General features: G+C 55.5%; 54 protein-coding genes and 2 tRNA genes (1 of these 56 only partly in view). 12 read left to right on the top strand and 44 right to left on the bottom strand.

Features of this window, described 5'->3' with window-relative positions; translation table 11 throughout:
• On the top strand, positions 1–816 hold the 3' portion of the coding sequence (locus ABLU88_RS23920; protein WP_348838191.1) for an FGGY-family carbohydrate kinase. Its footprint begins 672 nt before the window's first position; only the last 816 of its 1,488 coding nucleotides appear in the window; its start codon lies off the left edge, out of view; it ends in the stop codon at positions 814–816.
• Positions 817–821: 5 nt separating this feature from the next.
• On the top strand, positions 822–1,850 hold the full coding sequence (locus tag ABLU88_RS23915) for a 2-hydroxyacid dehydrogenase (protein WP_004848726.1): 1,029 nt from the start codon (positions 822–824) through the stop codon (positions 1,848–1,850).
• A 38-nt stretch (positions 1,851–1,888) separates the two neighbouring features.
• Here ABLU88_RS23915 and ABLU88_RS23910 read toward each other — a convergent pair whose 3' ends face one another.
• Genes ABLU88_RS23910 through ABLU88_RS23890 form a run of 5 tightly spaced genes read right to left on the bottom strand, consistent with a single transcriptional unit; the run spans position 1,889 to position 7,359 of the window.
• Positions 1,889–2,833, bottom strand: a complete 945-nt coding sequence (locus ABLU88_RS23910) for a sugar kinase (RefSeq protein ID WP_348838187.1) — start codon at positions 2,831–2,833, stop codon at positions 1,889–1,891.
• Positions 2,834–2,844: 11 nt separating this feature from the next.
• A complete protein-coding gene (locus ABLU88_RS23905; protein WP_025106413.1) occupies positions 2,845–3,846 on the bottom strand; it encodes an ABC transporter permease in 1,002 nt (333 codons plus the stop codon).
• On the bottom strand, positions 3,846–4,832 hold the full coding sequence (locus tag ABLU88_RS23900) for an ABC transporter permease (protein ID WP_014228381.1): 987 nt from the start codon (positions 4,830–4,832) through the stop codon (positions 3,846–3,848). Before ABLU88_RS23900 ends, ABLU88_RS23905 begins: the two co-directional genes overlap by 1 nt.
• Positions 4,829–6,334 (bottom strand): sugar ABC transporter ATP-binding protein, encoded by a 1,506-nt coding sequence (locus ABLU88_RS23895; protein WP_348838206.1) that lies wholly within the window; start codon positions 6,332–6,334, stop codon positions 4,829–4,831. The genes ABLU88_RS23900 and ABLU88_RS23895 overlap by 4 nt, the downstream gene beginning before the upstream one ends.
• Before the next feature lie 44 nt (positions 6,335–6,378).
• Positions 6,379–7,359, bottom strand: coding sequence for a sugar ABC transporter substrate-binding protein (locus ABLU88_RS23890; protein ID WP_004848735.1), 981 nt, complete (start codon positions 7,357–7,359; stop codon positions 6,379–6,381).
• A 538-nt stretch (positions 7,360–7,897) separates the two neighbouring features.
• Between ABLU88_RS23890 and ABLU88_RS23885 the strand changes: the two genes are divergently transcribed.
• Positions 7,898–10,207: a molybdopterin-dependent oxidoreductase gene (locus ABLU88_RS23885; protein WP_348838184.1), complete on the top strand. Its 2,310-nt coding sequence runs from the start codon at positions 7,898–7,900 to the stop codon at positions 10,205–10,207.
• A 156-nt stretch (positions 10,208–10,363) separates the two neighbouring features.
• On the opposite strand, the gene ABLU88_RS23880 is transcribed toward ABLU88_RS23885, so the two are convergent.
• Both ABLU88_RS23880 and mtnC read right to left on the bottom strand, forming a co-directional pair.
• On the bottom strand, positions 10,364–10,906 hold the full coding sequence (locus tag ABLU88_RS23880) for an acireductone dioxygenase (protein ID WP_004848741.1): 543 nt from the start codon (positions 10,904–10,906) through the stop codon (positions 10,364–10,366).
• Entirely contained in the window at positions 10,903–11,592 is a 690-nt protein-coding gene (gene mtnC / locus ABLU88_RS23875) for an acireductone synthase (RefSeq protein WP_014837800.1), read from the bottom strand. The genes ABLU88_RS23880 and mtnC overlap by 4 nt, the downstream gene beginning before the upstream one ends.
• Positions 11,593–11,786: 194 nt before the next feature.
• Between mtnC and ABLU88_RS23870 the strand changes: the two genes are divergently transcribed.
• Positions 11,787–12,932 carry a pyridoxal phosphate-dependent aminotransferase gene (locus tag ABLU88_RS23870; protein WP_162934460.1) on the top strand — a complete coding sequence of 382 codons (1,146 nt, stop codon included), beginning with the start codon at positions 11,787–11,789 and terminating at the stop codon, positions 12,930–12,932.
• Here the strand turns inward: ABLU88_RS23870 and ABLU88_RS23865 are convergent, their stop codons facing one another.
• The 3 genes from ABLU88_RS23865 to ABLU88_RS23855 form a co-directional block, all read right to left on the bottom strand.
• Positions 12,933–13,562 carry a ParB/RepB/Spo0J family partition protein gene (locus ABLU88_RS23865; protein WP_047724253.1) on the bottom strand — a complete coding sequence of 210 codons (630 nt, stop codon included), beginning with the start codon at positions 13,560–13,562 and terminating at the stop codon, positions 12,933–12,935.
• Positions 13,547–14,770 carry a DUF3440 domain-containing protein gene (locus ABLU88_RS23860; RefSeq protein WP_048261273.1) on the bottom strand — a complete coding sequence of 408 codons (1,224 nt, stop codon included), beginning with the start codon at positions 14,768–14,770 and terminating at the stop codon, positions 13,547–13,549. The genes ABLU88_RS23865 and ABLU88_RS23860 overlap by 16 nt, the downstream gene beginning before the upstream one ends.
• Positions 14,771–14,874: 104 nt before the next feature.
• Positions 14,875–15,786 (bottom strand): LysR family transcriptional regulator, encoded by a 912-nt coding sequence (locus tag ABLU88_RS23855; RefSeq protein WP_046876570.1) that lies wholly within the window; start codon positions 15,784–15,786, stop codon positions 14,875–14,877.
• Positions 15,787–16,655: 869 nt separating this feature from the next.
• On the opposite strand from ABLU88_RS23855, the gene ahpC reads away from it, so the two are divergent.
• A complete protein-coding gene (gene ahpC / locus ABLU88_RS23850; RefSeq protein ID WP_002894394.1) occupies positions 16,656–17,219 on the top strand; it encodes an alkyl hydroperoxide reductase subunit C in 564 nt (187 codons plus the stop codon).
• Positions 17,220–17,388: 169 nt separating this feature from the next.
• Positions 17,389–18,954, top strand: a complete 1,566-nt coding sequence (gene ahpF, locus ABLU88_RS23845) for an alkyl hydroperoxide reductase subunit F (protein WP_004848755.1) — start codon at positions 17,389–17,391, stop codon at positions 18,952–18,954.
• A gap of 76 nt (positions 18,955–19,030) precedes the next feature.
• Here ahpF and uspG read toward each other — a convergent pair whose 3' ends face one another.
• From uspG to dcuC, 4 genes are all read right to left on the bottom strand, one after another.
• Positions 19,031–19,459, bottom strand: coding sequence for a universal stress protein UspG (uspG, locus tag ABLU88_RS23840; protein ID WP_004100140.1), 429 nt, complete (start codon positions 19,457–19,459; stop codon positions 19,031–19,033).
• A 199-nt stretch (positions 19,460–19,658) separates the two neighbouring features.
• Positions 19,659–20,069, bottom strand: coding sequence for a nucleoside diphosphate kinase regulator (rnk, locus tag ABLU88_RS23835; protein WP_032748687.1), 411 nt, complete (start codon positions 20,067–20,069; stop codon positions 19,659–19,661).
• Between the two features lie 155 nt (positions 20,070–20,224).
• Positions 20,225–21,019: a ribonuclease I gene (gene rna / locus ABLU88_RS23830; protein WP_348838179.1), complete on the bottom strand. Its 795-nt coding sequence runs from the start codon at positions 21,017–21,019 to the stop codon at positions 20,225–20,227.
• Between the two features lie 92 nt (positions 21,020–21,111).
• Complete coding sequence (dcuC, locus tag ABLU88_RS23825; RefSeq protein WP_014228392.1) at positions 21,112–22,485, bottom strand: anaerobic C4-dicarboxylate transporter DcuC; 1,374 nt, start codon at positions 22,483–22,485, stop codon at positions 21,112–21,114.
• 296 nt (positions 22,486–22,781) lie between these two features.
• Here dcuC and pagP point away from each other — a divergent pair, with 296 nt between their 5' ends.
• Together pagP and cspE are read left to right on the top strand one after the other, a co-directional pair.
• Entirely contained in the window at positions 22,782–23,351 is a 570-nt protein-coding gene (pagP, locus tag ABLU88_RS23820; RefSeq protein ID WP_014228393.1) for a lipid IV(A) palmitoyltransferase PagP, read from the top strand.
• A 195-nt stretch (positions 23,352–23,546) separates the two neighbouring features.
• Complete coding sequence (gene cspE / locus ABLU88_RS23815) at positions 23,547–23,756, top strand: transcription antiterminator/RNA stability regulator CspE (RefSeq protein WP_004100146.1); 210 nt, start codon at positions 23,547–23,549, stop codon at positions 23,754–23,756.
• A gap of 64 nt (positions 23,757–23,820) precedes the next feature.
• Here cspE and crcB read toward each other — a convergent pair whose 3' ends face one another.
• Positions 23,821–24,204, bottom strand: coding sequence for a fluoride efflux transporter CrcB (gene crcB / locus ABLU88_RS23810; protein ID WP_025106403.1), 384 nt, complete (start codon positions 24,202–24,204; stop codon positions 23,821–23,823).
• Positions 24,205–24,295: 91 nt separating this feature from the next.
• Between crcB and ABLU88_RS23805 the strand changes: the two genes are divergently transcribed.
• Complete coding sequence (locus ABLU88_RS23805) at positions 24,296–25,084, top strand: deaminated glutathione amidase (RefSeq protein ID WP_046876569.1); 789 nt, start codon at positions 24,296–24,298, stop codon at positions 25,082–25,084.
• A gap of 127 nt (positions 25,085–25,211) precedes the next feature.
• Positions 25,212–25,415: a twin-arginine translocase subunit TatE gene (tatE, locus tag ABLU88_RS23800; protein ID WP_004130411.1), complete on the top strand. Its 204-nt coding sequence runs from the start codon at positions 25,212–25,214 to the stop codon at positions 25,413–25,415.
• A 226-nt stretch (positions 25,416–25,641) separates the two neighbouring features.
• Here tatE and lipA read toward each other — a convergent pair whose 3' ends face one another.
• The 15 genes from lipA to leuS all read right to left on the bottom strand — a co-directional run bounded on the left by lipA (position 25,642) and on the right by leuS (position 41,043).
• A complete protein-coding gene (gene lipA, locus ABLU88_RS23795) occupies positions 25,642–26,607 on the bottom strand; it encodes a lipoyl synthase (RefSeq protein WP_004848774.1) in 966 nt (321 codons plus the stop codon).
• A 187-nt stretch (positions 26,608–26,794) separates the two neighbouring features.
• Positions 26,795–27,748, bottom strand: a complete 954-nt coding sequence (locus ABLU88_RS23790; protein ID WP_046876568.1) for a YbeF family transcriptional regulator — start codon at positions 27,746–27,748, stop codon at positions 26,795–26,797.
• A gap of 137 nt (positions 27,749–27,885) precedes the next feature.
• Positions 27,886–28,530 carry a lipoyl(octanoyl) transferase LipB gene (lipB, locus tag ABLU88_RS23785; RefSeq protein WP_014228397.1) on the bottom strand — a complete coding sequence of 215 codons (645 nt, stop codon included), beginning with the start codon at positions 28,528–28,530 and terminating at the stop codon, positions 27,886–27,888.
• A gap of 100 nt (positions 28,531–28,630) precedes the next feature.
• A complete protein-coding gene (gene ybeD, locus ABLU88_RS23780; protein WP_348838173.1) occupies positions 28,631–28,894 on the bottom strand; it encodes a DUF493 family protein YbeD in 264 nt (87 codons plus the stop codon).
• A gap of 106 nt (positions 28,895–29,000) precedes the next feature.
• Complete coding sequence (gene dacA, locus ABLU88_RS23775) at positions 29,001–30,200, bottom strand: D-alanyl-D-alanine carboxypeptidase DacA (protein WP_014228398.1); 1,200 nt, start codon at positions 30,198–30,200, stop codon at positions 29,001–29,003.
• Positions 30,201–30,343: 143 nt separating this feature from the next.
• Complete coding sequence (gene rlpA, locus ABLU88_RS23770; protein ID WP_025106399.1) at positions 30,344–31,444, bottom strand: endolytic peptidoglycan transglycosylase RlpA; 1,101 nt, start codon at positions 31,442–31,444, stop codon at positions 30,344–30,346.
• A gap of 10 nt (positions 31,445–31,454) precedes the next feature.
• The gene (gene mrdB / locus ABLU88_RS23765; protein WP_004100156.1) at positions 31,455–32,567 is read right to left on the bottom strand and encodes a peptidoglycan glycosyltransferase MrdB; all 1,113 of its coding nucleotides are present in this window, start codon (positions 32,565–32,567) and stop codon (positions 31,455–31,457) included.
• On the bottom strand, positions 32,567–34,468 hold the full coding sequence (gene mrdA, locus ABLU88_RS23760) for a peptidoglycan DD-transpeptidase MrdA (RefSeq protein ID WP_004130417.1): 1,902 nt from the start codon (positions 34,466–34,468) through the stop codon (positions 32,567–32,569). Before mrdA ends, mrdB begins: the two co-directional genes overlap by 1 nt.
• A gap of 27 nt (positions 34,469–34,495) precedes the next feature.
• Positions 34,496–34,963 (bottom strand): 23S rRNA (pseudouridine(1915)-N(3))-methyltransferase RlmH, encoded by a 468-nt coding sequence (gene rlmH, locus ABLU88_RS23755; protein WP_004100160.1) that lies wholly within the window; start codon positions 34,961–34,963, stop codon positions 34,496–34,498.
• A gap of 3 nt (positions 34,964–34,966) precedes the next feature.
• Entirely contained in the window at positions 34,967–35,284 is a 318-nt protein-coding gene (gene rsfS, locus ABLU88_RS23750; protein ID WP_004100162.1) for a ribosome silencing factor, read from the bottom strand.
• A gap of 221 nt (positions 35,285–35,505) precedes the next feature.
• Positions 35,506–36,135: an adenosylcobalamin/alpha-ribazole phosphatase gene (locus ABLU88_RS23745; RefSeq protein ID WP_025106398.1), complete on the bottom strand. Its 630-nt coding sequence runs from the start codon at positions 36,133–36,135 to the stop codon at positions 35,506–35,508.
• 46 nt (positions 36,136–36,181) lie between these two features.
• Positions 36,182–36,832, bottom strand: coding sequence for a nicotinate-nucleotide adenylyltransferase (gene nadD, locus ABLU88_RS23740; protein WP_049084011.1), 651 nt, complete (start codon positions 36,830–36,832; stop codon positions 36,182–36,184).
• On the bottom strand, positions 36,825–37,856 hold the full coding sequence (holA, locus tag ABLU88_RS23735; RefSeq protein ID WP_032748700.1) for a DNA polymerase III subunit delta: 1,032 nt from the start codon (positions 37,854–37,856) through the stop codon (positions 36,825–36,827). The genes nadD and holA overlap by 8 nt, the downstream gene beginning before the upstream one ends.
• A complete protein-coding gene (gene lptE / locus ABLU88_RS23730) occupies positions 37,856–38,446 on the bottom strand; it encodes an LPS assembly lipoprotein LptE (protein WP_004130425.1) in 591 nt (196 codons plus the stop codon). Before lptE ends, holA begins: the two co-directional genes overlap by 1 nt.
• A gap of 14 nt (positions 38,447–38,460) precedes the next feature.
• Complete coding sequence (gene leuS, locus ABLU88_RS23725) at positions 38,461–41,043, bottom strand: leucine--tRNA ligase (protein ID WP_109240894.1); 2,583 nt, start codon at positions 41,041–41,043, stop codon at positions 38,461–38,463.
• A 226-nt stretch (positions 41,044–41,269) separates the two neighbouring features.
• Between leuS and ABLU88_RS23720 the strand changes: the two genes are divergently transcribed.
• A complete protein-coding gene (locus ABLU88_RS23720) occupies positions 41,270–41,752 on the top strand; it encodes a zinc ribbon-containing protein (protein ID WP_014228404.1) in 483 nt (160 codons plus the stop codon).
• 198 nt (positions 41,753–41,950) lie between these two features.
• Here the strand turns inward: ABLU88_RS23720 and ABLU88_RS23715 are convergent, their stop codons facing one another.
• The 11 genes from ABLU88_RS23715 to miaB all read right to left on the bottom strand — a co-directional run bounded on the left by ABLU88_RS23715 (position 41,951) and on the right by miaB (position 55,022).
• Positions 41,951–43,738, bottom strand: a complete 1,788-nt coding sequence (locus ABLU88_RS23715) for a filamentous hemagglutinin N-terminal domain-containing protein (protein ID WP_348838165.1) — start codon at positions 43,736–43,738, stop codon at positions 41,951–41,953.
• 55 nt (positions 43,739–43,793) lie between these two features.
• Entirely contained in the window at positions 43,794–45,422 is a 1,629-nt protein-coding gene (locus ABLU88_RS23710; protein ID WP_224225578.1) for a ShlB/FhaC/HecB family hemolysin secretion/activation protein, read from the bottom strand.
• A gap of 410 nt (positions 45,423–45,832) precedes the next feature.
• The gene (locus ABLU88_RS23705; RefSeq protein ID WP_004848813.1) at positions 45,833–46,558 is read right to left on the bottom strand and encodes an amino acid ABC transporter ATP-binding protein; all 726 of its coding nucleotides are present in this window, start codon (positions 46,556–46,558) and stop codon (positions 45,833–45,835) included.
• Positions 46,558–47,232, bottom strand: coding sequence for a glutamate/aspartate ABC transporter permease GltK (gltK, locus tag ABLU88_RS23700; RefSeq protein WP_004848815.1), 675 nt, complete (start codon positions 47,230–47,232; stop codon positions 46,558–46,560). Before gltK ends, ABLU88_RS23705 begins: the two co-directional genes overlap by 1 nt.
• Positions 47,232–47,972, bottom strand: a complete 741-nt coding sequence (locus tag ABLU88_RS23695; RefSeq protein ID WP_014837812.1) for an amino acid ABC transporter permease — start codon at positions 47,970–47,972, stop codon at positions 47,232–47,234. The genes gltK and ABLU88_RS23695 overlap by 1 nt, the downstream gene beginning before the upstream one ends.
• Positions 47,973–48,135: 163 nt before the next feature.
• Complete coding sequence (locus ABLU88_RS23690; RefSeq protein WP_004848819.1) at positions 48,136–49,047, bottom strand: amino acid ABC transporter substrate-binding protein; 912 nt, start codon at positions 49,045–49,047, stop codon at positions 48,136–48,138.
• Positions 49,048–49,404: 357 nt separating this feature from the next.
• Complete coding sequence (lnt, locus tag ABLU88_RS23685; RefSeq protein WP_316534274.1) at positions 49,405–50,943, bottom strand: apolipoprotein N-acyltransferase; 1,539 nt, start codon at positions 50,941–50,943, stop codon at positions 49,405–49,407.
• A 22-nt stretch (positions 50,944–50,965) separates the two neighbouring features.
• On the bottom strand, positions 50,966–51,844 hold the full coding sequence (gene corC, locus ABLU88_RS23680) for a CNNM family magnesium/cobalt transport protein CorC (RefSeq protein WP_004130445.1): 879 nt from the start codon (positions 51,842–51,844) through the stop codon (positions 50,966–50,968).
• Between the two features lie 98 nt (positions 51,845–51,942).
• Positions 51,943–52,410, bottom strand: coding sequence for an rRNA maturation RNase YbeY (ybeY, locus tag ABLU88_RS23675; RefSeq protein ID WP_004130446.1), 468 nt, complete (start codon positions 52,408–52,410; stop codon positions 51,943–51,945).
• The gene (locus ABLU88_RS23670; RefSeq protein WP_004134159.1) at positions 52,407–53,453 is read right to left on the bottom strand and encodes a PhoH family protein; all 1,047 of its coding nucleotides are present in this window, start codon (positions 53,451–53,453) and stop codon (positions 52,407–52,409) included. Before ABLU88_RS23670 ends, ybeY begins: the two co-directional genes overlap by 4 nt.
• 144 nt (positions 53,454–53,597) lie before the next feature.
• Positions 53,598–55,022, bottom strand: coding sequence for a tRNA (N6-isopentenyl adenosine(37)-C2)-methylthiotransferase MiaB (gene miaB, locus ABLU88_RS23665; protein ID WP_004111391.1), 1,425 nt, complete (start codon positions 55,020–55,022; stop codon positions 53,598–53,600).
• Positions 55,023–55,230: 208 nt separating this feature from the next.
• On the opposite strand from miaB, the gene ubiF reads away from it, so the two are divergent.
• The gene (ubiF, locus tag ABLU88_RS23660; protein ID WP_025106392.1) at positions 55,231–56,406 is read left to right on the top strand and encodes a 3-demethoxyubiquinol 3-hydroxylase; all 1,176 of its coding nucleotides are present in this window, start codon (positions 55,231–55,233) and stop codon (positions 56,404–56,406) included.
• Positions 56,407–56,413: 7 nt separating this feature from the next.
• On the opposite strand, the gene ABLU88_RS23655 is transcribed toward ubiF, so the two are convergent.
• From ABLU88_RS23655 to ABLU88_RS23645, 3 genes are all read right to left on the bottom strand, one after another.
• Complete coding sequence (locus ABLU88_RS23655) at positions 56,414–56,995, bottom strand: hypothetical protein (protein ID WP_025106391.1); 582 nt, start codon at positions 56,993–56,995, stop codon at positions 56,414–56,416.
• Between the two features lie 124 nt (positions 56,996–57,119).
• Positions 57,120–57,194, bottom strand: a tRNA-Gln gene (locus ABLU88_RS23650).
• Between the two features lie 97 nt (positions 57,195–57,291).
• Positions 57,292–57,366 (bottom strand) — tRNA-Gln (locus tag ABLU88_RS23645).
• Positions 57,367–57,486 lie beyond the last annotated feature (120 nt).

Genomic DNA, 57,486 nt, shown 5'->3' with positions numbered 1-57,486 from the left:
GCGGCGCTGACCGGGCTTCCCGCCGCCACGCCGGTGGCGGCGGGCGCGCTGGATGTGTGCAGCGCGGCGCTGGGCTGCGGCGCGGTCAACGATGGCGATATTTATACCATTCTCGGCACCACCTGCTGCACCGGTATCGTCTGCCACGGTCGCCAGACGGTCAACGAGGGGACGCGCTACGTCACCCATACCGAAGCGGGCAGCTTTATTAACCTTTTTCCGATGCAGGCCGGGACGCCGAACATCGACTGGCTCCAGCAGCAGATTGCGCTGGAGCCGGATTTACAGCAGCTGGAACAGCATATCGCCAGCGTTGAGCCCGGCAGCGGCGGCGTCTTCTGGCAGCCCTACCTCAACGGCGAACGCGCCCCGTTCTTTAGCCCGGAGGCGCGGGCCGGTTATTTCGGCATTAGCCAGCACACCACCCGCGCGGAGCTGCTGCGGGCGGTGTTTGAAGGGCTGGCTTACGCTATCGTCGACTCGCTTCAGGGCTACCCGCAGGGCGGCGAACTGTACCTGACCGGCGGCGGCGCGGCTTCGGCGACCTGGCTACAAATCATTGCCGACTGCACCGGCAGAACGGTGGTTTCCAGTCCTTTCAACGAGCTTAGCGCGCGCGGCGCGGCGATTCTGGCGGCGCGCAGCGTCGATGCCCTGAGCCGCTATCCGGCGCTGGAGCAGACCCGCTATCGACCCCATCCGCAGGCGCACAGCCGCTACGCCGCGCTCTATCCGGTGTATCGCCTGCTGCGCGAGCAGATGCTCCCGGTGTGGCAGGCCCGCCGCGAGGCGCTTCAACGTATTTCTCAGGAATAACGCATATGAAAATTGTTTTTACCGCCGAACACGCCGGCGACCTCAGCGCTTTTCAGCAACTGGGCGAACTGCGGGTAGAAGGCTGGGCGCTGGGCAAGCCGAAGCTGAGCGCAGGCCAGCTGATCGAACTGGCCCACGACGCCGAGGTGCTGGTGACCAGCTACGATGAGGTGACGGAAGCGGTGATCGCCGCCTGCCCGCGTTTACAGGTGATCGCCTGCACCCGCGCCAATCCGGTGAACATCGATACCAAAGCCGCCCAGGCGCGCGGTATCCGCGTGCTCTATACGCCGGGGCGCAACGCGGACGCCGCCGCCGAGCTGACGCTGGGGCTGATGCTGAGCCTGGCGCGGCATATTCCGCAATCCCACGCGGCGCTGAAGCGCGGCGAATTTACCCACGCCGAAAACGCCGCGCAGGCCACCCAGAGCGGACTGCGCCGCGATGTAGTGTGGGACGTTAGTCCGCAAAGCCCTTATGAAGTCTTTAAAGGCAGCGAGCTGCGCAACAAAACCCTGGGGCTGATTGGCTACGGTAATATTGGCCGCCGGGTGGCGCGTATCGCCCGCGCCTTTGGCATGGCGGTACTGGTGGTGGACCCGTTTGTCGCCGCCGAGGATATCAACGAACCGGGGCTGCAAAAGACGACCCTTGAGGGGCTGTTCCGCGAGGCGGATATCGTGAGCCTGCATCTGAGCAGCGGCCCGCACAGCGATGGGCTGGTGAACGCGCCATTATTGAACAGCATGAAGCCGGGCGCGCTGCTGATCAATACCTCGCGCGCGGCGGTCGTGGACGAAGAAGCGCTGATTCACGCGCTGCGCCACGGCCCGCTGGGCGGCGCGGCGCTGGATGTCTACCATCGCGAGCCGCTGTGGCGCGACCATCCGTTTGTCACCGAGTTTGATAACGTGATTATTACGCCGCATATCGCCGGGGCGACGCGGGAGAGCATTGCTAAGCATACGGCGATGATTGCCGCCGACCTCCAGCGCTATGTCGCCGGAGAGCCGCTGCTCTATCAGTGGCGTTAAGCCGCGCTTGCCGCCGCGCAATGCGGCGGCGAAGCTTGTTATCCGCGACGGTGGGTCGCCATAAACTCCTGCGTATGCTGCCAGTCCACCACGCCGGCATCCGATCCCATGCCGGTCGCCACCAGCGCGGCGACGGCGGAAGCCACCTCGCACGCCGCTTTGACGCTTAACCCCCGGGCCAGCGCGGCAATAAAGCCGCCGCAGTAGCTGTCGCCGCAGCCGGTAGTATCTACGGCATCGACCCGGAACGGCGCGATATGCTCGACGGCGCCGTCCCGGGTCAGCAGCCAGGAGCCGTTTTCGCCGTCCTTCAAAATGCAGGTTCCGACGCCAAGCGCAAAGAAGACGCGGGCAATCGCTTCCGGCCGGGTCTCCCCGGAGAGATACGCCGCTTCTTCAAGGGAAGGCATAAAGTAGTCCACCGACGGCAGCAGAGGGCGCAGCAGATCCAGGGTGCCCGCGTCGGGGGCGATTAAATCAAAGCTGGTGGTAACGCCGCGGGCTTTCGCCGCCCGCAGCAGCAGCGCACTTTGCCCGCTATCCATCGCCGCCAGCAGGCCGGTGCCGCCGTGGTGCAGGAACCGGCAGTCGAGGATCGCGTCAAACTCTTCTTCGCGGATAAAAAGCGCATCGGAAGCGCCCCGACAGTGCAGCGCCGGGCGCTCGCCGTTGGGGCGGATGGGCAGGATCGTCGCCGACGTTTCCTGCTGCGCCGTGCGCTGGACCAGCGAGCAGTCGATCCCCAGCCGCGCATAGCTGGCGAGGATAAAATCGGCTTTTTCATCTTCACCGAGGCAGGCCACCGCGGCGGTGCGAATGCCCAGCTTCGCGGCGTTAATATTGGCCCCGGCGGCGGTTCCGGCGGGGTTAAGACGAATTTGTTCGATAAAGGCTACCCCGCCGCGCGGCGGGATGTCGATCACCGGGCGACCGGCGATATCAAGAATAGTCAGGCCGACAAAGACGGCGTCAAAAGCTGCCATAGGTGCTCCGCTTAACGATGGGTCTGGCGCAGACGCGCCTGCCAGAAGGAGAGGGCCAGCGCGACCACCAGAATCACGCCCACCAGCGCATCCTTCACCAGGTAGTTCAGCCCCATCAGGTTCAGGCCGTTATCAATAATCGCGAGAAACAGCACCCCGCCGAGGGTGCCGGCGATGCTGACCCGGCCCAGCCGGTTAAAGGCGGTGCCGATAAAGACCGCGGCGATGGCGTCCATCAGGTAGGCCTGGCCGGCCAGCGGCGTAAACTGGCGCAGGTTGGCGGAGAGAATGACGCCGCCGACGGCGCACAGCGCGGAGGCCGCCACCAGCACCCACAGCATGGTCCGGCGGTCGCGGATCCCGGCGATACGCGCCGCTTCGCCGTTCTGGCCGATAGCGCGCACGTACTTGCCAAACAGCGTGCGTTCGGTCAGCAGCCAGGCTACCAGCCACAGCGCCAGCACAATCACCACCGGCGTCGGAATACCGGCGATATTGCCGACCGCCAGATCGTGATACTCCGGCGCCATCCGGCGGTAGGAGATAGAGCCGCCGCCGTCGGTATAGATACGCTCGGCGCTGCTGGCGATAAACCAGGTGCCGAGGGTGGCGAGGAACGGACGAATCTGGCAGATAAGGATCAGAAAGGCGTTCAGCAGGCCGATAATCACCCCGCCGAGCAGCGCGCAGCCCACCGCCGCCTGCCACGGCAGATGCCAGGTCTTCAGCGCCACCAGCGCAAAAGCGGCGCCGAAATCCAGCGCCACGCCGACGGAGAGGTCAATCGCCCCGGCGCTAACGATAAGGGTCATCGCCATCGCCACGATCAGCAGAATCGCGCTGCCCTGCAGCAAATTGGCCCAGTTATCGAAGGTCAGAAATACCGGGTTCGCCCAGCCGAACAGGGCAATCGCCAGCAGGGTAATGACGCCGAATCCTGCCCGCGATAGCCACGCCAGCGGACCGCTGCCGGTTTGCCCCGTTGAGGGGGTCTTGAGCGTCAGTTGGCTCATTAATGGCCTCCTTTATGTCTGACCGCCGAAGCCGCCAGCACCACGAGGATCAGGCCGCCTTTGATCGCGCCCATCCAGAAAATATTCACCCCCAGCAGGCCGAGCCCGTTAGAGAGCGCGTTGACCAGCACCGCGCCGAGCAGCGCCCCCCAGATGGTGACCACGCGCCGCCGCGAGAACGCCGCGCCGATAAAGGTCGCGAGGACGGTTTCCAGCAGCAGCGGCGTCGCCGTGCCGCTGGAGCTGCCTGAGCCCTGGCTGAGCAGCGGCAAAATCGCCAGGCCGGCGGCGATGCCCGCCAGCAGCCAGACGATAATGGTTAAACGGCGAACGTTGAGTCCGCTCATCTGCGCCATATCGCGGTTACCGCCCACCGCCTGTAAATGCTGGCCGAAGCGGGAGTGGTGGAGCAAAAACTGAAACAGCGCGAATACCGCCAGCAGATAGAGCAGCGGCCAGGGAATGCCGAACAGATCGTTATCGCGAAAGGCCACCATCAGCGGGTCGCTCACCGCGATGCGCCGCTGGCCGGTCAGCAGGTCGGTCAGGCCGGTGAAGGCCACCGAAGTTGACAGGGTCGCCAGCAGCGGCGGCAGACCCGCCGCCAGCACCAGCGTGGCGTTGACGGCGCCGCAGGCCAGGCTAACGGCGATCAGCAGTAACAACAGCGCCAGGTAAGGGGTGTTCCACTCCGCCATGCCGAGGCTGAGCAGCGCGACGCCGAGCACCGCGATGGCGGGCAGCGACAGGTCGATGCCGCCGGAGACCACATCATCGCCGCCGACGGCAATCACGCAGACCAGGCCGAAGCAGAGGATCGCCAGCGGCACGCTTTGCACCAGCATCATGCTGATATTTTGCCAGCTTAAAAAGAAAGGCGACTGCAGGCTGAGCCAGATCAGCAGCGCAAAAAAGAGAATCAGGGGAAATTTTTCGATAAGCGTCGTGATGCCCGGAAGGGGGCGGCGCTGGATACCTGCACTCATACCTGTTGTTCCTGTCCACCGTTAATCGTCACCAGCAGCGCGTCCAGCGTCAGCCCCCGGGTCGGGAGATTGGCCACCAGCTCGCCGCGCCACATCACCAGGATGCGGTCGCAAAGGCCCAGCAGCTCCGGCGCGTCGCTGGACGAGACCAGAACGCCGCGACCGCGATCCGCCAGCTCGCGGGTGCGCTGATAAATATCGCGGCGCGCGCCGATATCCACCCCGAGAGTGGGTTCATCAAGAATAAAAAGCCGCGCATCGGTGCCCAGCCAGCGGGCGAGAATCGCCTTTTGCTGGTTGCCGCCGCTCATAAAGCGCACCGGAAGCTCCGGACGGCCGGGGCGGATAGAGAGCTGGTCGATCCAGCTGCGCGCTTTTTCCAGCGCCCGGCCGCGGTGCTCCCAGCCGAAAGTGGCGGTCTCCGGTAGCGAGGCCAGATTGATATTTTCGGCGGTGGTGAAGGGGAGAATCAGCCCCTGATGGCGGCGGTCGCGCGGCACCAGGGCCAGTCCGGCCCGGGTAGCCTGATACGGCGTCCGCAGCCGCTTCGGCTGGCCGTCAACGCTTATCGTGCCGCTGCGGGCGCGGCGTAGCCCGTAAAGCAGATCGATCAGCACGTCGCGCCCGGCGCCCAGCAGTCCGGCGACTCCGACGATCTCGCCCGGCTGAATATCAAAGGTAATATCGCGTAACTGCTGCCCGTCGCTGAGATGGCGAACCGACAGTACCGGGGCAGCGGCATCGACCTGATGCGCGCTGCTCTGGCGCGGGGTATAGAGCTGTTCGATATCGCGGCCGACCATCATTTTGATCAGCGCGTCGGTATTCTGCAGAAGCGCCCGGTCGGGGTAGCCGACCACCTCGCCGTTACGTAGCACCGTGCCGCGATCGCAAAGGGCGGCGATTTCGTTGAGATAGTGGGAAATGTAGAGAATCGCGATCCCCTGTTCCCGCAGGCGCAGAATCGCGGAGGTGACCAGGCCGGCTTCCTGCGCTTCCAGCGGCGCGGTGGGCTCATCGAATACCACCAGCTTTGCCGCGCCGTCGATCAGCGCTCTGGCGATTTGCACCAGCTTGCGTTCGGCGAGGCTGAGGTCGCGGATCAGGCGGCGGGGATGAATATCCAGCTGCCAGCTGTCGCGGAAAAACGCCCGGGTGGCCGCGTTCATTCGCCGCCGGTCCAGCGCGCCCCAGCGGGTGCGGTACTCCTGGCCGAGAAACACCGATTCCGCCACCGTAAAGTGCGGGATCAGGTTAAGTTCCTGGTGAATAACGCGGATACCCAGCGCTTCAATCGCCGCGGGATTGCCGAGCGGCAGCGGCGCGCCGTCGAGGGTGGCGCTGCCGCTGTCGGCCCGATAGACGCCCGCGAGGATTTTTATTAGCGTCGATTTTCCCGCGCCGTTCTCGCCGATCAGGCCGTGAATTTCACCGGGATTCAGAAGCAGCGTGACCGCATTTAATGCAGTCACGTTGGCAAAGCTTTTGCCGATCTGGTTCATCGCCAGACCAGCGGCGGGGTTAACCCCGCCGGAGGATGGAGTGATCACTGCAGTTCGCCATATCCCAGCTGTTTGTAGACCGCTTTTGCCTCCTGCGGGCCTTTCACCGGCACCACCGGAATAAAGGTCTGCAGGGGCAGCTTCTGTTTGTCGAAGTAGCGCGCGACGTTATCGGCGGAGGTCTGGCCAATCAGGTGCGGCTGCTGGGCGACGTTGGCGACGAACGGGCTGCCCGGCTCGGCCATGATCTCCAGGGTTTCCGGGCCGGCGTCGATCGCGGTGACCTTGACGTCTTTATCGCGGCCGGTCTCTTCCAGCGCCTGGACAATACCGATAGCCGGCTGATCCCAGCAGGCGACATGGATGGCGTCGAGTTTGCCTTTTGGATACTGGCTCAGCAGTTCGAGGGTTTTCTTACGCGCATCTTCCGGCGAGTTGGCAAACTGCTCGGCCAGCTCCGGTTGAATAATGTGAATATCCGGATAATCTTTGAGGACATATTTCCACTGGTCATAACGAATGCCGCAAATACGCAGGGAGCTGGAGAATGCGTTAAATACCGCAACGTTGCCTTTGCCGCCCAGTTCATCGGCCATATAGCGACCAATGGTCGATCCCAGGGTGTAGTTATCGGAGGTGGTGTTATTGACCGAATATTTTGAAACGTGGTCTACGGTAAATACCGGAATGCCGGCATCGCGTAGCGCTTTGAATTTAGGCTCAACGGCGCTGTCGCCCAGAATACTAATTACCGCATCGACCTTGCGCGACAGTAAAATATCGTGGTTATTCGCATGAACCTGGTTATCGCGGCCGCCATCGACGCCGATCACTTTACCCCCCAGTTTCTCTACCTCTTCGGTCGCACCCTTATAGGCTTCACGATCCCAGAAGTGCTGCGTCCCGACCACGGCGACGCCGATAGTTTTCCCCTGAAGTGATAAGGCATCCGCCGCCAGAGCGTTGACGGAGGCGAGCGAGAGCAGGCCCAGCGCGATGGGCAATAATTTCATTTTCTGCGACATTCTTATTATGGTCCTGTGATGGAGGTGGCTGTGCGGAGCAGTAGCATGACAACAACAGCCACACAATCTCAAATACAAAATATGTCTAAGTTATACCCGTTATACTTCAAGTTGCATGTGCGTTGGCTACGTGCGTTCACCCGAATCACTTACTTGAGTAAGCTCATCGGGACTCTCTTACTTGCCGCCTTCCTGAAACTTGAATTATTTAGGGTATATTAACGATGTTATATCGCAGATTTGCCTGAGGAAAACGTAAATTTGTTATCTGTAACCTGAAAATATTTCATGATGCAGCTTAATCCCTTTTTATTTTGTGGGCTTAATTTGCTTGCAACTCTTATTTATTCAAATAAAGATTGCTGCTTAATTAAAATTATTCTGTCGCTGTAATATATCGCATCCTGGAATGGCGTAGAGCTATTCTGCGTGGAAAATCCTTTCTCTGTAGCAGATTGTATGGTGATACGTATTTTATTCCCAGGATTCGCACGCTTTATTATGGCGGCCTTTATCGGGTGAGAAGAAAACAGGCAAGATGAAAAAACAACATAATCTGACCGTAATGCACTGGGGAACCTGGCAGGTCCAGGCCCGTGACGGCAACATTGAGGCGGTGACGCCGGTGCCCTGGGATAAAAATCCCTCACGTATTGGTCAGTCGCTCCCCGATGCGGTCACCAGCAAGACGCGCATTCGCCGTCCGGCGGTGCGCGCGGGCTACCTGCAAAATGGCCCGGCTTCGCGCGAGGGGCGCGGCAAAGAGCCGTTTGTTGAGGTGAGCTGGGAGGTGGCGCTCGATTTACTGGCCCGAGAACTGAATTCGGTCAAAGCGCGCTGCGGCAATGAGGCGATTTTCGGCGGCTCCTACGGCTGGGCCAGCGCCGGCCGTTTTCACCATGCGCAAAGCCAGCTGCACCGTTTCCTCAAGTGCTTCGGCGGCTATACCGCCAGCACCAACACCTACAGCAGCGCGGCGGGCGAGCGCATCCTGCCGCATATTCTCGGGCCGCTGAGCCCGCTGCACCGCCAGCACACCCACTTTTCCGAGCTGGCGCGCGAATGCCAGCTGTTTGTCGCATTCGGCGGCCTGCCGCTGCGTAATGCGCAGGTCAACGGCGGCGGCGCCAACGACCATATGCTGAAATACTGGCTGGAAAAGATGCAGGCGCAGGGGACGCGCTTTATCAATATCAGCCCGGTGCGTAATGACCTGAGCGCCGTGGAGAGCGCCGAGTGGCTCGCCGTCCGTCCGGGAACCGATACCGCGCTGCTGCTGGCGCTCTGTTATGTGCTGATTAACGAATCCCTCTACGACAGCGGTTTTATCGCCAGCCATACCGTGGGTTTCGCGCCCTATCGCGCCTACCTGATGGGGGAGAGCGATGGCGTCGCAAAAACGCCGGAGTGGGCGGCGGCAATAACCGGTATTGAGGCGCAGCGGATTGCCGCGCTGGCGCGCGAGATGGCCAGCCAGCGCACGATGGTCAATATCTCCTGGTCGATTCAGCGGGCGCGCCAGGGCGAGCAGGCCTACTGGGCGACGGTGGCGCTCACCGCGCTGCTGGGGCAAATCGGTACGCCGGGCGGCGGACTGGGGTTTGGCTACGCCTGCACCAATCTGGCGGGGGCGGCGCGTAAGGCCTTTTCCGGGCCGCGCCTTCCCGCCGGAGAGAACGCGGTAAACCAGGTGATTCCGGTGGCGCGCCTTTCCGATATGCTGCTGCATCCGGGCGAGGCATACGAGTTTGACGGCCAGCATCTGCGCTATCCCGACATCCGCCTCGTCTACTGGGCCGGCGGCAACGCGTTTCATCATCATCAGGATATTAACCGCCTGTGTGAAGCCTGGCGGCGGCCGGAAACGGTGGTCGTTCATGAACAGTTCTGGACCGCGCAGGCCAAATTTTCCGATATCGTTCTGCCGGTCACCACGTCGCTGGAGCGGGAAGATATCGGCAGCGGCGGTCACGACGGTTTTATGATCGCCATGAGCGCGCAGATCCCGCCGGTAGGCGAAGCGCGCGATGATTACGCCATCTTCTGCGACCTTGCCGAGCGGCTGGGCTGCGGCGAGCGCTTTAGCGAGGGGCGCGACGCCGGGCAGTGGCTGCGGGAGATCTACGAAGCGTCGCGGCCGCGCGCGCGGGAAGAGGGGATCGCGCTGCCGTCGTTTGATGAATTCTGGCGGCAGGGGGTGCTGGAATACAGCGCGCCGGAGAAACCGCAGGTTTTCCTGGCGGATTTTCGCGCCGACCCGCAGCGCTATCCGCTCTCTACGCCTTCCGGCAAGATCGAGCTTTTTTCCGAAACCATCGCCGGGTTTGGCTATCGCGAGTGTCCCGGCCACCCGTGGTGGGATGAGCAGGAGGCGGCCTGGCAGCGGCAGGAGGCGGCGCGCTGGCCGCTGCATCTGCTCTCCAGCCAGCCGCGCACCCGCCTGCACAGCCAGTACGATCACGGCAGCGTGAGCCGGGCGACGAAAATTCAGGGGCGCGAGCCGCTGTGGATGCATCCGCAGGATGCGCAGGCGCGGGGCATCAGCGAAGGCAGCGTGGTCAAGGTTTATAACGCCCGGGGAGCCATTCTTGCCGGGGTGCACCTCAGCGAGCAGATTTTGCCGGGAGTGGTGCAGATGTCGACCGGCGCCTGGTACGATCCGCTGGATCCGGCTGAAAAGGGGTCTCTGGATAAGCACGGCAATCCCAACGTGTTGACCGAAGATCGCGGCAGCTCTCGGCTGGGGCAGGGCTGCAGCGCCCAAAGCTGCTGGGTGGAGATTGCGCCGTGGCGGGACGCGCTGCCGCCGGTGACCGCTTTCGACCCGCCGAGGTTTATTGGCGCTTAGGCGCAGAGAATCGCCAGGCGGCGGCTGGCGCCTTGCCCGGCTTACAGGATCATCGCCGTTTGCGGGTCGGGTAGCCCGGACAGGCGCGTTACGCGCCGCCTCCGGGAAAGCGCCTTGAGAGTGATGATAAGCCTGTTCACCCGTTGAATCGCGGCGTTACGCCAGCCGCGGGTAGGCGCTGGCGATATCGTCGCCGGTAAACTGGGCAATCCAGCCTTCCGGGTTGTCGAAGATGCGGATGGCGGTGAAGTTGGGCTCCGAGCCCATATCAAACCAGTGCGGCGTGTGCGCCGGAACGGAAATCAGGTCGTTCTTTTCACAGAGCACCTGGAATACCTCGTCGCCAATATGCAGGCAAAACAGGCCGGCCCCCTCGACGAAGAAGCGCACTTCGTCTTCCCCGTGGGTATGCTCGTTGAGGAATTTTTCCCGCAGCGCCTCTTTCTGCGGATTATCCGCACGCAGGCTGATCACGTCCCAGCTCTGGTAACCCTTCTCAGCCACCAGCTTATCAATCGCATGCTGATAGGCGGCAATAACCGTTTCTGAAGCTGGCGCCGCGCCTAAATCGCGGTCGGCCTGCCAGCGCTCGAAGCGGACGCCTTTGGCGTTGAGCTGCTGCTGGATCTCTTCGGCGTTCGTGCTGTGCCAGAGAGAGTTTTGCGGGTCTTTCACGGAAAAAATGGTTAATGCGCTCATGCTGGGATCTGCTCCGGATGAATATCGTCAAAACGCTGAACCTGCGGATGGTGGCTGGCCGGGTCACGGTCGCCGCGCACCAGCTGTAGGGTGCGGAAGCCGGCCTCTTCGGCGGCATCCAGCTCCTGATGGATATCGGACAGGAACAGAATGGCGGCAGGAGGCTGTCCCAGCTGCTCAGCAATATTGCGGTAGGACTGCGCTTCGCGCTTGGCGCCTACCAGGGTATCGAAATAGCCGTTAAACAGATGAGTAATATCACCTTCGTCGCTGTAGCCAAATAACAATTTCTGCGCGGCGACAGAGCCTGAGGAATATACATATAAATCAATACCCTGTGACTTCCATTTTTCCAGCGACGGCAGGACGTCAGGATACAGGTGGCCGGTGAAGTCGCCATTGACGTAGCCTTCGCGCCAGATAATCCCCTGGAGCGCCTTGAGGGCGGTGGATTTGCGGTCTTCATCCATAAAGGCGAACAGGGTAGCGATAAGCTGCTCGACGCTGGCCGCCGGTTGGGCGATCTCTTCGCGCAGGTTATCGAGAATGGTCTTTACCGGATCGACAAACTGCTGGGCGGTCACGAAGCCGGCCAGGCGTTCGCGAGCGTACGGGAACAGGACGTTGTGGACGAAGCGAATGTCGCTGGTGGTGCCTTCAATATCGGTCACGATAGCGCGGATCATGAGTTCTCCAGAGTGAGCGGTAGGTCGTGCTGACGGTGGCGTTGTGCTGCTCGCTGTTTTCCACTCATAAGCATAAGCGAAATAACATTATCATTTAGACGTCTAAGCGTCTTGATTGCCAAATATTAACATCGTGTTATAGTGGCTTCAACAACAGCATGACAGACGGTACAAAAAGAATGAGCAATAAGCCACTGATTCCTGAGAGTAAACTTCCTTCACTGGGCACCACGATCTTTACCCAAATGAGCGCTCTGGCCCAGCAGCATCAGGCGATTAACCTGTCGCAGGGGTTCCCGGATTTCGATGGTCCGCGCTATCTGCAGGAGCGTCTGGCGCATCACGTGGCGCAGGGGGCGAATCAGTACGCGCCGATGACCGGCGTGGCCGCGCTACGCGACGCCATCGTCGATAAAACGGAAGAGCTGTACGGCTACCGTCCCGATGCCAACAGCGACGTGACCGTTACCGCCGGCGCGACGGAAGCGCTGTATGCGGCGATTACCGCGCTGGTACGTTCCGGCGACGAAGTCATTTGCTTTGACCCTAGCTATGATAGCTACGCCCCGGCGATTGAGCTGTCGGGCGGCGTGCTGAAGCGCATTGCTCTCCAGCCGCCGCATTTTCGCGTTGACTGGCAGCAGTTCGCCGCGAGCCTCAGCGACAAAACCCGGCTGGTTATCCTCAATACGCCGCACAACCCGTCAGCGACGGTATGGCAGCGGGAAGATTTTGCCGCGCTGTGGCAGGCGATTGCCGATCGTGAAATCTATGTGCTGAGCGATGAGGTTTACGAACATATCTGCTTTGCCGCCGAAGGGCATGCCAGCGTGCTGGCGCATCCGCAGCTGCGCGAGCGGGCGGTGGCGGTCTCTTCATTCGGTAAAACGTTTCATATGACCGGCTGGAAGGTGGGCTACTGCGTGGCGCCTGCCGCCATTAGCGCCGAGCTGCGTAAAGTGCATCAGTATCTGACCTTCGCCGTCAACACCCCCGCTCAGCTGGCGATCGCCGATATGCTGCGCAGCGAGCCGGAGCATTATCGCCAGCTGCCGACGTTTTACCGCGAGCGGCGGGACCTGTTTATTGATGCGCTGCGCGCCAGCCGTCTGGAAATTTTGCCCTGCGAAGGGACCTACTTCCTGCTGGCGGACTACAGCGCGGTCTCCGATCTGGATGATGTCAACTTCTGCCGCTGGCTCACCACCGAGATCGGCGTTGCGGCGATCCCGCTGTCGGTGTTCTGCGCCGATCCGTTCCCGCATAAGCTGATACGCCTGTGCTTCGCCAAACAGCCAGCCACGCTGCTGGCTGCGGCGGAACGACTGTGTCGTCTGTAGTTATTTAACGGTCCACGCCTGAGAAAATTGACGGTCGCCGAACATCTCCACCAGGCCGTTGATTTGCTTCAGGCGCAATACTTCGTCTGAGTCCATCCCTAACTCTTTGCCGATTTTCTCGTCACACCAGCCGAGATGCGCCAGCTCCTGGACGATTTCCGACATCGCATGAATCTGATGACGTCCGCGCGCCCGGTTGTGGCGGATGGTGGCGGCCATCAGAGAATCACGCCCGGGGCTGCTCTTTTCCAGGCAGGTGACGGGAAGGTAGCCTTTCAGCCGTTTTTTCAGCGCCGCTCTGCCGCTCGCCAGCTCATGACGGTGAAAACCGTCGATAATGGAATAGCGCTCCTGATCCTGTTTCACTACCACAATGGGCTGCGTGAAGCCGTCCGTTTCCAGCGAGGTGAACAGCAGGCGTTTTTCCGGTGGAGCAAGGTTATTTGGGTTGTAATCATTAGGCAAAACGGCGTCCTGTTTTACCCACAATACGCAGTCAACCGGTTGTGATTTGAAGGGGCTATATTCATGCAGAATCTGGCGAAAGGCGTTAAGCGCAGTAATCTTTTCCTCTTCATCTTCCAGCGATTGTAGATAGCGTTCGAGATCCTGGATTAATTGTCGTTGCATAGTATTCCCCATTGCTGGCGCTTTTTATTCATCCGTTCGCGATAGCGTTTATATTGCGTCGCTTTGGTCGGGCTGAAAGAGAGCTGGCGGCACCAGTAATCATTGTTCAACAGAACCTTACAGATGCGCCGCCAGGACGGGACGTCTTTCGAGCCAATATCCGCCGGTTGCGTGTCCGGAATATCCATCATTCCCTTTTTTTGGTACCAGTGAAGATAGACGGCGATTTTATTGCGGTAATGTTCCGCCGTTTTCTCCGGCATGCTGTCGAGTAAAAACAGGGCGAAGCTTTTCCAGGTATGATGCGCGGGTTTATCCAGCTTACGATGGCCATAGAACTGATTATCGTGACCGGCGTAGACCCCGCCGCAGTGGACGCCGCTGACGCGCTGGCACATGGCGGCCCAGCGTTCAGGCTCCAGCACATGGTAGAGCCACAGCCCCTGGCGCTGCTCCGGGCCAAAGGGTTCGCAGATACGCATATAGCGCAGCGGAACGCCCGCCTGATACATCAGGTTATAGAGCGGGTTGTAGGAAAGGCCGCTTTTACCGAACCAGGTCCAGATATCGGCGGTTTTCCAGTCGTAGATAGGGTAGATGTACCACGCGTGTCCGCCCGGCGCGGAGGTGGTCCAGGGTTTATCGTCGGCGAAGCGAAGCTTGCGCTGCGAGGAGATGGTGATAAACCGATTTAACGATTCATCGGCGCGGATGCCGATCATTATCGCCGCGGGACGATTTCGCGAAAACCAATCGGCAAATTCGCGAACGAACGTTTCAAAACTCATGCCCGATTGATAAAACGGGAAAAAGCCGGGATCGGTAATCGCGTCCTTTGGCGGTTGGCGCACCCAGCGCGCGCCGGGTTCCCAGCACTGCCATTCGGGATGATATTGGGTCAGAGAGTTCTGGGTGGTGAGAGGCAACGCGACCCAGAAAAATTGCTCAATAACGTCGCGATACTCTGCGCGCATCTTTTCACAATGCGCAATGGTGCAGGAGAACTGCGCTTCCCAGTCGACAAACAGGACGCAAATCTTTTTGCCTGTACGGCGGGCCTGCTGCGCCGTGAGATGCAGCATGGTTGTAGAATCTTTACCGCCAGAAAAAGAGACGCAAATACGGGAGAAGTTTTCCATTACCCATTCTATTCGCTGCTGACTGGCCTGCAGAACGGACTCGGGTAATGGAAGTTTTATAAAAGACACAGCCATTATTCCTTTAATTCTTAAAGATACTGTGTACTTATATCATATTTATTTCTTAATCAAGCGATTAGTTATCATTCATCAATTAAATCAAATGGCTTAAATTATTCAATAATATTATTCTTTTCGCACTCGTCGATAAAGTTTGCAAAGTTCGGGTCGTCAAGGTTTACCCGATTGTAAATCATATAAATAGCGATGGAGGGGATCTTAAATGGCGCCTCTATAATTTTAAATTTATTATGGAAACTGATGTGCTCTAAAATACAGGTAGGCACAAAACCAATAATATCAGTTTGCTGAATAACATTAAGGATAGCGGTGTATGAGTCGCTACTGAAAGAAATTTTTCTATCAGAAAGTATGCCGGCAGCCTGGCTTTGAAAAGACTTCGTTCCCTGATCGTTACAAATATAATAAGTAAAGCGCTCCTGCAGTATGGCTTTCGTCGTTGTTAGCAATGCCAGCCGTGGATGATTTTCGCTACAAACCAGTGAAATGTCCAGCTCCTGGATACGTTTACACACCGTGGCTCGCGATGACAGGGGGGTGGTGCTGAATATCAGGTCGGCTTTACGGTAGGCCAGCAGGCTTTCTACCGACTCTCCTGACGCCAGCAGGTCATGATGTTCAACGTGAAGGTTTGAATCATCTAATAACATATGGATCAGGCTGGTTGTTTTAGGGGTAATAAAAAGCTGCGGCGCATAAACAACCAGACGTTTCTTTAATTCAGAACGATTGGTGAGATAAATAGTTTGTTCTAATTGATTAAGATTTTTTTCAAGATGATGGTGGAGATTAACCCCGACGGTGGTAGGCGTAATTCCTTTACCTGAACGAACGAATAGCGGGTCATTCAGCTGGGTGCGTAGCCGCTGTAGCGACTGACTGACGGCAGAAGGCGTAATGAATAGCGTTTCCGCCGCTTTACTGATGCTCAAATGCTGGTAAATGCATTCGAAAATAACGAGTAGGTTCAGATCAAATTTCTTGAGATCGTAAAGATTAGCCATTATCAACGTCCTGTTAAGCTGGCGGTATGGAAAATAGGTGACTATATGTCTGTATTATATTCATTGTGTGAATATTTGTTTCTTATTATTTAATGCAGGCGCCGTTATTAAGTTTATCTAAATATATACCAGCGTTGCGCATTCTACCAGATCCTTTTGTGTACCGCTGAAGGCAGGGGAGGAGGTCATTTATAAATACTTACCTTGCCCCGCTTATCATCTGTAGTTTTTCTTTAACGGGAAGCCCGAACGCTTGTTGAAGTCTATTGGGTTATTCATATTATAAATTACTGATCCGCGTGTGGCACTGAGGGTGTTCATCAACCGCGGGCGGTAATTAAATATTTTTATTCTCCGGCTTTCGCTGGTCCTGCGGGCAAGTATGGCAATTGGAAGAGCGGCAGCGGGGACGGTCTGCATCGCGCTAACGCGGGAAACATGTCAGAAAGAACGGGCGTTTCGACATGGTGATGCCCGGGGAAATCACCGGAATAGGTATGGGGAGCGGTAAAACCTATTACAGCCATAGGTAAGACCTGCCGCCGCGCGGATTGCCCTTTCGTTCAGCGGGTGATGTAATCCCTTAGCTGTTACATTAAGGTGTAGAGCGCAACACACTGCCAGCTACTGGCGCTGAACCTACCTGCGGGTGTTTCAGGTAACGGGGCCGCCTGCGAGGGCGGCCTTTTTACTTTTCAGCGCATATAATGCGAAACGCGGTAGAAGATTGCCATCGCGTTGACAGGTTCACAAAGTTGTCTTGTTCCGGTTGTTAGATAACGCTTATTGATTCGATAATGCAAACGCATTGGTCGAGTCAGGAAAAATTCGTTAACTTAGACCTCAACGAAAACACGGAGGAAGTATAGATGTCCTTAATTAATACCAAAATCAAACCTTTCAAAAACCAGGCGTTCAAAAACGGTGAATTCATCGAAGTTACCGAGAAAGATACTGAAGGCCGCTGGAGCGTCTTCTTCTTCTACCCGGCTGACTTCACCTTCGTTTGCCCGACCGAACTGGGCGATGTGGCAGACCACTACGAAGAACTGCAGAAGCTGGGCGTAGACGTTTACTCCGTCTCTACCGACACTCACTTCACTCACAAAGCGTGGCACAGCAGCTCTGAAACCATCGCGAAAATCAAATACGCGATGATCGGCGACCCGACTGGCGCCCTGACCCGTAACTTCGACAACATGCGTGAAGATGAAGGCCTGGCAGATCGTGCCACCTTCGTTGTTGACCCGCAGGGTATCATCCAGGCTATCGAAGTTACCGCTGAAGGTATCGGCCGCGACGCGTCTGACCTGCTGCGTAAAATCAAAGCAGCTCAGTACGTAGCTTCTCACCCAGGCGAAGTTTGCCCGGCTAAATGGAAAGAAGGTGAAGCGACTCTGGCTCCGTCTCTGGACCTGGTCGGCAAAATCTAAATTTCCATCGTCTTTCACGCCAACGCAGCTATGGCGTGAAAGACTTGGGAAATTATTTCAGTCATGGGCGCACCGGCGCCCATTTCATTCCAACACCATGATGCAAGCGTATTCAGGCTGCCCGGACGAGGCCGCTTGCATGATGATGTTTTAAGCCCAGGAGATAAAAATGCTCGACACCAACATGAAAACCCAGCTCAAGGCTTATCTTGAGAAGCTGACCAAACCTGTTGAGCTGATTGCCACGCTGGATGACGGCGCTAAATCGGCAGAAATCAGGGAACTGCTGGCTGAAATTGCTGAACTGTCAGATAAAGTTACCTTCAAAGAAGATAACGGCCTGGCGGTGCGTAAGCCGTCATTCCTGATTACCAATCCCGGCTCCAGCCAGGGGCCGCGCTTTGCCGGCTCTCCGCTGGGACATGAATTCACCTCTTTAGTTCTGGCTCTGCTGTGGACCGGCGGTCATCCGTCAAAAGAAGCGCAGACCCTGCTGGAGCAGATCCGCAATATCGACGGTGATTTTGAGTTCGAAACCTACTATTCGCTTTCATGCCATAACTGCCCGGATGTGGTTCAGGCGCTGAACCTGATGGCGGTACTGAACCCGCGCATCAAGCACACGGCGATTGACGGCGGAACGTATCAGAATGAAATCACCGAACGCAACGTGATGGGCGTACCGGCGGTATTTATGAACGGTAAGGAATTTGGTCAGGGTCGCATGACGCTGACGGAAATCGTTGCCAAAGTGGATACCGGCGCGGAAAAACGCGCGGCGGAAGAGCTGAATAAACGTGAAGCCTATGATGTCTTAATCGTTGGCTCCGGCCCGTCCGGCGCAGCGGCAGCCGTTTACTCCGCGCGTAAAGGCATTCGTACCGGCCTGATGGGTGAACGCTTTGGCGGCCAGGTGCTGGATACCGTTGATATTGAAAACTATATTTCCGTACCCAAAACGGAAGGCCAGAAACTGGCTGGCGCATTAAAAGCGCACGTCAGCGAATACGATGTTGATGTGATCGATTCTCAGAGCGCCTCCAGACTGATCCCGGCGACGGTTGAAGGTGGCCTGCATCAGGTTGAGACCGCCTCCGGCGCGGTGCTGAAAGCGCGTAGCGTTATCATTGCCACCGGCGCGAAATGGCGTAACATGAACGTGCCGGGTGAGGATCAGTATCGTACCAAGGGCGTGACCTACTGCCCGCACTGCGACGGCCCGCTGTTTAAAGGCAAGCGCGTGGCGGTTATCGGCGGCGGTAACTCCGGTGTGGAAGCGGCAATCGATCTGGCTGGCGTAGTTGAACATGTTACTCTGCTGGAGTTCGCGCCGGAAATGAAGGCCGACCAGGTTCTGCAGGATAAAGTCCGCAGCCTGAAAAACGTCGATATCATTCTCAACGCGCAGACCACGGAAGTGGTGGGCGACGGTAGCAAAGTCACTGGCCTGCAGTACCGCGACCGCGTGAGCGGCGATGAGCATCACGTGGCGCTGTCGGGGATCTTCGTGCAGATCGGTCTGCTGCCGAATACCAACTGGCTGGAAGGCGCGATTGAGCGCAACCGCATGGGTGAAATCATCATTGATGCGAAATGTGAAACCAACGTGAAGGGCGTTTTCGCTGCCGGCGACTGCACGACCGTTCCGTACAAACAGATTATTATCGCCACCGGCGAAGGTGCGAAGGCGTCCTTGAGCTCGTTCGATTACCTGATTCGCACTAAGACTGCATAATTCATAATAAAGTAAGACCAAACCTGCACAGCAAAGAGGCTACCCTGGGGTAGCCTCTTTTTTTACCTTACTGCCGCTACCTGACCACCATCACCGGAATATGCGCATGGCGAATCACGCTTGAGGCGTTGGAACCCAGCAGATGGGTGCTGATCGAAGGGTTGCGGGAGCCTATCACCACCACATCGGCTTTAATTTCATTGGCCAGTTCATTGACCATATCGCGCACGTTGCCAAAGCGGACGTGCATTTTGATTCGCGACGGGTCAATGCTGAAATGGCCGGCCATCGTTTTCAGGCGCGTTTCTGCTTCATGCTGCAAATGCTCTTCAAAGCGGCGCAGATCGGCGGTAAAACGACTCATCGTGAAGCTTGATGAACCGGGCAGTACGTGGAGAAGATGGATAACCCCGTCCTGCTGGGCTAAAAACTCCGCATGGCGAACGGCTTTATCGCTTAACTCCATTTCAAAGACATCAACGGGCATTATGATGGTTTTATACATATGCATTCCTCCTTGTTCGTCTGCTTTTATATCAACACATTATAGGAAAGTATTGTGCCATTCAGGTCGCAAAATTGTCAGAACGGTACGAGGGCGGCGTAAAAGTTTGTCAAAAGAGAGGAGAAGAGCGAAAGATGCAGAAAGAGGATGCAGTAACATCCTCTGGATAAAGCGCGAAACGCTTCAGGCAGCGGGGAGATTAACGGTGGAAATCGCCAGCGGCCTCCGGCTGATACAGCAATTCCAGCACTTCAAGGTGCGTTGAGGTGCCGCCCGGTAATTCCCAGTGAATGGTGCTGCCGACTTTGAGGCCCAGCAGGGCTGCGCCAACCGGCGCCATCACCGAAAGCTGGGTGGCGCTATCCGTGACCTGCGCCGGGAAAACCAGCGTGCGGATGCGCTCTTCACCGGTGGTTAAATCGCGAAATCTGACCTGGCTATTCATGCTGACAACATCATGCGGCATGGCTTCCGGGGCCAGCATCTGCGCGCGGTCGAGCTCGTCATTCAGCGCGTCCGCTACCGGTGAGTTGGCGAAAGCCGGTTGTTCCAGCAGCCTGTCGATGCGTTCTGCATCCAGTTCATTAATGATAATTGCGGGTCTGGTCATCTCATACTCCATGTTATCCAGGAACCTGTCCGTAAAAGAAAACCCTCACCGAAAATGGCAAGGGTTAATGTCCTCTCATCATACTGAGACTTGCTGGTGGTTTGAAGTGATTAAACGCACATTCATCAACGAACCATAGCGAAGTTGTATGAAATCTAGCCGGCTTTATCCAGCAGAAATTGCTTACCGCAGTTCCCCGGATGGGGTTGGGGTAAGAATGAATCAGCGGAGAGAGGGGCATTAATGGCCGCGGCTTTGATGGAGATTTGCATCTCAGTCAGATAGGCGGGGTTGCCGTTGCAGGTTAACTTGAAAGCCCTGACGTTCTGTTTTCCATAGGCTTCAGCAACCGCGGCGTTGAAGTCATCCCGGCTAACGGTTTGCCCATAGTGCCTGGCCAGGAAAGCGCCCAGATGGCTCTGTTTGATCTCGCCGTTCAGGCGCACCATGGTGCCGAAATAGTTGTCAGGATCGAAACCAAAGCAAACGCCATGCTTGGCGTATTCATAACGTTCGAGACATGAGTTACCGCCCGAACCCGGCATCACGCCGTTAAGCTTATTGGCCATTTCCAGCGAGAGCCCGGTTTCAGCCGCCCGACATTTTTGCCCGGCTTTTGCTTCCGGCATATTGGGAACAGGGCGGGTCGCACAGCCAAAGCGCATCCAGCGGCGCTCGTCCACCCCGCGCACGGCAATAGATTTTGGCAGGCTCGGCCACAGGCCGTGAACGGTGAGAAAATCGGCTTTATTGCTGAGTTCCTGCTGCAGGCGGCACTCTTCCGGTTCGCTGCGGTTTCGGTCTTGCATACTTTGGCAGAACCCCGTTTGCCAGGAGAGAGCCAGCACGTAGCGGTCAAAATCACCGTATTGCGTGGCGATCAGCGGATCTGCGCTGACCTGGGCGGCGCTGAGCAAAAGGGCAATGGCAACTAAATCCTTCCTGAACATTTTTATTCCTGATGACAAATGGTCATTGATAACATTGAGTTATTAAAGCATAAAAAAGGCGCCAACAGGCGCCTTTTCACACGGTTTCAGCGTTAGCGGATTGCGCTGCCGGGAACCAGAACTTCGGTGGCGATAATCACCACTAACAAACCAACCAGCACCGGGACAGAGGTCCGTTTCACCACTTCGAACGGCGAAATTTTTGCCATCCCGGCCACGGCGACCACCACGCCGGAGACCGGAGAAATGGTTCGGCCAAGGTTAGATGCCTGCAGCATCGGGATCGAGAGATAAGCCGGATTGATGCCGGAAGAGTGCGCCAGCTTCGGGATCATCTCAACGAAAGCATAGAAGGGGGCGTTACCGGAACCGGTGGTCATCGCCGCCAGCATGGTCAGAATGACCAGCACCAGCATCAGAATGATACTGGCGGAGCCGAACGACGTGGCGATAGAGATCAGACCGTTAATAAAGCCAATGGTACTCAGCCCCTGAGCAAAGACGCCGGCGGCCACCAGCAGCATCACCACACCGGCAAACGCGTCAGCCATGCCGCGATACGCCGCTTCCAGGCCATTGAACACATTTTTGGTGTTAAAGCCGCGGCAGAATTCCAGAACCGCCGCCAGCAGCATGCAGAGCACAAGAATGGTGATGATGTGCAGCTCCGGCCCCCATTTGCCGTCGAAAATCAGTACGCCGATTATCGGCGTAAACGGCAGAATGGCGTAGAAAGCGGGGGCGGTCGTGGTTATCTCGTTTACATCGAGCATTTCATGGGCGACGTTTTCTTTTTTATCCAGGTAGCGCTGCCAGAAAAAGTGAGCGATCGCCATGCTGATAATGGCCACAATGGAAATGGGCAGCGTGGTTTTAAAAGCAAAGTCAATCAGCGGCATTTCGGCGGCTTTGGCGGCCAGCACGACATCCCCGGAAGTGGGGGAGAGAATAATCGCCGCCGGAGAAGCGCAGATAGCGGCGGCAGCGCCGCGGCTGATGCCCACGTTGACCATCACCGGGAACAGTGTCGCCATCAGCAGTACTCCCAGACCGGTAGCGGAGGAGACGGCCAGCGACATCAGGCAGGCAACGAAATAAGCGGCGATCATCAGTAGATAGGGGGAGTTAATGAAGCGCAGCGGTTTTGACGCCAGCTTCACCACCATGTCATTGGCGCCGATGTGCGTCATATAAGTCGCGAAACCGCAGAGCATCATGATCATCATGCCGAGGTCGCCGCCGCGGCTCATCAGCAGTATCTTAATATATTCAACGATATCGGTTGCAGAATAACCGGTGCTCTTTGCGTCGCCTGGTAAAACCTTATGCCCCATCAGCGCGCTGGCGATGAGTAATACTAAGCCACCGACGAACAGCACGCCGGTGGCGGAATAGCCTTTAATGATATAGCGGGCGACGCCCACAATGACCACAATCCCAATCAGGATCTCTACTAGCGTAAGCATTCTTTTACCCCTAAACCATTAACCCAAAGAATCTACTAATAAATGAAGCGAAGAAAAAATTTAGTGAGGGAATGTGCCTAAAAAACGGGCAAAACTCGCTGACGCAAATCAATAAATCGATGAGAATCCCTGTCAGGCAGTAATATGCCCGCCTGGTCAAAGCCTGGATGCGAGAGATTTTCAGATTTTTTGCACCGGATAAATCAAGAGTTTGCCTAATACCGTTAAGGTAGTATTAAGATTATCTTTGTTATCTTACTCCGCTTTAAAAATGATACTGGTAAGAGAAAAGTGTAATGCGACGTCGATTTATAGGGTTGTTTCTGGGATGCCTGGGCCTGCTGCTATCATCCACCTCCGCTAATGCTTCGTTTAGTTCGACGCTTCGCGACGGCTACAATACGCTGAGCGATAACGTCGCGCAGACCTGGAATGAGCCTGAGCACTATGATCTTTATATCCCCGCGGTGACCTGGCACGCCCGTTTCGCCTATGACAAAGAGAAAACGGACCGCTACAACGAACGTCCCTGGGGCGCCGGCTTCGGCGTCTCGCGCTGGGATGATAAAGGGAACTGGCATGGCATCTATTTGATGGCCTTTAAAGACTCTTATAATAAGTGGGAGCCTATCGGCGGCTATGGCTGGGAGAAAACCTGGCGTCCCTTAGCAGACGATAATTTCCATCTGGGTTTAGGCTATACGCTTGGCGTGACGGCGCGCGATAACTGGAACTACATCCCGATTCCGGTCGTGCTGCCTCTGGCTTCTATCGGTTACGGCCCGGCCACGTTCCAGATGACCTATATCCCGGGCACCTATAACAACGGAAACGTTTACTTTGCCTGGGCGCGCATTCAGTTTTGATGCGATTTTTTATAGCAATAAAAGAGATAAGCGGACTGTCTTGTTGAAAAACAATGACTAACGTGATCCCGGTGCAAAAAGATAGAGACTTTTATCACTTTTTAGCAAAGTTGCGCTGGACAAAAGGTACCACAATTGGTGTACTGATACCCGACACAGTATTAGTGTCGATTTTTTCATATAAAGGTAATTTTGATGTCTAAGATTAAAGGTAACGTTAAGTGGTTTAATGAGTCCAAAGGATTCGGTTTCATTACTCCGGAAGATGGCAGCAAAGATGTATTCGTACATTTCTCTGCAATCCAGTCCAACGGTTTCAAAACTCTGGCTGAAGGTCAGCGCGTAGAGTTCGAAATCACTAACGGTGCCAAAGGCCCTTCTGCTGCAAACGTAATGCCTATCTAAGCAACGCGTCAGTAGAATATAAAAACCCGCTCATGGCGGGTTTTTTTTTGCCTGCGGTCAGGGGCTAGCGGCTGGCCGCATGTGAAAACAGCCAGAACGCGGTGGCCGTCATGGCAAATGAGCCTAACAAGTTGACCAGTACGTTGAGTAACGCCCAGCTAAAGCGCCCCTGCTGGAGTAGAAACACCACTTCGGCGGAAAACGTGGAGAAGGTGGTCAGCCCGCCGCAAAAGCCGGTGGTGATAAGCAGCTTCCACATCGGATCGATATCCGTCAGGCGGTTAAACCATGCCAGCCCTGCGCCGATAATAAAAGCGCCCAGCAGGTTAGCGGTGAGCGTACCAATGGGGATAGCATGATGCATAGGGTTAAACTTCATACCCAGCCACCAGCGCAAAACGCTGCCGGTGCCGCCGCCAAGAAACACAGCCAAAAGGAGTTGCAACACGGTCATTCCCTGTTTATTGATCGAGACTAAACTTCGAGTGTAGCGCGCGAAAGACCTCACTGGCTATGACTAACCTGACGGGAGAGAAAAGATGCTTGTTGCTGCCGGACAATTTGCCGTAACGCCGGACTGGACGGAAAACGCGCAGACCTGCGTGAGCATGATGCGTCAGGCCGCGGAGCGGGGGGCTGCGCTTCTGGTTCTCCCGGAAGCGCTGCTGGCGCGAGACGATAGCGATGCGGACTTATCGGTTAAATCCGCCCAGCGCCTTGATGGCGGCTTTCTACGGCTCTTGCTGGCAGAGAGCGAAAACAGCGCGTTGACGACGGTGCTGACCCTGCATATTCCTTCCGGCGAAGGACGGGCAGCGAATACGCTGGTGGCGCTACGTCAGGGCAAGATTATTGCGCAATATCAGAAACTGCATCTGTATGATGCTTTCAATATTCAGGAGTCCCGGCTGGTCGATGCCGGGCGGCAGATTCCGCTGCTTATCGAGGTGGATGGGATGCGCGTCGGGCTGATGACCTGCTACGATTTACGTTTCCCTGAGCTGGCGCTGTCGTTAGCGCTCAGCGGTGCGCAGCTCATCGTGTTGCCCGCCGCGTGGGTAAAAGGGCCGCTGAAGGAGCACCACTGGGCGACGCTATTGGCGGCGCGGGCCCTGGATACTACCTGTTATATTGTCGCCGCCGGGGAGTGCGGGACGCGTAATATCGGCCAGAGTCGTATTGTCGATCCCTTAGGAACAACGCTTGCCGGGGCAGGAGAGCGGCCGCAGTTGATTTTTGCCGAACTTTCAGCTGATTATATTCAGCAGGTACGCGAGCGTCTGCCGGTGTTGCAGAATCGCCGCTTTGCGCCACCGCAATTATTATGACGTTTTTTTAAACAAGGCTTGATTCACCTTGTTACAGATTGCTATTGTGTCCGCGCGTCAAATAGCCGTTAATTGTATGCGTGTATGATGGCGTATTCGCAGCTTGTATTAGAGAAGAAGGTTAGCTATGGGTGAGATTAGTATTACCAAACTGCTGGTAGTCGCAGCGCTGATTATCCTGGTGTTTGGTACCAAAAAGTTACGCACGCTGGGTGGAGACCTGGGCTCGGCTATCAAAGGCTTTAAAAAAGCCATGAACGATGACGATGACAGTGCGAAAAAGACCAGTGCTGAAGAAGCGCCGGCACAGAAGCTCTCTCATAAAGAGTAATTCGCGACGAGTTTCCTGAACGAGGGGGCTCGCTACCGGCGGGGATAAACCGCGTCGGCAAAGAGGCTGCAGCGATAGCGCTGCGGCCTCTTTTGTTATTTGCACTGGGTTTTGACGAAAAAGATGCAACCAACTGTTACCGGGGTGGGATTTTTAGCGGGTAACGAAACGCATCGGCAGAACGGACCGCTGCGCTAAAAATATCACGCCGCGGTCGAGGCAGAGATTACTTCACTTCCATGCCTTTGGCCTGTAGATCGGCATGATAGGAGGAACGAACGAACGGCCCGCAGGCAGCATGGGTAAAGCCCATGGCCATCGCTTCGGCTTTCATCTCTTCGAACTCATCCGGGCTGACGTAGCGCTGTACCGGCAGGTGGTGGCGGCTCGGCTGTAAATACTGGCCTAACGTCAGCATGGTGACGCCGTGGCGGCGCAGATCGCGCATCACTTCTACGATTTCAGCATTGGTTTCGCCTAAACCCACCATCAGGCCCGATTTCGTCGGGATCTCCGGGTGGGCTTCTTTAAAACGTTCCAGCAGCTTCAGGGACCAGTTGTAGTCGGCCCCCGGGCGGACCTGGCGATACAGGCGCGGCACGTTTTCCAGGTTATGGTTAAACACGTCCGGCGGCGTCGCCTGAAGGATTTCCAGCGCACGATCCATACGGCCGCGGAAGTCCGGCACCAGGGTTTCAATTTTAATCGTCGGGCTTTTTTCGCGAATCGCGCTGATGCAGTCGGCAAAGTGCTGAGCGCCGCCATCGCGCAGATCGTCGCGATCCACGGAAGTCACCACCACATAGCGCAGCGCCATATCGGCGATGGTTTGCGCCAGCTTTTGCGGTTCGTTGGCGTCCGGCGTCACCGGGCGACCGTGGGCAACATCGCAGAACGGGCAACGACGGGTACAGATGGCGCCCAGGATCATAAAGGTTGCCGTTCCGTGGTTAAAACATTCCGCGAGGTTAGGGCAAGAGGCTTCTTCGCACACGGAGTGCAGGCCGTTCTTACGCATCGCTGCCTTGATCCCCTGGATACGGGACGAGTCAGCCGGAAGTTTGATTTTCATCCATTCCGGTTTTCTGAGCAGAGCTTCACGCTCAGTTGCCACGTTTTTCACCGGGATAAGGGCCATTTTATCGGCATCGCGGTATTTTACACCGCGTTCCATCACAATGGGTTTACTCATAGCGTGCGTGTTCCAGTTGCGAGTGACGAAGGAAAGCGAATCAATTCAAGTAAATGTTGCATTTATCAACTATTTTTGAATTAAACGCAGGCAGTATATCATTGATACGGGGCATAAAGCAGCCTGCTGGCCGGGCAAATTGTAAAATAGTTGTTGTTTTATGCTTTTCCCTCTCGTGCCTTATCGGCTAAAAAGCCTGACGAATCGTCTCTACGATCTCTTTCAGCAAGGGCTCCTGCGCGCTGAGCTTGTTATAGTGCAGCGCAATATCAATTTTTTCTTCCCGCAGCGGCGGGAAATCGAGCATCTTTAAGGGCCAAATCTTCTCGACCAGGGAAAACATTCCGGAAGTGATTAGCCCCAGCATATCGCTGTCGTTGACCAGGGCTGCTTGAGTTAACAGATTGTAGCTGCTGAAACCATAGCGGCGTTCGCCGAGATGCTCCTCCAGGTGACGCAGGATTGTCGTATAGCGCTGGCCTTCGGGCTGCAGGAGAGCGAATTCATATTGGCTCAGGTTTGCTGAGTTTGCGGGGAGCGCGAGGACCGGATGCCCTGCCCGGCAGAAGATATGTACGCTATCCTGAAATAGCACATGGTGCGTAATCGCCTGCCCGCTGTGGGGGAAGCTATCGACCAGCAGGTCAACCTGACGCTGGTTTAACTGGCTGGCCGCGTCGGTAATGGCGACGTTGTGCAGCAAAATCTGGGGAAAGACGCTCCGCAGCTTTTTGGTGATAACCGGCATGATCAACGCGCCGATAGCCGGGGAGGTGGCAACGGTTATTACCCGTTCCCGCTGCGTATTGCCGGTTAAATCCAGGGCGTTGAGAAACGCCTCCATCCCCTGGCTGATATGCTTATGCAGATGCGTGGCGTAGGCCGTTGGCGTCACGCCCTGGCCCTTGCGAATAAAGAGCGGGTCAGGGAAGAGGGCACGCAGTTTGTTCAGGGACTGACTAATCGCCGACGGCGTGATATTCAGTATTTTTGCCGCGTTGACGATACCGTTATGGACGTAAACAGCTTCAAAAATAGTGAGTAAATTGAGGTCTATGTTGCGCAAAATGCGAAACATCTGCCGATCGTAGCGATCGTCAACTCGTTCGGTTGGTACGCTCTGAGCGTTATTTTCTTCCACTCTGTATTTCCGCTAGTGATGATTAGCACCATTATAGCGGCCACAATTATTTTATTAGTGATAATTGATTGCAAAAATAAAGGCTTAATCGCGCCTGAGGGATAAATGTGACGTCCCGCAGTAGCGGGACGTGATGGCTAGCGGCCTTGAAGATATTCCGCGGGTGGATCGTTGAGCAACGCCAGCAGATTGGCGGCCAGGCGTGGAGACACGGTCTCCGTACGGGCATCGGGCAGCCACTGGCGCATCTGGGTCATCTCCATTCCGGCATAACCGCAGGGGTTAATCCTCAGGAACGGTGACAGATCCATGTTGATATTCAGCGCCAGGCCGTGGAATGAGCAGCCTTTGCGAATGCGCAAGCCCAGGGAGCAGATTTTTCGATCGCCCACGTAGACGCCGGGGGCGTCGGCTCGCGGGTGCGATTCAATACCGTACTCCGCCAGGGTATTCACAACGGTTTGCTCTAACAGCGTAACCAGCTCACGTACGCCCAGCTTGCGCCGTTTCAGGTTCAGCAGAACGTACATCACCTGCTGTCCGGGACCATGATAGGTGACCTGTCCGCCGCGATCGCTCTGAATAACGGGGATCTCGCCGGGAACCAGAACATGTTCGGCCTTTCCGGCCTGACCCTGTGTGAACACCGGGTAATGCTCTACCAGCCAGATTTCATCCAGCGTGGCATCGTCGCGGGTGTCGGTAAATTCATGCATTGCCTGCGAGACAGGTTCGTAAGGTTGCAGGCCGAGTTGGCGGATGAGGATTTTATTGTGCTGCAAAACAACGTCTCCGCAGAGAGAGAATGATTTGAGTGGGGCAGTATATCACAGCGAGAAAGCGAGAATGACCCGGCGTGGATGCCGGGTCAGGGGAAGAGATTTACAGCACCATCCGAACGATTTCAATATTGCCCAGCTCTTCGTAGAGGGTTTCTACCTGCTCAATATGGGTTGCATTGATGGTAATAGAGACAGAGTGGTAGTTGCCTTTGCTGCTGGGTTTTACCGTCGGAGAGTAATCACCTGGTGCATGGCGCTGTACCACTTCAACCACCTGGTCAACCAGCTCCGGCAACGCCTGTCCCATTACTTTGTAAGTAAATGATGTAGGGAATTCAAGCAGTTCGTTAAGTTTGGTTTTCATGTCAGCTCCGGTGTTACAACAAAAAATAATAACTCCCACGACGTGTGGGAGTTATCAGGATACCTAGTATATGGGGATGTAAATCACACTTTCAAGTGGTCGATTTTTAACCAAACCAGTGATGGAACATTAATTTAATGTAATCAATGATTTTACCGAAGAAATTGCCTTCCGGGATTTCCTGCAGTACGACCAGCGGGCGCTGATCGATCGTTTTGCCATCCAGCTGGAAGTTAATGGTGCCTACCACCTGATTTTTCTGCAGCGGCGCGTGCAGCTCAGCGTTATTCAGCACGTAGCTGGCTTTCAGATCTTTCATGCGACCGCGCGGGATAGTCAGATAAACATCTTTATCCACGCCGAGCGAGGCGCGATCGGTATCGCCAAACCAGGCGGGCTCAGAAGCGAACTCTTTACCGGCTTTAATCGGATTAACGGTTTCAAAGAAGCGGAAGCCCCAGGTCAGCAGCTTTTTGCTTTCAGACTCGCGGCCTTTGTAGGTGCGGCCGCCCATCACGGCGGAGATCAGGCGCATCTGGCCTTCGGTTGCCGACGCCACGAGGTTATAGCCCGCTTTGTCAGTATGGCCGGTTTTAATCCCGTCGACGTTCAGGCTGTTATCCCACAGCAGCCCGTTGCGGTTGAGCTGACGAATACCGTTGAAGGTAAACTCTTTTTCTTTATAGATGGTGTATTCATTCGGGACATCGCGGATCAGCGCCTGGCCGATAAGCGCCATGTCGCGCGCGGAGCTGAACTGACCATCGGCATCCAGGCCGTGTACGGTCTGGAAGTGGGTGTTTTTCAGACCAAGGGCGTTAACGTAGTTGTTCATCAGGCTGACGAAGGCATCCTGGCTGCCGGCGACGTAGTCGGCCATCGCCACGCAGGCGTCGTTGCCGGACTGCAGGTTGATGCCGCGGATCAGCTGCGAAACCGGCACTTGCATACCCGGTTTAAGGAACATCAGCGAGGAGCCTTTAAAGACCGGGTTGCCGGTCGCCCACGCGTCGTTACCCACGGTGACCAGATCGGACTCTTTAAACTTGCCCGCTTTCATGGCCTGACCAATCACGTAGCTGGTCATCATTTTGGTCAGGCTCGCCGGGTCGCGGCGGGAGTCGGCGTTGTTTTCTGCCAGGACTTTGCCTGAGTTGTAATCGATAAGAATCCAGGATTCGGCGTCAATCTGCGGGGCGCCTGGGATCATCGTTTTGATATTCAGGTCATCGGCGCGGGCAGCGGAGGACAGCGCTGCCACGGAGAGCGCCGTAACGAGTAAGCGAGCGGTAAAAGAGGTCTTCATGGTCTGAACAACGGCATCCGTGATGGAGTTAAAAAAAGTGCCTTACTATAACAAACGCACTACGAACCAGCATCCGACATTGCGCACGACTTTGTTAATGACTTTGTCATGCGCAACGAGCAGGGGAGGCGGGTGCGATGCCTTTAGTTGGCGCGAGTAATAAATGACTGCAGCTGAGCTTCGCTTTGCAGACGCTGTTGAATCGTGCTGGCCTGCGCTTTGCTGCTGAATGGGCCGAGCTGAATACGCCATACCGCGCCGTTTTGCGTGACGCGGCCCGGGACGGAAAATTGCTGACTCAGACGCTGCTGGTACTGCTGCGCGCGGGCCTGGTCGCTGACGGCGCCGACCTGTACGACGAAATCGCCGCTGGCGCTGGCCGCTGCGGCAGGCGCTACGGCAGCGGTGGCGGCCACGGCGGGTGCAACGCTGCCTTGTACTGAACCCGGGGCGGTCACCGGCGCGCTCTGAACGACAGGCTCGCTGCCTTCCAGCACGCCATTATTCAGCGGCGTCGGGGCGCCGAGGAAACCGCCGCTGTTGACCGGCGCGCCGGTGGCGTCTTCCGGCTTCAGCGTTGAATTACTGATGGCGTGCACGTCAGTTTGCGCGGGTTGACTCATTGCCGCGCCGCTGTCGCCGTCAAGATTCGGGCGGGCGGGCAGCGCGTAGGTCTGTTTGGCTACGGTGGTACAGGCCATACCCGGACCGGAAAGCGAGCCGTCCGGTGCGACGACGATCGGGTCGATGCGCACTTTGGTATTGTTCGAGGTATTCAGACGATCGGCTGAGGCGCGGGACAGTGAAATCACGCGATCGTTACCGTAAGGCCCGCGATCGTTGATGCGCACGACGATCATGCGGCCGTTCGCCAGGTTGGTGATCCGCGCGTAGCTTGGGATCGGCAGCGTAGGATGGGCCGCGGTAAGCTGCGTGGGATCGAACGCTTCTCCCGATGCGGTCAGATTGCTGTTAGGCTCGGCGTCGTAGATGGCTGCGAAGCCTGCCTGGGTGAAGTTAGACGGATCCTGGACGATTTTGTAGCTTTTGCCGTCGCGTTCATAATCCTGATTCGCCGTGGCGTTAGGCGTTTCGTACTGCGGATCGGCGCCGCTAATCTCCACCGTTGGGCCATTGCAAACGGCCGGCTGTGGAGTGCTGACCGTTTTCTGTTGAACGTCTTCACTCGAACATGCCGCCAGCAGCCCTGCTGCTATGCAGATCCCCAGCCATTGCTTACGCATCGCGAACCCCTTACACGCTTTTCGACAACATTTTTCTGTGAGTATGGATCGACATGACGATACCAAACCCGGCCATCAATACGATTAGGGCAGAGCCCCCGTAGCTGACCAGCGGCAAAGGTACCCCCACCACCGGTAAAATACCACTTACCATACCAATATTTACGAAGACATAAACGAATAAAATCAACATTAAACCACCGGCCATCACCCGGCCAAAGGTGGTTTGCGCCTGGGCGGCAATCCACAACCCGCGCATAATCAGCAGAATATAGAGCGCCAGCAGAATCAGCACGCCGATCAGCCCCAGCTCTTCCGCCAGGACGGCAAAGATAAAGTCGGTATGGCGCTCAGGCAGAAACTCCAGCTGCGACTGGGTTCCGTGTAGCCAGCCTTTTCCACGCAGTCCGCCGGAGCCGATGGCGATTTTTGACTGAATAATGTGGTAACCCGCGCCGAGCGGATCGGTTTCCGGGTCGAGCAGCATCATTACGCGCTGGCGCTGATAATCATGCATCAGGAAGAACCAGAGGATGGGAATAAAGGCGGCGACCAGCACCACGGCAATACCAATCAGACGCCAGCTCAGGCCAGACAGAAAGAGGACAAACAGACCGGACAGGGCGACCAGAATCGAGGTCCCGAGGTCAGGCTGCGCGGCGACCAGCAGCGTAGGCAGGAAAATCAGCACCAGCGCGATAGCGGTATTTTTCAGCGATGGCGGGCAAACGTCGCGGTTGATAAAGCGCGCCACCATCAGCGGTACGGCTATTTTGGCGATTTCCGACGGCTGGAAACGGACGATGCCGAGATCCAGCCAGCGCTGCGCCCCTTTGGAGATGGCGCCGAAGGCGTCAACCGCCACCAGCAGGATAATACAAAAGATATAGAGATAGGGCGCCCAGCCTTCATAGACCCGCGGCGGGATTTGCGCCATGACGATCATGATAACAATCCCCATGGCGATCTGGCCGATTTTGCGCTCCATCATGCCCATGTCCTGACCGCTGGCGCTCCAGATCACCAGCGCGCTGTAGGTCAGCAGCGCCAGCAGGATAAGCAGCATGGTGGGGTCGAGGTGGATTTTATCCCATAGCGATTTTTTATTCGGATTATCAGTCATTATTGATCCTCCCCAGCCGTTACCGCCGGGTTTTCACTCGGCAGATTGGTGTTGTTATCACCCAGCATTATATGATCGAGAATCTGACGCATAATGGTACCGACTGCCGGACCTGCGCCACCGTTCTCAAGAATAATCGCCACGGCAACCTGGGGGTTGTTGTAAGGGGCAAACGCCGTCATCAGTTTATGGTCACGCAGGCGTTCAGCGATTCTGTGCGCGTTATAGGTTTCATTGGCTTTCAGGCCGAAGACCTGAGCGGTACCCGATTTGGCCGCAATTTTATACGGCGCGCTGGCGAAGTATTTATGCGCGGTACCGTTGCCGCGGTTGGCTACGCCAAACATCCCGTCTTTGGCGATTTCCCAAAAACCGGAGTGAATATCGCCGACCGGCGGTTCATGCGGCTGAACCCACGGCACCGGTTTGCCGTCCTCCACCGTGCTCTGCAGCAGGTGCGGTACTTTAACCACGCCGTCGTTAATCAGGATCATCAGCGCCTTGTTCATCTGGATAGGCGTCGCTGTCCAGTAGCCCTGTCCGATGCCGACCGGGATAGTATCGCCCTGGTACCACGGTTTCTTGAAGCGCTTGAGCTTCCATTCGCGGGTCGGCATATTGCCGGAGCGCTCTTCCGCCAGGTCAACGCCGGTATAGTGGCCATAGCCGAATTTGCCCATCCACTCCGACAGGCGATCGATGCCCATGTCGTAGGCGACCTGGTAGAAGTAGGTGTCGGCCGACTCCTCCAGCGCTTTGGTGACGTTCAGATGGCCGTGGCCCCACTTTTTCCAGTCGCGGTAGCGTTTATCCGAGCCGGGAAGCTGCCACCAGCCGGGGTCAAACAGGCTGGTGTTGCGGGTAATAACCCCGGCGCTGAGCGCCGAGACGGCCACGTATGGCTTAACCGTCGACGCCGGTGGGTAAACGCCCTGAGTCGCGCGGTTAACCAGCGGCGTATTGGGATCGTTGAGGAGTCCGGAGTAGTCTTTGCTGGAAATACCGTCAACGAACAGGTTGGGATCGTAGCTTGGCGTCGAGACCAGCGCGAGGATTGCGCCAGTGCGCGGGTCGGTGACTACGACCGCCGCGCGGCTGCCGGCCAGCAGCGTTTCAATGTACTGCTGTAGCTTCAGGTCGAGCGTTAAATAGATATCGCGCCCGGCCTGCGGCGGGACCTCTTTCAGCTGGCGAATCACGCGGCCACGGTTGTTCACTTCAACCTCTTCATAGCCGGTTTGCCCGTGCAGGACATCTTCGTAATAGCGCTCGATGCCCAGCTTGCCGATATCGTGCGTGGAGGCGTAGTTAGCCAGCTTCCCCTCTTTATCCAGGCGATCGACGTCTTTATCGTTAATTTTAGAGACGTAGCCGATAACGTGGGTCAGGGCGGAGTTATAGGGATAGTAGCGGCGCTTATAGCCTTTGACTTCCACGCCGGGAAAACGGTACTGGTTCACTGCGAAACGGGCGACCTGCACTTCGCTGAGGTTAACTTTCACCGGAATAGAGGTAAAGCGGTGCGAGCGGGCGCGCTCTTTTTTAAAGTTCGCCACATCGTCATCGGTGAGGTCGATAACATCGCGCAGCGCATCCAGCGTTTGCTGAACGTTGTCGACCTTCTCCGGCATCATCTCCAGCTGGTAAATCGTACGGTTGAGCGCCAGCGGCGTGCCGTTGCGATCGTAGATAATGCCGCGGCTCGGCGGAATCGGGACCAGCTTGATGCGGTTTTCGTTTGAACGCGTTTGATAGTCGGTGTAACGCACAATTTGCACGTTATAAAGGTTGGCGATCAGTACGCCGGTAAGCAGCAAAATCCCCAAAAAAGCGACCAGCGCCCGGCGCACGAACAGCGAGGATTCAGCCGTATAGTCGCGGAAAGAATTCTGTAATTTCATTCGCTGCTTAGTCTACCCTGGTCATCATTACTCACGGTGGTAAGGGTGGTTGGTGGTAATGCTCCACGCCCGATACAGACTCTCGGCCACCAGTACGCGAACCAGCGGGTGAGGTAGGGTGAGCGTTGAGAGCGACCAACTTTGTTCCGCCGCCGCTTTGCAGGCGGGTGAAAGGCCTTCCGGGCCGCCGATAAGCAGGCTAACGTCGCGGCCATCCTGTTTCCAGCGTTCCAGTTCGCGCGCCAGCTGCGGCGTATCCCAAGGTTTCCCCGGAATATCCAGGGTGACGATGCGGTTTTTGCCTGCAGCCGCCAGCATCATTTCACCTTCTTTTTCGAGAATGCGCTTGATGTCGGCGTTTTTGCCGCGTTTACCGGCGGGAATTTCCACCAGTTCGAACGGCATATCCTTTGGAAAACGGCGCAGATATTCGCTAAAGCCGGTCTGAACCCAGTCCGGCATTTTGGTGCCAACGGCTACCAGGTGCAGCTTCACGCGCTAACTCCAGAGTTTTTCCAGCTCGTACAGACGACGGCTCTCTTCCTGCATAACGTGAACCATAACGTCGCCGAGATCGACCACGATCCAGTCCGCGGCGGCTTCGCCTTCAACGCCCAGCGGCAGCATCCCGGCGGCGCGAGACTCCTGCACAACGTGGTCGGCAATGGACATAACATGGCGCGTGGAAGTGCCTGTGCAGATAACCATGCAATCTGTAATGCTGGATTTGCCATGAACGTCAATGGCTACGATGTCCTGACCTTTCAGGTCATCAATTTTGTCGATAACAAAATCCTGGAGTGCTTTACCCTGCAAGAGTTCCCCCTGGGTGTGTGAAGAGTGATAACAATAAACAGCCTGACAGTATACCCGAACTGTTGGCGAAGTCGGGATAAATGTCGATAAACGGGCGGTGAAGGCGGCTATCATCCCATCCATCGCCGATGATTGCATCGCCATTTTTGTAAAACAATTTCTGCAAAGTTCAAATGGCGGATGCAGCCTGGCTGCGGAGAATAACAGCCTGCTTTGCACTGTCAATGGTCTGCGCGCAATTCTTCTTCCGCCAGCCAAACGGCCCGGCTATTTAGTACGCGCAGCGTGGTGAAATCAGGCTGGAGATCGACAAGGCTCCACGCGCCATGCTCGATGGGGAAGTGCCACATCGCCGAATCCGGCATGTTCAGAAGTTGCGCGACTAAGAGGCTAAGCACGCCCTGATGACCGACGATAAGCAGATGGTCAAGTTCCCGAAACTGAGAGAGGGTGACGGTAAAGCCGCGGACGCGTTCGGCAAACGCCTGGAAGCCCTCCCCGTTGGTGGGCGCCGCGTGCTGCCAGTCGGCGCACCATGCGGCGTAGTTTTCGGCATCTTCCTGCTGTAAATCGCGGTGGTGGCGCATTTCCCAGTCGCCGAAGAACATTTCATTGAGCGCGGCGAAGGACTGGCGGGGGACGTCACGGTCGCCCAGCAGGAGGCTGGCCGTGCGCTGGGTGCGCTCAAGCTCACTGCAAAACGCGCGCTGAAACGGAACGGCCCGCAGCCGCTTTCCCAGCGTTTGCGCTTGTTTGATTCCGCGCTCGGTTAACGCAGTGGGCGCATGCCCGCTATAGAGGCCCGCGACGTTGGCCTCGGTTTCGCCATGACGAACTAACCATAACTTCATGATGACCCTCTCGAAAGGAGTCTATGAGACTGTCCTTGTGGCAAGGCTAGCAGTAGAGCTTCTGCTCATGGATATAGTCGAGTACGGTTTCCGGCAGCATGTCCGCGCAGGATTCGCCGGATTCAAGACGCTGGCGAATCAGGGTGGCTGAGATATCAAACCACGGCGTTTCGGCCAGGTAGATAACCCCCGCCGGGCTGCTATGCATCCGCTCTACGTCATGAGTGAGATGTTTGTCCAGCCACTGCTGCTCCTGCTCGCACGCCATGGTCAGCGGATAGCCCGGGCGCCGGCAAACGATCAGATGCACGTTATCAAGAATGCTTTCATAGTCGTGCCAGGTGGTAAAGGTGAGCAGCGAATCCTGGCCAATAATAAACGCCAGCGACCGTTTTGGCCCTTGCTCCTGGCGCCACTCGCGCAGGGTTTGCGCGGAGTATGACGGCGTGTCGCGCTTGAGTTCGCGATCGTCGAGGATAAACAGCGGCTTATCCGCGATGGCCAGCTCCAGCATATGCCTGCGTTGGTCGCTGGTGGCTTCGGGCTGCGGGCGGTGCGGCGGCACGTTGTTGGGCACGATGGTGACTTGATTAAGGCCAATCTGGTTGGCCAGAATTTCCACCGGTTTAAGGTGACCATAATGCACCGGATCGAAGGTGCCGCCGTACATTGCCAGTAACTGAGTCATATCAACCATCAATAAAAACGTCTGCCAGCGCTTTATGGCAGAGCAATAAAGAGAGACTTTCCAGCTCGGGCCATACGGAGTGCCCGTAATCCTGCTTGAAGGTGAGTTCGGCACGGGTCAGCAACGTGACGGCCTGGCGCAGCTGGTCGGCGCTGAGGCGGGCCAGCGCATCGCTAACCAACTGGCGGCGGTTCTGCCACACGCGATGTTTGTCAAACAGCGAACGCAGCGGCGTATGGGCCGACTGCCGCTTCAGGTTGACCAGCAGCAGCAGCTCGCGCTGTAGGGTGCGCAGCAGGATAGCGGGCTCGCTGCCTTCCAGACGCAGCTGTTGCAGAACGTGGAGTACGCGCTTACTTTTCCCGGCCAGCAGCGCATCAACCCAGTGATAGGGGGTGAAATGCGCGGCATCATTCACCGCCTGCTCAACCCGCGGCAGCGTCAGTTTACCGTCCGGCCACAGCAGCGACAGACGCTCCAGAGCCTGCGCCAGCGCCAGAAGATTACCTTCATAGCAGTAGCACAGCAGCTGACTGGCCGCGTCATCAAGCTGCAGATTATTCTGCTTTGCGCGCGCGGCGAGCCAGCGCGGCAGCTGGGCATATTCCGGCGTCTGGCAGCTTACCTGCACCGCCCGGCTGGTCAGCGCCGTCATCCATGCGGCGTTCTCCTGCGCTTTCGTCAGCTTATTACCGCGAACGATGAGCAATAAATCGTCATGCAGCATGCCGACAAGCGTCGCGAGCTGTTCGTTAATTGCCGCATTAGGGCCATTATCGGGCAGGATGAGCAGCAGCGTCTGGCGGCTGGAAAACAGGCTCATGGCCTGGCTTAACGAGAAGAGGGCAGGCCAGTCGGTACTGGCATCAACGGTGGCGGTGTGATGTTCGATAAAGCCCTGGGCGGCCGCGGCTTCGCGGATGGCGTCCTGGCTTTCCTGCAACAGCAGCGGATCGTTGCCAAGCAGCAGATAGGCCGCGCGCAGCCCTTCAGTGAGCTGCGCGCGGAGCTGTTCCGGGTACAACCGAATCATCAGTTACCCAGCGTGGTGGAGACGCGATTGCCGGAGGTTGAAGCGGCTGGGGTCGTCGTGACCGGCTTCTCATCCTCTTTGGTGGCTTCGACATCCGCAACGTGTACGCTCGGCAGCTTACGGATCAGCTGCTCCGCGGCTTTGTCGTACATTTCCTGAACGATCATGTCCTGCTCGGCATCTTTCGCTAACGCCGCCTGCGGGTTATCGAAGAACGAGCGGTAGACTTTGGTCGTGATGGGATAGATATCATGGCCTGGGATCAGGACGCTGGCATTTACCGTCATCACCATCTGATATTCCGCAGTACGGCCGTCCTGGAAAATAGATGCTGTATCTTTCTGAATGGACGATGTCTCCAGACGCAGGGAAGGAATATCCTTGCGCAGGGTACTGCTATCGACCAGTTCAACGCCGTTCAGACGCAGCTGATTACGGACAGCACGACTTAATGGTCCATTGGGATCGCCCGACTGGAAGATCATGGTTTTCATTGCGGTCGGAACCTGCGTAGTGCTACGCAGGTGCCAGCCGCAACCGGCGGTGATTAACACCGCCAAAGATAACAACAATGTTGCCAGATATCGCACGCTTCCTCCTGCGCTTAGCCAACGACCAGATTGAGCAGTTTACCCGGAACGTAGATCACTTTACGTACGGTCACACCGTCGAGATATTTCGCGACCAGATGCTCCTGACCCGCGCGCTCACGAACCTGCTCTTCAGTTGCATCCACCGCAACGGTAATTTTACCACGAACTTTACCATTTACCTGGACCACGACCAGAGTCGTGTCTTCAACCATTGCGCTTTCATCAGCGACCGGCCACGGCGTGTTGTCAATATCGCCTTCGCCGCCCAGCTCCTGCCACAGGGTAAAGCTGGCGTGCGGGGTGAACGGATTGAGCATGCGAACCACGGCCAGCAGGGCCTCACGCATCAGCGCGCGATCCTGATCGTTTTCCTGCGGCGCTTTCGCCAGCTTGTTCATCAGCTCCATAATCGCCGCAATCGCGGTGTTGAAGGTCTGACGACGGCCGATGTCATCGGTCACTTTCGCGATGGTTTTGTGCACGTCGCGGCGCAGCGCTTTTTGATCTTCGCTGAGGCTGGCAACGTCCAGCGCAGGGGCTTCACCCAGGGTAGTGTGTTCGTAAACCAGTTTCCAGACGCGTTTCAGGAAGCGGTTCGCACCTTCCACGCCGGATTCCTGCCACTCCAGCGTCATGTCGGCCGGAGAAGCGAACATCATAAACAGGCGCACGGTGTCCGCGCCGTAGCGTTCCACCATCTCCTGCGGGTCGATGCCGTTGTTTTTCGACTTGGACATCTTGCTCATGCCGGTATAGACCAGCTCGCGACCCTGCGGATCGAAGGCTTTAACGATACGTCCTTTCTCGTCGCGCTCGGTGGTCGCCTCTTTCGGAGAGACCCAGTTACGCTCGCCGTTTTCGCCAACATAGTAGAAGGCATCTGCCAGCACCATGCCCTGGCAAAGCAGCTGTTTAGCCGGTTCGTCAGAGTTCACCATGCCCGCGTCGCGCATCAGCTTGTGGAAGAAGCGGAAATAGAGCAGGTGCATAATGGCGTGTTCGATACCGCCGATATAGATATCGACCGGCAGCCAGTAGTTGGCCGCTTCGGGGTCGAGCATACCCTGGTCATACTGCGGGCAGGTGTAGCGCGCGTAGTACCAGGAAGACTCCATAAAGGTGTCAAACGTATCGGTTTCGCGCAGTGCCGGCTGGCCGTTAACGGTGGTTTTCGCCCACTCAGGATCGGCTTTGATTGGGCTGGTGATGCCGTCCATCACAACGTCTTCCGGCAGAATAACCGGCAGCTGATCTTCCGGCGTCGGCATCACGGTACCGTCTTCAAGGGTCACCATTGGGATCGGCGCACCCCAGTAGCGCTGACGGGAAACGCCCCAGTCGCGCAGACGGTAGTTCACTTTACGTTCGCCGACGCCAAGAGACGCGAGCTTATCCGCGATGGCATTAAAGCCAGCTTCGTGATCCAGACCGTCGAATTCGCCGGAGTTGAACAGCACGCCTTTTTCGGTCAGCGCCTGTTCGGAGAGATCGGGTTCGGAGCCATCAGCGGCCAGGATGACCGGCTTGATGTTGAGACCGTACTTGCTGGCAAACTCGTAGTCGCGCTGATCGTGACCCGGAACGGCCATCACCGCGCCGGTGCCGTACTCCATCAGCACAAAGTTTGCCGCCCATACCGGGATCGCTTCGCCGGTCAGCGGGTGAATCGCTTTGTAGCCAGTATCGACGCCTTTTTTCTCCATGGTTGCCATTTCGGCTTCGGCAACTTTGGTATTACGGCATTCGTCGATAAACGTCGCCAGCGCGGAGTTATTGGCTGCTGCCTGCTGCGCCAGCGGGTGACCCGCAGCGACGGCCAGGTAGGTACAGCCCATAAAGGTGTCCGGGCGGGTGGTATAAACGGTCAGCATGTCGGCGTAGTCGTTAACGTCGAAGGAGATTTCGACGCCTTCGGAGCGGCCAATCCAGTTGCGCTGCATGGTTTTAACGGTATCAGGCCAGTGATCCAGGTTATCCAGATCGTTCAGCAGCTCGTCAGCGTAGGCGGTGATTTTGATAAACCACTGCGGGATCTCTTTACGCTCAACTTTTGTGTCGCAGCGCCAGCAGCAGCCGTCGATAACCTGTTCATTCGCCAGAACGGTCTGATCGTTCGGGCACCAGTTTACCGCGGAGGTTTTTTTATAGACCAGCCCCTTTTTATACAGCTCGGTGAAGAACTTCTGCTCCCAGCGGTAGTATTCCGGGGTGCAGGTTGCCACTTCACGGCTCCAGTCATAGCCGAAGCCCAGCTTTTTCAGCTGGTTTTTCATGTAGGCGATATTGTCGTAGGTCCACGGGGCCGGAGCGGTGTTGTTTTTCACCGCGGCGCCTTCCGCAGGCAGACCAAACGCATCCCAGCCGATAGGCTGCAGAACATTTTTGCCCAACATACGCTGGTAACGGGAAATCACGTCGCCGATGGTATAGTTGCGCACGTGGCCCATGTGTAGTCGACCAGAAGGATAGGGAAGCATCGACAGGCAGTAATACTTCTCTTTGCTCTCGTCTTCGGTAACTTCAAAGGTACGCTTCTCGTCCCAGTGTTGCTGGACTTTTGATTCTATCTCTTCCGGGCGGTATTGCTCTTGCATGGCAGCCAGTGGTCCTGTTTTCAATACAGCTACAAAATGTAGCCAATGGATGTGTTATTTCAGATCGGCATAGCATAGCCCAAACGCCAACGTCAAAACAGCCTTTCACACACTTACAGAGATGAAAGCGGTGGAGAATATTTCGCGACTCTGTGGCTTGGCTGGCAGAGCAATCCGCAGATAACGTCTATCATAAGAAGAAGTTAACCACACCGGAGGCGAAAAGATGAACAAGGTTGCTCAATTCTACCGAGAGCTGGTGTCGACGCTCAGCGAGCGGTTACGCAATGGAGAACGCGATATTGATGCGCTGGTGGAGCAGGCCAGGGTCAAGATTAGCCAGTCCGGCGAGTTAACGCAGAGCGAAATCGAGAATGTTATCCGCGCTGTCAGACGCGATCTGGAAGAGTTCGCGCTCAGTTATGAAGAGAGTCAGGATGAGCTGACTGATAGCGTCTTTATGCGGGTGATCAAAGAGAGCCTGTGGCAGGAGCTGGCGGATATTACCGATAAAACTCAGCTTGAGTGGCGCGAGGTGTTCCAGGATCTCAGCCACCACGGCGTCTATCACAGCGGCGAAGTCGTGGGGCTCGGCAATCTGGTGTGTGAGAAGTGCCATTACCATCTGCCGGTTTATACGCCGGATGTGCTACCGCGTTGTCCAAAATGCGGGCACGATCAGTTCCAGCGCCGGCCATTCGAGCCGTAAATACGGGAGAGATATTTGCGGAGCCTTTACACTGGCGTTAAGCCAGCCCGAGGGCCAATATAAAGCGCGTTAATATATTGGCCTTCCTTTTAAAGGGCAGGCTAACCCTTCATCTGTATGCGTAAAAATGCTGGTGCCGAAGCACCAGCATTAACTTTCTTTTAAAAAAAGACGCGCATTTTCAATGATAACTTCATGTTAATTGATGGTGTTAATGGTCGCGCTCTTAAACTGCTGAGTGCCGCCCATTTCACTGGCGTATTTATGTGAGGAATTTAAAACCAGATTAGTCGTGGAAATCGTGCCTTTGCCACAGGTTGCCCACCCCAGGAAACCGCAGCGGTATCCTCCGTTAACCACTTTATTAACTGACATGGTTAAAGTGCCGCCAGCTCCTATGTGAGAACGGTTAGTAATATTACCGTGATTTCGTGTATCCAGCGTCATATTTGATGAGCTTAAAATTTCGCCTTCATTATAAAGCTCATGATAGGTTTTAACGCCAACATTATTCTGACCAACAATAGCCCCATAGTTGTGGGTGACATAGTTATCAATAGCTATCGTATCGGCTCCCATATAACCTTCATTTTTAAGCCAGTAGCTTTTTGTCGTCAGCGTATCAGTCGCTTCCATAAAGCTACCTTTGGTTAACGCCAGAGTACCATCGGTTTTTACGGTCACGTTGCCGCCGGAGGTGGTACCAGAATTGGTAATTTCCCCGGATGTTATCTGGTCATTTATTTTCGCCTGAACCAGCAGAGTATCGTAGCCAAAAATATTGCCAGTGACTTTAAGCGTGTCTCCTCCGAAGGTGACCGTTGTGTTTTTACCTCTGGTCGAGCCTCCGTTTTCAATGTTACCGGCGGCGGTGACTGTCAACTGATTATCTGAAAGTAAATTGGAACCATATGTCGTTTTCAGGTTACCGTTAGTCATTACGCTCAATGTGGAGGCCGCTTTGAATTTACCCGTATTTTCGATATTTCCGGATGCGTTGACTAATAAATTTCCTGTGCTGGAAATGGTTCCACTATTGCTTATCGAACTGAGGCTATTCAGTAAGGCGATATTATTCGAGGATATATTTCCCGTATTTTTAAAATTGCCTGCAGAGAGTACCTGAGTCATCATACCATTACTGGCGATAGAGCCTTCGTTGGTGAGTGAGCCAAAGCTGGTCAAAGAGAGGCTGGTGTTAGCAACAATAGCGCCTTTATTTCGAACGCCAAAACCTAAATTATTGCCAACCATTGTAATACTATTGGCTTTGATGCCGCCAAGATTACTAATGTCGATACTATATTCAGGGTAAACATACTGCCGTGCCGTTGCCGCTTTGCCCGCTGAGGTTATCGCGCCAGAGCCGTTATCAAAGGTGAAGTTTCCTGCGGCCACTATCGCGTTCGTAGCATTAACCGTACCGTTAATGGCTATCGCATCGGCGAGCAGAACCGCATAGCTATTACTGGCATCCATTCCATTCTTGTCGATGGACAGTTTACCCCCGATAACGTCATAACTGGCGATAGCGCCAGTATCAGAGAATGTTACCTTTCCTGTCGTTAAAATCGCCTTATTGGTGTTGATGAAACTACATCCTGAGCAGGAAATACCATTGGGGTTAGCAATAACCACATCAGCTCGCTGACCCGCAACTTCAATAAATCCATTCAGTGAGCTTGCACGGTTTGAGGTAACTTCGTTAAGAATAACAGAAGCACTACCATTAGTCAGATTGTTATTTTTAGCGATATTCCCCAACGTCGCATGGGAGAGATCGCTGGGGCTATTGTTCAGAACAACACCCTTACTATCAACATTAAACTCACGATACATATTATGTGAGACGCCGGCGGCATTGGGTTTTTCAATATCAATGACTTTGGCGCCTGATAAATGGGTGTAAGTTGTCGGGTCGGCATAAACAAAGCTTGAGCTCAATGCTGCTGCTAGCGCAACATAGGTTAAATTGAATTTAAACATTTAATAGAGTCCTTTAGAAATAAATGAGGTTAACTGATGCGTTGAAAAACTGATTTTAATACCTCCATTGTAATGAAAATCCCAGGTTTGCAGGGTCTGTATGAAAACCGTTTGGCTTTATCAGTGGGGTTCCGATGAATAAATCATACTGAGTTGAAATTATGCTTCCGCGTATTCCCACCGTGGCGCCAGACATGACTTTGCCATTTCCGTACTGCTCTGTTCCTGTAATGCGTCCAACGTCTATGCCTAAGTACAGCTGTCGTTCCGGGGCGGGCATATCCCAGATGAAATCATTGCGCCAGTACCAGCCTTGATTTCCTGAAAGGGTTCTTTCACCGTCAAAACCTCGTACCGTCCAACGATTGCCTATATTAAATTGATTGTCTGCGGATAAGATATCGGGGCTAATTTGTATATTAATATGCGGAGCATAGCTGAATTTATCCCCCGTTGATTCAAACTTCATTAAGGCTTGAAGGTCGGCATGAATAATGCGCGAAAGCTTACTGTACAGACCGGCTTTTTCCTCCGGAGTTGGCATTGAACTGAGCCAGGGAAGGCTACGCTGTACGCCCAGGCTGGCATCTACGATTGTATGGGTAAAATATCGCTGATGATGTGCCGTAATATCCCAGGCAGGATTCTGTTTGCGCATAACGCTCAGTTCGCTGCCACCAAAATAATAATGTGAGGTACTTTTTGCTATTCGCGCATCAATGGTTGTTTTTTGCTGGCGAGTGTGCGAAATTAGACGCGTTAAGGTTGCGCTGGCATAATTATTTTTGCTTTTATATTCAATGGTGGAGTATCTACCATTGAACTGCTGACGATATTCACTTTGTGAACCGTAAAGATTGAGTGACCAAAATCCAAAGGGAATAGAATAATAGAGGCTTTTATTTTGGTTGCCATCGTTATGTTGATTAAACTCGACATCGCCCCCCATGGATAAATAGAAAATGTCATTTAGCGTCGTCAGGTCATAAAGATAAAGCGCGCCACCGGCCTGGTAACGCCCGCTGCTACGGCTTCCTGCATCATCCAGCCATGCGCCTACTTGCCAGTTTCGTGCCAGATGCCGGGAGATTTGGATATCGCTTTCCGCATGGTTCTTACCCGGCATGATTTTCATCTGCGCCGATGAGCCGGGTAAACGCTGCAAGTTAGCCATCCCCTGTTCCAGTTCGGTTAGCTTCAGAATATCCCCTGTTTTAGCCGGTATGGCATTCCACAGGCTGGTTGTCGCGCTATTGCCGGAAGCCCAGCTAATATTACCGATATAGCCATAGCTCAACGTGATGCTCAGAATGCCATCATTCAAGGATTGTGAAGGTACATCAATAAGCGAAGTGATATATCCCCGGGCAATGAGTTCATTTTGCAAGGTTGTGGTGAGTAGACGTATGCCTTCAATACCCAGGCACTTTTTTTCTGCCTGGCGAGCGATATTACCTAACAGACCGCGGGTCAACTTGTGGTCAGCGGAAATAATTTCAACATGGTTGATATATCGGCAGGTTGCTTCAAGTGGAAAGGCGAGTTTATATTTTTGCGATCCTGTACCTGATGCCGAATATTCCTGCTGTGCTGGTGCCAATGCGCTTTGACGTGCCTTATCCTGTTCCACCTGATTGGTATTGCTAATCGATACATTCGCCAATGTCGATGCGGTTAACAGAATATAAAGAGAAAGGGCGGTTATGAGACTTTTATTATTCACGAAGCAATATCCATTTGTTTCACTCGTCCGTTATAGCCTTGTCAAGAATGTTTAGCGTTAACTGAGTAGGGTTAACGAAGCCGGGTTCTCAATCTTAAGAATCTTAATTTTCTAAAATCAAAAAAATCCGCTGCCGGCGCTCAGCGTTGTTGTCAAATTCGCGCCATGTTATCTATGACAGATTATGTAATCCACGATGTAAAGAGTGAATTTTTGTTGAATTGAGCGTTTCAGGTCGTGAATTATTTGGCGTGAGGCTGGATGTATTTATGACGCGTATTTGAGAGCGGCAAAGCTATTGCCATAACTATGGAGAGAGACAGGAGCGGGAAGAGATAAAAGGCGTGTACGGTACCGTACACGCCGGAAGATTAGTGCAGAATTTTGGCGAGGAAGTCTTTGGCGCGTTCAGATTGCGGGTTAGCAAAAAACGCTTCTTTATCGGCGTCTTCGACAATTTTTCCTTCATCCATAAAGATAACCCGGTTGGCTACCTTACGCGCAAAGCCCATTTCATGGGTGACCACCATCATGGTCATCCCTTCATTTGCCAGTTCAACCATAACGTCCAGCACTTCGTTAATCATCTCCGGATCCAGCGCGGAAGTGGGTTCATCAAACAGCATGGCGATAGGATCCATACACAGCGCGCGGGCGATGGCCACGCGCTGCTGTTGGCCGCCCGAGAGCTGGGCGGGGAATTTTTCGGCATGAGCGGAAAGCCCCACGCGTTCCAGCAGCTTAAGCCCTTTCGCCCGGGAGGCGGCTTTGTCGCGATTGAGCACCTTGACCTGCGCCAGGGTGAGGTTCTCGATAATCGATAAATGCGGGAACAGCTCAAAGTGCTGGAATACCATCCCGACGCGCGAACGCAGTTTGGCCAGGTTGGTCTTTTTATCGTTGACGGTGGTGCCGTCGACGATGATTTGACCTTGCTGAATGGGCTCCAGGCCGTTTACGGTTTTAATCAGCGTTGATTTACCCGAACCCGAAGGCCCGCAGACCACCACCACTTCGCCTTTTTTCACTTCCGTGGAGCAATCGGTCAGCACCTGAAAGTGACCATACCATTTTGAAACATTTTTCAGGGTAATCATTACACAGTCCTTTTCTTCAACCAGCTGACCAACAGCGATGCGCTGAGACTAAACACAAAATATACGGCGCCTGCGAACAGGATCATCTCTACCTGGGTTCCATCACGCTCGCCGATAGTTGAGGCGGTGCGGAAAAAGTCGGCCAGGCTCAGAACATAAACCAGCGAGGTATCCTGGAACAGGACGATGCCCTGCGTCAGCAGCAGCGGTACCATGGCGCGGAAGGCCTGCGGCAGAATCACCAGCTTCATGGATTGCCAGTGGGTCATACCCAGCGCCAGCGCGGCGCTGGACTGGCCGCGCGAGATACTCTGAATGCCGGCACGGATAATTTCCGAGTAATAGGCCGCTTCAAACATGGAGAAGGCGATCATCGCCGAAATCAGGCGGATATCGGTTTTCGGCGACAGGCCAAGCACGTTCTGCAGGAACCCGGGAACAATCAGATAAAACCACAGCAGTACCATCACCAGCGGAATGGAGCGGAAAACGTTAACGTAGGTTTTGGCGAACCACGCCAGCGGCAGGAAGCTCGACAGGCGCATCACGGCCAGGATCGTCCCCCACACAATTCCGACAACAATCGCGGTCACGGTAATTTTTAAGGTAATCACCAGCCCTGCCAGCAGGTATGGCATGGAAGGAATAATGGAGCTCCAGTCAAAATCGTACATTATTTACCCCCCATATTGCCCGGCAGGCGGACTTTACGTTCGACCACGTACATGATCAGCATAATAACGGCGTTGATAAACACGTAGGCGAGGGTGATAGCGGTAAACGATTCCCAGGCATGGGCCGAGTAGTCCAGCAGCTTGCCCGCCTGGGCGGCCATATCGGCAAGACCAATGGTGGAAGCGATGGCCGAGTTTTTCACCAGGTTCATCATTTCAGAGGTCATTGGCGGCACGATAACGCGATAGGCGTTGGGCAGCAGAACGTAACGGTAAGTTTGCGGGAGCGTTAGCCCCATCGCCAGCCCGGCGTTTTTCTGGCCGCGCGGCAGGGATTGAATACCGGAACGAACCTGCTCGCAGACGCGCGCGGCGGTAAACAATCCCAGACACAGCATCGAAGAAACGAAAAACTGAATATTCGGATCCAGCTCGGACTTAAACCACATGCCGATGTTTTCCGGCAGCAGTTCAGGCACCACCAGATACCAGGTGAAAAATTGAACGATAAGCGGAACGTTACGAAAAAGTTCAACGTAGCAGGTGCCGATAGTCGACAGCAGACGGTTCGGGACCGTACGGAGAATACCGAAGAGCGAACCTACAAAGAACGCGATAATCCAGGCCGTTACAGACAGGGTGACGGTGATCTGAAAACCACTCCACAGCCAGCCTAAATAGGTGGTGTTGCCGAACGGGGCCTGTTGCAGGAATATTCCCCAGTTCCAGTCTATTGACATAAATGACTCCTGGAAAAAAAAGGGTAGCAGCGCTACCCTCGAAGATTGTTGCTCAGCCTGTTTCGGTATTCGCGGCCGCTGGGGAACGACCAGCCGCCGTATAGTCTGTCCGCGCCGTAGCAACAATCGGGAGGGCAGGATTCCCCGCCCTTTGTTTTTTTAATTAGTTAAGAGCTTTATCGTTAGGTGATTTGAACAGCGCTTTCATCTCGTCAGAGAGTTCAAAGTTCATATTCAGGTTCTTTGGCGGAATAGGATTTTTAAACCACTTATCGAACCATTTTTCGGCTTCACCGGAGGTCTGAACCTGGGCGACCGTCTCATCGACCAGCGTTTTGAACTGCGGGTCATCTTTGCGCAGCATGCAGCCGTAGGCTTCCTGAGACTGAGCGGTACCGACAATCTCCCAGTTATCCGGTTTTTTCGCTTTCGCACGTTCGCCCGCCAGCAGCGCGTCATCCATCATAAAGGCCACCGCGCGACCGCTTTCCAGAGTACGGAAAGAGTCACCGTGATCTTTTGCGCTGATAATACGCATATTCATTTTTTTCTCGTCGTTCAGCTTGTGCAGCAGAATTTCGGAGGTGGTGCCGGAGGTGACGACGACGGCTTTATCCTTCAGGTCCGGGAAATCTTTAATCGCGCCGCCTTTTTTCACCAGCAGACGGGTACCGACGACGAAAATCGTATCGGAGAAGGCCGCCTGTTTCTGGCGTTCAAGGTTGTTGGTGGTGGAGCCGCATTCGAAATCATACGTGCCGTTTTGCAGCAGCGGAATACGGTTTTGTGAGGTGACAGGGATCAGTTTGACCTGCAGATCCGGTTTGTTCAGCTTCTTCTTGATGGCATCAACGATCGCATTCGAGTAGTCCTGAGAGTAGCCAACGACCTGCTGCTTGTTGTCATAGTAAGAGAACGGAACGGATGATTCACGGTGACCAACGACGATAACGCCGTTTTTGGCAATTTTATCCAGAGTGCTCTGGCCTGCGGTGGATGCCGCATCTTCTGCATGCGCCACCCCAGCGGTGAGGCCCATGACCAGCATTGCTGCGGCCAGTTTACGTAATTGCATATCCGACTCCTTATCCTCAGCGCCGTCAGACGCTATTGATACCCATTGTGAATGTGTGTGCTTTTTTATCGCTGCCGTCTTTGCGTGCAGCATTTGTATGTGTTTGTTAGCATTTAGTTTGGCTTAATGTAAAGATTTTGCTCTTATATTGTTGATTTTTGCGAAGCGCACCGCACCATTTAAAGGCAAAAATCCCCCATTGCACCAAAATAGCGCCGCCTGACGATCGATGGTGGTGCAACCGGGTTGTACCCCCGAGGATCGCGTTGCTACATGTATTTATTAAGCAATGGTCGTGCCAGAATGGATAAGAAGGGGAGATGACCGCGGCGACGAGTGCCGCCGCGGGAGAAGCAATTATTGACGGCGCTGGCGCAGGCTCATCAGCAGCGCAGCAAAGCCAAACAGGGCGGTTAACGCCCACAGCGGCCAGTTCCCCGTACGCGCGTACGGCGTCAGTCCTGCCGTTGGGGTCACTTTGGTGGTTAATACGGCGCGGGTGAACTGCGGGATCATCTCCTGTATTTCACCGCGTGGGCCGATGACCGCGGTAATGCCGTTATTGGTGCTGCGCAGCAGCGGACGGGCCAGCTCCAGCGCGCGCATTCGCGCCATCTGGAAGTGCTGCCAGGGGCCGATAGATTTGCCGAACCATGCGTCATTCGAAATGGTTAACAGAAAATCCGTATCCGGGCGGAAGTTATCCCGCACCTGCTCGCCAAGAATGATCTCGTAGCAGATAGCCGCCGTCAGACGCATATTATGCGCCACCAGCTGCGGCTGCACGTACGGCCCGCGGCTGAAAGAGGACATTGGCAGGTCGAAGAACGGCGCCAGCGGACGCAGAATCGATTCCAGCGGCACAAACTCACCAAACGGCACCAGATGATTCTTGTTGTAGCGATTCTTTGAGTCGTAGCTGTACGGGTTATCTTTGCCCAGCGTAATAATGGTGTTGTACGTATTGTAGCGATTGCGCGCGTTCAGACGCGCATCGACGATGCCGGTGATCAGCGAGCTATTTTTCGACCGCATCAGGTCGTCCATCATGCTGAGGAAGCGCTGCTGGTTAATTTCCAGATCCGGAATCGCGGACTCCGGCCAGACGATCAGCTGCGATTTACCCATATGCGGCTGGGTGAGATCCAGATAGGTTTTCAGGGTGTTGAGTAGCTGATTCTGGTCCCATTTCATCGCCTGGGGGATATCGCCCTGTACCAGCGAAACCGTGGTCGCGCGCGCCGGCAGCGGTTGATACCACTGAATGTAGCGAAGCGGGAAGGGCAGGGCGAACAGCACGACGGCGGCAATCAGCGGCTTCCAGTTACGCTGCGCGATAGCCAATACCAGCAGGCCGCTGACGAGCATCAGCAGGAAGTTAATCGCCTCAACGCCCATCACGGGCGCCAGGCCTTTGAGCGGGCCGTCAATCTGACTGTAGCCGAACTGTAGCCACGGGAAGCCGGTCAGCACCCAGCCGCGCAGAAACTCGGTAACCTGCCATATCACCGGGGCGGCGATGGCAACGCGTATCCAGCTGGTTTTCGGCCACAGGCGCGAAAGAATGCCGGCAAATAATCCGGTATAGAGCGACAGATAGGCCGCCAGCAGAACCACCAGGAAAACGTTGACCGGACCGGGCATACCGCCGAACTGCGCGATGCTCACGTAGACCCAGTTAATACCGGAGCCGAACAGCCCTAATCCCCAGAAATAGCCAATCGCGGCGCTTTGCAGGGGACGTCGGTTGAGGGTTAAACCCTGCAGGCCAATTAACGAAATAAGGGCTGCGGGCCAGAAGTCATAAGGTGAAAAAGCCAGCGTTCCGCTGGCTCCGAATAACAGCGCCAGCAGCAAACGTACGCGCTGGCGTTCAATAAGAGAGGCAAATACCATTTAGGTTAATCGTCCCGTTGGATTAGTCTTCCAGCTTCGGCTGCGGGGCATCATCAGGAAGCTTTACATGTACCTGAATAATACGTCGACTGTCAGCCATTGCGACCTTGAATTGGTAACCATCAATGTCGATAGACTCGCCGCGGGCAGGCAGATGACCAAACGCCTGCATGACCAGACCGCCGATGGTGTCGACCTCTTCATCGCTGAAGTGGGTGCCATACGCTTCGTTGAAATCTTCGATTGAGGCCAGCGCGCGCACCGTCCACGTGTGGCGGCTCAGCTGACGGAAATCGATATCTTCTTCTTCGTCGTATTCGTCTTCTATTTCACCGACGATGAGCTCAAGGATGTCTTCAATGGTCACCAGACCTGAGACGCCGCCAAACTCATCGATAACGATAGCCATATGATAACGTTGGGAGCGAAACTCCTTCAGCATGCGGTCAACCCGCTTGCTCTCGGGCACGACAACCGCCGGACGCAACACTTTTTCCATGCTGAAGGCTTCGGCATCGCTGCGCATAAACGGCAGCAGATCTTTGGCCATCAGAATCCCTTCGATGTGATCTTTATCTTCGCTGATCACCGGGAAACGCGAGTGGGCCGATTCGATGATCACATCGAGGCACTCGTCCAGCGTCTGGTTGCGTTTCAGGGTAATCATCTGCGAGCGGGGGATCATGATGTCGCGGACGCGCTGGTCGGCGATATCCATTACCCCTTCGAGCATATCGCGCGTATCTTCGTCGATAAGGTCGTTTTGCCCGGAATCACGGATCAGCGCCAGCAGTTCGTCACGATTCTTGGGTTCACCGTGAAAGAGCTGGCTGAGTAACAGGGAGAAGAATCCCTTTTTGCTGTTTACTGTGTCGCTACTGTGTGAATTGTCGTCGCTCATGGCGTCGTATGGGTTCTCATGTTAGTTAAATAGTCGCTCGTCACGCGTATACTCAGCGCCCGGCATAGCGGCCAGTCGCCGGCAAAGCCGGCAACGGGTTATTCCTTCTCGGCAATGTACGGATCCTCATAGCCCAGAGCAAGCATTATCTCTGTTTCGAGGGATTCCATCTCTTCCGCTTCTTCATCAATGATGTGGTCATAGCCCAAAAGATGCAGGCTACCGTGGACCACCATATGCGCCCAGTGCGCTTCCAGCGGTTTACCTTGCTCTTTCGCTTCCTGTTCAACCACCTGACGGCAGATGACCAGGTCGCCAAGCAGCGGCATTTCGATACCCGGCGGGGCTTCGAACGGGAAAGAGAGCACGTTAGTCGGTTTGTCCTTCCCGCGATAGGTCAGGTTCAGCTCGTGGCTTTCCGCTTCATCAACCAGGCGAATCGTCAGCTCCGACTCTTCCTGAAACTGCGGGATAACGCTATCGACCCAGCGCTGAAACAGGGCTTCATCCGGCATTCCGCTGTTATCTTCGCAAGCCAGCTGTAAATCGAGAATGACCTGACTCATTTATGCTCCTGTTCCTGGGCTTCGCGTTTGCGCTCGGCGGCCAGTTCTGCTTTACGTTTCTGGTCTGCTTCTTCCCAGGCTTCATAGGCGTTAACGATGCGGGCGACCACCGGGTGGCGCACGACGTCTTCGCTATGGAAGAAGTTGAAGCTGATCTCATCGACTTCTGCCAGCACTTCAATCGCGTGGCGCAGGCCCGATTTGGTGCTGCGCGGCAGGTCAATCTGCGTGACGTCGCCGGTAATGACCGCCTTAGAGTTAAAGCCGATACGGGTCAGGAACATTTTCATCTGTTCAATGGTCGTGTTCTGGCTTTCGTCGAGAATGATAAACGCATCGTTCAGCGTACGGCCGCGCATATAGGCCAGCGGCGCGACTTCAATCACGTTGCGCTCAATCAACTTTTCGACTTTCTCGAAGCCGAGCATCTCGAACAGCGCGTCGTACAGGGGCCGCAGGTACGGATCGACTTTCTGGCTCAAATCGCCGGGCAGGAAGCCCAGTTTTTCGCCGGCCTCAACCGCCGGACGGGTCAGAAGAATACGGCGGATCTCCTGGCGCTCCAGCGCGTCTACCGCGGCGGCGACCGCCAGGTAGGTTTTCCCGGTCCCGGCAGGGCCGACGCCGAAGGTAATGTCGTGGTCGAGAATATTGGCGATGTACTGCGCCTGATTCGGCGTACGCGGCTTAATCACGCCGCGCTTGGTTTTGATATTGATGGCCTTACCGTAGTCCGGCACGCTTTCGGCGCTCTGCTCCAGCACGCGGGCTTCTTTGATCGCCAGATGAATTTGTTCCGGTTCAATATCCTGAATTTCGCCGCGCATCGGCGCGGTATCGACGTACAGACTGCGCAGGATATCCGCCGCAGCGGTGACGCAAATCGGCCGACCGGTCAGTTTAAAATGGTTGTCTCGACGGTTAATCTCGATGCCGAGGCGGCGTTCCAGCTGTTTAATGTTGTCATCAAACGGGCCGCACAGGCTCAGCAGACGGGCGTTGTCCGCGGGCTCAAGGGTGATTTCGCGAGTGTCTGTATTCAAGCTGTTCCTCTTATACATAGATAGCCGGAAGGTAGCCGGTCAGGAAATTATTCACGTCATCGGAATATGGCGCAAGCATCGCTATAGATATTGGGTTCAGGAGAGGAAATACAAGGCCTGCCGGAGCCGGCAGGCCTGAACGGATTATGGCTGGTAGATACCGACGCCAAGATCGTTTTCTTTACGGGTGCGGGCAATCACCGACTCCGGGGTTTCCGCGATGCGCAGACCCATTTCGTCCTCGGTGCGCACCACTTTACCGCGCAGGGAGTTTGTCCAGACGTCGGTGATCTCGACATCGACAAACTTGCCGATCATCTCAGGCGAGCCTTCGAAGTTCACCACGCGGTTATTTTCGGTGCGGCCAGACAGCTCCATGATGCTCTTACGTGAGGTGCCTTCCACCAGAATGCGCTGCACGGTGCCGAGCATACGGCGGCTCCAGGCCATCGCCTGCTGGTTGATGCGCTCCTGCAAAATATACAGACGCTGCTTCTTGTCCTCTTCCGGTACGTCGTCGACCATATCGGCCGCCGGCGTTCCCGGACGCGCGGAGAAGATGAAGCTGTAGCTCATATCGAAATTCACATCGGCAATCAGCTTCATGGTCTGCTCGAAATCCTGGGTGGTTTCGCCAGGGAAGCCGACGATGAAGTCGGAGCTGATCTGAATATCCGGACGCGCCGCGCGCAGTTTGCGGATAATCGCTTTATATTCCAGCGCCGTGTGGGTTCGGCCCATCAGGTTCAGCACGCGGTCGGAGCCGCTCTGTACCGGCAGGTGCAGGAAGCTGACCAGCTCCGGCGTATCGCGGTAAACCTCAATGATATCGTCGGTGAACTCGATGGGATGGCTGGTGGTAAAGCGGATCCGGTCGATACCGTCGATCGCCGCAACCAGACGCAGGAGATCGGCAAAGCTACCGGTGGTGCCGTCATAGTTTTCCCCGCGCCAGGCGTTTACGTTCTGCCCGAGCAGGTTGACTTCACGCACGCCCTGAGCCGCAAGCTGGGCGATTTCAAACAGGATATCGTCGCTTGGGCGGCTCACTTCCTCACCGCGAGTGTATGGCACCACGCAGTAGGTGCAGTACTTGTTGCAGCCTTCCATGATGGAAACAAAGGCGCTTGGGCCTTCGGCGCGCGGTTCCGGCAGGCGGTCGAATTTTTCGATTTCCGGGAAGCTGATATCGACGACCGGGCTGCGGTTGCCTCGTACCGAGTTGATCATTTCCGGCAGACGGTGCAGGGTCTGCGGCCCAAAAATAATATCGACGTAGTGGGCGCGCTGGCGAATATGGTCGCCTTCCTGAGAGGCCACGCAGCCGCCAACGCCGATGATCAGGTTGGGATTCTTCTCTTTCAGCAGCTTCCAGCGTCCTAGCTGATGGAATACTTTTTCCTGAGCCTTCTCACGGATTGAGCAGGTATTGAGCAGCAGCACATCCGCTTCTTCCGCCACTTCAGTGAGTTGATACCCGTGGGTGGCATCCAGCAGATCGGCCATCTTTGATGAATCGTATTCGTTCATCTGACAGCCCCAGGTTTTAATATGGAGTTTTTTTGTCATCGACTTGCTCATGCTTAATTAGGTATACCCAAAGTCAGCGTCTTCACCGGATGTTGCTCTGCAATGTGAAGGGTGACGGATATAAAGCCAGGATTGCAGGGCGCGTATTGTAATGCTTTGACCGCGCCCTGACCAGTACGACCGTAATCACCACAAGCCGAATAAAAATCCGGTAAACTGAGGGGATTCGGGTTTAAGGATAATAGCCATGACAATTCATGCAACAGATGTCGTTATCGTCGGCGGCGGGATGGTTGGCGGCGCCCTCGCGCTTGGCCTGGCGCAGCTGGGCTTTACGGTGACGGTCATTGAAAAAAACGCGCCACCGGTTTTTGATGCGTCTTCACCGCCTGACGTGCGTATTTCGGCAATCAGCGCGTCATCGGTAGGGCTGCTGAGAGGCCTCGGCGTCTGGGACAGCGTGCGGTCCATGCGCGCCCATGCGTACCGCCAGCTAGAAACCTGGGAGTGGGAAAGCGCCCATGTTGTCTTCAATGCCGCGGAGCTGAAGCTGCCGGAACTGGGCTATATGGTGGAGAATAACGTCCTGCAGCGAGCCCTGTGGCAGGCGCTGGAAGCCCATGAGCGCATATCGCTGCAGGTGGGGACATCGCTCCAGGAGATGCGTCGGGAAGAAACGTACGCCTCCTTAACGCTGACCGACGGCAGCCAGCTTGATGCGCGGCTGGTGGTGGGCGCGGACGGCGCCAGTTCGCAGGTGCGTCAGCTGGCCGGAATCGGCATCCACGCGTGGCAGTATCAGCAATCCTGTATGTTGATCAGCGTACAGTGTGCGGACGATCCCGGCGACAGCACCTGGCAGCAGTTCACTCCGGCGGGGCCGCGCGCGTTTTTACCGCTGTTCGATCATTGGGCCTCGCTGGTGTGGTACGACGCGCCGGCGCGGATCCGCCAGCTGCAGGGCATGAGCATGGCTCAGCTACAGCAGGAAATTACTCGCCACTTCCCGTCGCGGCTGGGAGAGATTACGCCGCTGAGCGCGGGCGCCTTCCCGCTCACCCGCCGCCACGCATTGCAGTATGTTAAGCCGGGGCTGGCGCTGGTGGGCGATGCTGCGCACACCATTCATCCGCTGGCGGGGCAGGGAGTTAACCTCGGCTATCGCGATGTCGATGCGCTGCTCGATATTCTTGGCAGAGCAAAAGCCCACGGCGAAGAGTGGGCCAGCCTGCCGGTACTTAAGCGCTACCAGACGCGCCGTCAGGCGGACAACTTTATTATGCAGTCTGGGATGGATCTGTTTTACGCCGGGTTTAGCAACGATCTGCCCCCGGTGCGTATGCTGAGAAACATTGGGCTGATGGCGGCCGAACGCGCCGGCGGACTGAAGCGTCAGGCGTTGAAATACGCGTTGGGGCTATAATCCGCATTCAAAATAATCGCGCAAACAGCGTGTCTTTACCCTCTTTTTTGGGCAAGAATCCCTGATACCAGATACTGCCGCCAGAGGTTGTCAGGGATTCGCACTGCCACTGATTCGTGGCGAGCAAATAGAAGGAATAGGCGCTTTTACCTGACATATAGAGCAGGAACAGCAGCGCCAGCAGCGCAAGGATGGCAGTTACCGCGTCGCCTTCGGAAGACAGAACGTCACAGGCAAGGATGGCGATACATGCTGCCTGAAGAATCATCTTGCTCGCAAAGCAGCGAAGAAAAAATTGCCGCGTTCTTTCTGTTGACCAAAAACAGGGATTCTTAATGACGTCTCTCTGCTCCTTAGCCGGGAAGCCATGAATGTAGGTTATCCAGCGGGTATCCTCGGTGAGCGTTAGCGCGAGGCCCGTTTCGTTGAGCCGATGCAGGCGCATGGATATGCCGACGGGAAAAAACAAACCAACCACGATGCTGTAGGTTAGTAAGGCTGAAATCCCGAACAGGCAGAAAGCGAAGCCGATCAGAAAAAAGAGCAAGGTTATGGTGCGGGTAAAGAGAGGGAAAACCTGATAGTTCATCGTAAATCCTTTTACTCATTGACTCTGTAATTTATCAGAGCTGAGAACGAGGTACACTTCAGGTCAGCTTTTTTCGGAATTCATAAAGCAAAAAGCCCGCCGAAGCGAGCTTTTTGCTTTTTGTTGGCTGGGGTACGAGGATTCGAACCTCGGAATGCCGGAATCAGAATCCGGTGCCTTACCGCTTGGCGATACCCCAATTTTACGTTGACCATTTCGTACCGGGGTCAAACCGGTGGCTTAGCGCCTGGAGATACTCCAACGGGTGCGCGCACAGCGTGGGCGACTTTTAAAATTGGCTGGGGTACGAGGATTCGAACCTCGGAATGCTGGTATCAGAAACCAGAGCCTTACCGCTTGGCGATACCCCAACAATTCTTTTGGATTTATCGAACTGAATCAATAATTCCTTTGTATGGTGGCTACGACGGGATTCGAACCTGTGACCCCATCATTATGAGTGATGTGCTCTAACCAGCTGAGCTACGTAG

Origin of the sequence: Klebsiella sp. GW_Kp182, assembly GCF_040062275.1 — a bacterium.
In the GTDB taxonomy this organism is placed as follows: Bacteria; Pseudomonadota; Gammaproteobacteria; order Enterobacterales; family Enterobacteriaceae; genus Klebsiella; species Klebsiella michiganensis.
Note: the sequence above shows the minus strand (reverse complement) of the source record. Positions and strands in the feature narration are given on the sequence as shown.

Bases quoted from the DNA above. Each gene is read 5' to 3' on its own strand.
- ABLU88_RS23915 (WP_004848726.1), top strand. From the start codon at position 822: ATGAAAATTGTTTTTACCGCCGAACACGCCGGCGACCTCAGCGCTTTT.
- ABLU88_RS23910 (WP_348838187.1), bottom strand. From the start codon at position 2,833: ATGGCAGCTTTTGACGCCGTCTTTGTCGGCCTGACTATTCTTGATATC.
- ABLU88_RS23905 (WP_025106413.1), bottom strand. From the start codon at position 3,846: ATGAGCCAACTGACGCTCAAGACCCCCTCAACGGGGCAAACCGGCAGC.
- ABLU88_RS23900 (WP_014228381.1), bottom strand. From the start codon at position 4,832: ATGAGTGCAGGTATCCAGCGCCGCCCCCTTCCGGGCATCACGACGCTT.
- ABLU88_RS23895 (WP_348838206.1), bottom strand. From the start codon at position 6,334: ATGAACCAGATCGGCAAAAGCTTTGCCAACGTGACTGCATTAAATGCG.
- ABLU88_RS23890 (WP_004848735.1), bottom strand. From the start codon at position 7,359: ATGTCGCAGAAAATGAAATTATTGCCCATCGCGCTGGGCCTGCTCTCG.
- ABLU88_RS23885 (WP_348838184.1), top strand. From the start codon at position 7,898: ATGAAAAAACAACATAATCTGACCGTAATGCACTGGGGAACCTGGCAG.
- ABLU88_RS23880 (WP_004848741.1), bottom strand. From the start codon at position 10,906: ATGAGCGCATTAACCATTTTTTCCGTGAAAGACCCGCAAAACTCTCTC.
- mtnC (WP_014837800.1), bottom strand. From the start codon at position 11,592: ATGATCCGCGCTATCGTGACCGATATTGAAGGCACCACCAGCGACATT.
- ABLU88_RS23865 (WP_047724253.1), bottom strand. From the start codon at position 13,562: ATGCAACGACAATTAATCCAGGATCTCGAACGCTATCTACAATCGCTG.
- ABLU88_RS23855 (WP_046876570.1), bottom strand. From the start codon at position 15,786: ATGGCTAATCTTTACGATCTCAAGAAATTTGATCTGAACCTACTCGTT.
- ahpC (WP_002894394.1), top strand. From the start codon at position 16,656: ATGTCCTTAATTAATACCAAAATCAAACCTTTCAAAAACCAGGCGTTC.
- ahpF (WP_004848755.1), top strand. From the start codon at position 17,389: ATGCTCGACACCAACATGAAAACCCAGCTCAAGGCTTATCTTGAGAAG.
- uspG (WP_004100140.1), bottom strand. From the start codon at position 19,459: ATGTATAAAACCATCATAATGCCCGTTGATGTCTTTGAAATGGAGTTA.
- rnk (WP_032748687.1), bottom strand. From the start codon at position 20,069: ATGACCAGACCCGCAATTATCATTAATGAACTGGATGCAGAACGCATC.
- rna (WP_348838179.1), bottom strand. From the start codon at position 21,019: ATGTTCAGGAAGGATTTAGTTGCCATTGCCCTTTTGCTCAGCGCCGCC.
- dcuC (WP_014228392.1), bottom strand. From the start codon at position 22,485: ATGCTTACGCTAGTAGAGATCCTGATTGGGATTGTGGTCATTGTGGGC.
- pagP (WP_014228393.1), top strand. From the start codon at position 22,782: ATGCGACGTCGATTTATAGGGTTGTTTCTGGGATGCCTGGGCCTGCTG.
- cspE (WP_004100146.1), top strand. From the start codon at position 23,547: ATGTCTAAGATTAAAGGTAACGTTAAGTGGTTTAATGAGTCCAAAGGA.
- ABLU88_RS23805 (WP_046876569.1), top strand. From the start codon at position 24,296: ATGCTTGTTGCTGCCGGACAATTTGCCGTAACGCCGGACTGGACGGAA.
- tatE (WP_004130411.1), top strand. From the start codon at position 25,212: ATGGGTGAGATTAGTATTACCAAACTGCTGGTAGTCGCAGCGCTGATT.
- lipA (WP_004848774.1), bottom strand. From the start codon at position 26,607: ATGAGTAAACCCATTGTGATGGAACGCGGTGTAAAATACCGCGATGCC.
- ybeD (WP_348838173.1), bottom strand. From the start codon at position 28,894: ATGAAAACCAAACTTAACGAACTGCTTGAATTCCCTACATCATTTACT.
- dacA (WP_014228398.1), bottom strand. From the start codon at position 30,200: ATGAAGACCTCTTTTACCGCTCGCTTACTCGTTACGGCGCTCTCCGTG.
- rlpA (WP_025106399.1), bottom strand. From the start codon at position 31,444: ATGCGTAAGCAATGGCTGGGGATCTGCATAGCAGCAGGGCTGCTGGCG.
- mrdB (WP_004100156.1), bottom strand. From the start codon at position 32,567: ATGACTGATAATCCGAATAAAAAATCGCTATGGGATAAAATCCACCTC.
- mrdA (WP_004130417.1), bottom strand. From the start codon at position 34,468: ATGAAATTACAGAATTCTTTCCGCGACTATACGGCTGAATCCTCGCTG.
- ABLU88_RS23745 (WP_025106398.1), bottom strand. From the start codon at position 36,135: ATGAAGTTATGGTTAGTTCGTCATGGCGAAACCGAGGCCAACGTCGCG.
- nadD (WP_049084011.1), bottom strand. From the start codon at position 36,832: ATGGTTGATATGACTCAGTTACTGGCAATGTACGGCGGCACCTTCGAT.
- holA (WP_032748700.1), bottom strand. From the start codon at position 37,856: ATGATTCGGTTGTACCCGGAACAGCTCCGCGCGCAGCTCACTGAAGGG.
- leuS (WP_109240894.1), bottom strand. From the start codon at position 41,043: ATGCAAGAGCAATACCGCCCGGAAGAGATAGAATCAAAAGTCCAGCAA.
- ABLU88_RS23720 (WP_014228404.1), top strand. From the start codon at position 41,270: ATGAACAAGGTTGCTCAATTCTACCGAGAGCTGGTGTCGACGCTCAGC.
- ABLU88_RS23715 (WP_348838165.1), bottom strand. From the start codon at position 43,738: ATGTTTAAATTCAATTTAACCTATGTTGCGCTAGCAGCAGCATTGAGC.
- ABLU88_RS23705 (WP_004848813.1), bottom strand. From the start codon at position 46,558: ATGATTACCCTGAAAAATGTTTCAAAATGGTATGGTCACTTTCAGGTG.
- gltK (WP_004848815.1), bottom strand. From the start codon at position 47,232: ATGTACGATTTTGACTGGAGCTCCATTATTCCTTCCATGCCATACCTG.
- ABLU88_RS23695 (WP_014837812.1), bottom strand. From the start codon at position 47,972: ATGTCAATAGACTGGAACTGGGGAATATTCCTGCAACAGGCCCCGTTC.
- ABLU88_RS23690 (WP_004848819.1), bottom strand. From the start codon at position 49,047: ATGCAATTACGTAAACTGGCCGCAGCAATGCTGGTCATGGGCCTCACC.
- lnt (WP_316534274.1), bottom strand. From the start codon at position 50,943: ATGGTATTTGCCTCTCTTATTGAACGCCAGCGCGTACGTTTGCTGCTG.
- corC (WP_004130445.1), bottom strand. From the start codon at position 51,844: ATGAGCGACGACAATTCACACAGTAGCGACACAGTAAACAGCAAAAAG.
- ybeY (WP_004130446.1), bottom strand. From the start codon at position 52,410: ATGAGTCAGGTCATTCTCGATTTACAGCTGGCTTGCGAAGATAACAGC.
- miaB (WP_004111391.1), bottom strand. From the start codon at position 55,022: ATGACAAAAAAACTCCATATTAAAACCTGGGGCTGTCAGATGAACGAA.
- ubiF (WP_025106392.1), top strand. From the start codon at position 55,231: ATGACAATTCATGCAACAGATGTCGTTATCGTCGGCGGCGGGATGGTT.
- ABLU88_RS23655 (WP_025106391.1), bottom strand. From the start codon at position 56,995: ATGAACTATCAGGTTTTCCCTCTCTTTACCCGCACCATAACCTTGCTC.